We start from the raw sequence: 49,348 nt of genomic DNA on the forward strand, positions 1-49,348 counted from the left end.
TGAAGGCCTCCTGGATCGGCGCCAGCCGCTGGAAGAGCATGCCGAGGATGCGCTGCTGCGTCAGGCCCTTGTCGGGCAGCGTGGCGATGTCCTCGGTGCGTGCGAAGATGGCGGCCGCATTGGGCGCGCTGGTGAAGGTCGCGCCCGAGAAGCCGACAATGCCGACCGCGTTGTCGAAGCCCGGCGTGCCGAGGATGATGTCGGTCGCCCGCTTCACCACCTCGTCGGTGCGGGTGATGGTGGACCCCGGCGGCAGCTGGATGGCGACGATGTAGAAGCCGCGCTCCTGCTGCGGGATGAAGCCGCGCGGCGCCTTCATGAACAGGTCGACGGTGAGGCCGACGAGGCCTGCATAGGCCAGCAGCACGACGATGCCGATGCGCACGAGGCGGCCGGTGAGCCAGCCGTAGCCCGCCGCGATGCCGTCGAACGTCCAGTTGAAGGCGCGGAAGAAGGCGCGCATCGGCCAGCCGAGCACGCGCGACGCCAGCGAGCGCTGAGCGTCCTTCACGTGCGGCTTCAGCAGCAGTGCACAGAGTGCCGGCGACAGCGTCAGCGAGTTGAATGCCGAGATCACCGTCGCTGCGGCGATGGTAAGCGCGAACTGGCGGAAGAACTGGCCGGTGATGCCGGTGAGGAACGCCACCGGGATGAACACCGCCGACAGCACCAGCGCGATGGCGATGAGTGCCGAGCCGACCTCGTCCATCGTCCGCTTCGTCGCCTCGACCGGGGAGAGGCCGGCCGCGAGGTTGCGCTCGACGTTCTCCACCACGACGATGGCGTCGTCGACGACGATGCCGATGGCCAGCACCAGCCCGAACAGCGTCAGGTTGTTCAACGAGAAGCCGACGGCATCCATCACCGCGAAGGTGCCGATCAGCGACACCGGGATCGCCAGGATCGGGATGAGCGCGGCGCGCCAGCTCTGCAGGAAGAGCAGGATGACGAGGACGACGAGGACCACGGCCTCGACGATGGTGCGGTACACCGCGTCCACCGACTCCTGGATGATCTTCGTCGGGTTGTAGATGATCGCGTAGTCCACCCCCGCCGGGATGTCGGCTGCGATCTCGCGCATCGCCGCCTGCACGGCGGCCTCGGTCCTGAGCGCGTTGGAGCCGGGCTTCTGGAAGATGCCCATGCCGACCGCCTCGTCGCGGCCGAGATAGGAGTTCGTCGAATAGTCCTGTGCCGCGAGATCGACGCGCGCGATGTCGCGCAGCCGCGTGGTGCGGCCGTCACGATCCGTCTTCACGACGATGCCGGAGAACTCCTCGGGATTGGCGAGGCGTCCCTGCGTGCGCACCGCCACCTGGAAGGCGCCCGTGGTGGCGACCGGCGGCTGGTTGATGATGCCGGAGGCAACCTGCACGTTCTGGCGCTGCAGCGCGCCGACGACGTCGGAGGCCGTCATGTTGCGCGCCGCCAACCGGTCCGGGTCGAGCCAGATGCGCATGGCGTAGTCGCGGCTGCCGAACACCTGGATGGAGCCGACGCCGTCGACGCGCAGCAGGCGGTCGCGGATCTCGATGTTGGCGTAGTTCGACAGCCACAGGCTGTCGCGCGACTTGTCGGGCGACAGCACGTTGATGACCATCATCAGGTCGGGCGAGTTCTTGCGCACCGTGACGCCGAGGCGGCGTACTTCCTCCGGCAGGCGCGGCTCGGCCACGCGCACGCGGTTCTGCACCTCGACCTGCGCCTGGTCGAGGTCGGTGCCGAGCGCGAACGTCACCGAGATCGACATGCGGCCGTCCTCGGTGGAGTTCGAGGACAGGTAGATGGCGCCGTCGACTCCGTTGATCTCCTGCTCGATCGGCGCCGCCACCGTCGCGGCCACGACCTCGGCGCTGGCGCCGGGATACGTGGCACTCACCGTGATCGTGGGCGGGGAAATCTCGGGATATTGGGAGACCGGCAGCCGCAGGTAGGCGACGCCGCCGATGATCATCAGCGCGATCGAGAGCACCGAGGCGAAGATCGGCCGCTCGACGAAGAAGTGGGTGAACTTCATCGCGGGCGCCTTCAGGAGCGGGGCTGCGAGGCGGAGGGCGCCTGGCCGACCGGGGCGCCGGGAGCCGCGGGCGGCGCGCCGGCCGGCACCGGGTTCACCTTGGCGCCGGGCCGGGCCTTCATCAGGCCGTTGACGATGACCATGTCGTCGGGCTTGAGGCCGCTGCGCACCACGCGCATGCCGTCGAAGGCGGGGCCGAGCGTCACCGGGCGCGGAGCCACCGTGTTGTCCGGGGTCACCGTGAGCACCATCTTGCGCGACTGGTCGGAGACGACCGCGACCTCCGGGATCAGCAGCGCCTCGTAGGGCTGCGACGCCGCCATGCGGATTCGGCCGAACATGCCGGGCGTGAAGAGGTCCGACGCGTTCTCGAAGCGGGCTCGCATGCGGATGGTGCCGGACGACTGGTCGAGCACGTTGTCGACGAACTCCACCACGCCCTGGTGCGTGAAGGTGTCCTCGTCAAGCAGCTTGAGCTCGACCGGCAGGCCGTCGCGGTTCTTGCCGGCGCTGCGCTGCAGGCGCGCGAAGCGCAGGTGCGTGGCCTCGTCCATCGTGAACTCGAAGAAGATCGGGTCGAGGGAGACGATGGTGGCGAGCAGCGTCGTGTTGCCCTGCGTTCCGCCGGTGACGAGGTTGCCCGGCGCGACGCGACGATCGCCGATGCGGCCGGTGACGGGGGCGCGCAGCTCGGTGAACTCGAGATCGAGCTGGGCGCGGCGCAGCGCTGCCTCCGCCGCCTCCAGCTGGGCGTCGGCGTCGCGCTTGGCGGCGACGCGCTGGTCGTAGACCTGCTCGGAGATGCTGCGGTCCTTGATCAGCCGCTCGGAGCGGGAGAGGTCGGCCGCCGCGGAATCGAGGCGGGCGTGGGCGCGGGCGATATCGGCCTGCGCCTGGTCCAGCGTCGCCTCGTAGGGCCGCTTGTCGATGACGAAGAGCAGGTCGCCCTTGTTGACGCGCTGCCCGTCCCGGAAGTTGACGCTGCCGAGATAGCCCGACACGCGGGCGCGCATCTCGACCGTGTCCGTGGCGACGAAGCGGCCGACATACTCCTCGCGCTCGGTCACGGTCCGCACCTCGGGCTTCGCCACCGTGACCGTGGCGGGCGGGGGCGGCGGCGGGGCGGGCCTGGCCTGCTGCTCGGGCGTGCAGGCGGCCAGACCGGCCGCCAGGACGGCGCCGAGGGCCACGGCCGATAGGAGGGCCGACGCGGTGGAGCGGGCTGCAGGCATGACGTGCACCTTTTTCGGATGGCGGCCGTCGCAAGCGGCGACGATGCCGGGCGGGACCATAGGCCGAAGCCTCGCCTTGTCCAGTGACGGCGATGCAACAAGCGCGCCGCAACCGGTTGCAGGGCCGTGAAATGCGGTCACGGTTGCGTCAGCCGCATGGCGCGCGCCCTCTCCGCGACCTTGCTCGACGAAGCCGTTGCCTGTCGAATGACGCCATCCCCCGGCGGAAGGACATCGCGCTTGACGACGCTGGAGCACGGCAGGACCACCCCGGCGTGGGTATGGCCGCTCGCTGCAACCCTGGCCATGCAAACCGCCGGCGCCTTCCTCGGGCGGCTCGTGCCCACGATCGCGCCGGTGCTGACGGCCGCGACGGGCCTGCCGGAGGAATCGACGGGCTACTTCGCCGCGCTGAGCACCGTCGGTTCGATGGCGTTCCTGATGATCGGGCATCCGCTGATCCGCCGCTACGGACCCATCCGCACGCTGCAGGCGGGCCTGCTGCTCGGGGGCGTCGGGCTCGTCATGCTGGCGGGGCCCCATTGGGGATGGGTGCTGCTCGCCAATGTCGTGCTCGGCCTCGGCTATGGCCCCTCGGCGCCGGCCGGCAGCGACATCCTGCTGCGCCACGCCCCCGCCGCGCACCGCACGCTCATCTTCTCGCTGAAGCAGGCGGGCGTGCCGATCGCCGGAGTGCTGGCCGGCCTCATCCTGCCGTGGATGGTGGAACGCATGGACTGGCGCGTCGCGCTGGTGCTCGTCTCCATCCTGCCGCTCGCCACCGCGCTGGCGGTGCAACCGGTGCGGGCCCAGGTGGACTCGGACCGCGACCCCACGCAGCCCGTCAACGCCGGGCACCTGTTCTCGGCGGAGACGATGCTGGGGCCGCTGCGCAACACGCTGGCCTCGCCGGTGCTGCGCCGGCTGACGCTGGCCGGCTGCTGCTTCGCCATCGGGCAGGGCACCGTCGTCGCCTTCCTCGTCACGTACCTCGTGCACCGCGTCGGCCTCGACCTCGTCGCGGCCGGCTTCGTCTTCGCCGTGCTGCAGGCGACGGGAATCGTGGGCCGGGTGGCGCTGGGCTGGCTCTCCGACCGCTGGGGCTCGGGCCTGCGGACCATGCTCGTCAACGCGCTGGCCGCGAGCCTGACACTGGTCCTCCTCGCCGCCACCGGCCCGGGCTGGAGCGTGGCCGAATTGGCGGTCCTCGCCGGCGTCGCGGGCGTCACGGTGACCAGCTGGAACGGCGTCCACCTCGCCGAGATTGCGCGCCTCGCGCCGCACGGGCGGGTCAGCGAGGCGACGGCGGGGGCGACGCTGGTCACCTTCGCCGGCTACGTGATCGGCCCGGCCGGTTACGCGGCGGTGCTGGCGGCAACCGACAGCTACGCCTTCACCAACCTCATCGTCGCCGCGCTCCTGCTGGCGGGCTTCGGCGCCCTGTGGGGCCTCGCCGACCGCGCGCCCTGAGGCGCTCAGCCCACCTTGTCGGCAAGGAACTCCAGCGTGCGGGCGCGGGCGAGGTCCGCGGCCGGCTGGTTGAAGGAACCACGGGCGTCGCAGTTGAAGCCGTGGTCGGCGTCGTAGACGAACACCCCGAGGTGCGGATAGGCCTGCCGGATCCTGTCCACGTCGGTGAGCGGGATGTGCTTGTCCAGTGCGCCGAAGTGCATGATCGTCGGCGCGTGCGGCACCTCGCCGAGCAGGCCGGCGATGCCGCCGCCGTAGTAGCACACCGCCGCCGCCACGCCCGCGAGCCGCGCCGACGCGGCATAGGCCAGCGTGCCGCCCCAGCAGTAGCCGACGACGCCGACCTTGCCGGCGGAGGCCGCCTCGCACATCGCCGCGTGCGTGTCGGCGAGGGCGCCATCCATCGTGGTGCGGGCGCGGATCGCCGCCCCGGCCGTGACGTCCTCGGGCGTGTAGCCGAGCTCGATGCCCGGCTCAACGCGGTCGAACAGGGCCGGCGCCACGGCGAGGTAGCCCTCGGCTGCGAAGCGGTCGGCGACGCTGCGGATGTGCGGGTTCAGGCCGAAGATCTCCTGCAGGACGACGATCCCGCCCCGGGGCTTGCCGGCCGGCGCGGCCCGGTAGGCTGACAGGGTGAACCCGTCCTTTGCGGTCAGGCGGATGGTCTCGCCGGTGATGTTGGCCATGGTGCGCTCCTGTCCCGAGGGGGCGCACAGATTTAGCCCGCGCGCGCCGCGCAGCCAAGCGACGACATCGCGGCGGGAACCCTCGCCCTCCCCGGCCCGTTGCCGCCCCGGACGAGGAGAGCGAGCGATGCACACGACGACGGACCAGGGCGCGCGGGACAAGGTGGTCGAGCTGGTGACCGGGATCCGCGTGGCGATGATGGCGACGCGCGGCGCGAGCGGAACGCTTCACGCCCGCCCCATGGCGACAGCGGAGGCTCCCTTCGACGGGGACCTGTGGTTCTTCACCGACGTGAACTCCCCCAAGGTGGAGGAGATCGCGCGCGATCCGCAGGTGCTGCTCGCCTACAGCGACGAGCGCCGCCAGCACTACGTCTCGATCAGCGGCCGGGCCGAGGTCGTGCGCGACACCGCCAAGGCCCGCGAGCTGTGGTCGGAGGGCGTGCGCGTGCGGTTTCCCAAGGGCGCCGACGATCCCGCGCTGGCGCTGGTGCGCGTCGCGGTCGACGTCGCCGAGTACTGGGACAGCCCGTCCGGCACGATGCTCATGGCCTACGGCTACGTGAAGGCCGTGGCCACCGGCAAGCGGCCGGAGGCGGGCGAGAACAAGACGGTGCGGTTCTGAGGGAGGCGGCGATGATCACCGGTCGCCAGCTTCATGCCGGACGGGTCCTCGCCGGGCTCAGCCGGCGCGACCTGGCGGGTGCCGCCGGAGTCGGTGCCGATGAACTCGCCGATCTCGAGGATTCGGCCGACGGCGTGCTGCCGGAGCGCGACCTGACCGTGCTGCGCCTGATCGAAGCACTCGGCGGGCGCGGCGTGGAACTCGGCTACGAAGGCGGGCCGCACGTGTGGCGCCGCGAGCCGAGCCGCGACGAGGGCCTGCGGCCCGAGGCGCTCAACGCCGGCAACGACGGGTGAGCGACCCCTCGTCCGCCCCTGCGGGGCACCGTCTCGGCGCCATCGGGGCTGCCCCCTCAGTACTCCCACTCCACTGCCGCGCCGACCGAGGCCGAGCCGTCGGCGCCGAGCTGGCCCTTGATGCGGAAGCGGCGGTTGACGTCGATGTCGACGGTGGCGCCGGTGTCGGCCGGCGTGGCGCCGGCCCGCACGCCGACCCGCACGTTGCGGTTGAGGTACTTGCCGGCGCCCACCGCCGGGCCTCCGGTCGATCCGGCCGAGACGTCGAGGCTGTCCGCGCCGAGCGCCTTGCGCAGCGCGCCGAAGGCGTCCGGCCCGCCGTTGCCGGAAAGCTGCGCGATGGTCTGGGCCAGCTGCAGGGCCTGGAGGCCCGTGAGGCCGCCGGCCGCCTTGTTGAACAGGATGCGCGACATGACCTCGTCCTGCGGCAGGGGCGGCTGCGAGGAGAGGACGAACTGCGGCTCAGAGGCGCGGCCCGAGACGGCGACGCGGGCCGTGACGTCGGTCACCTGCGTCTCGGCGAGGAAATCCACCGTCGGCGTCAGGTCGCCGGTGAAGGCCACCTTGCCGCGCACGAGGTTGATCCGCTGGCCGGCGAGCATGATGTCGCCGCGCCGCAGTTCGAATCCGCCGATGACGACCGGGTCGACGCTGGTGCCCGTGATGCGCAGGTCGCCCCCCAGCTCGGCCTGAAGGCCCCGCCCGCGCACGAAGATGCGGTTGCGCGCGCTCACCGTGAGGTCGAGCGTGGCCACGAACGGCTTGCCGCCGCGCCCGCGCTCGCGGGCCGCCCTCTCCTCCAGCTTGAGCCGCGCCTGGGCGGCGCGGCCGGGCTTGATGTGGCGCGTGCCAGGAAGCGGCTGCAGCTGCACCGGGAGGCGGTCCGGGATGGCGATCTCGGTGGCGATGAGGTCGATGCGGCCGGCGACGCGCGGGGACCGCATCAACGGTCCGCTCACTGTCATCGCGATGTCGGCGGTCGCCGTGATCACGTCGCTGGAGAGCAGCTGCGCGCGCTGGCCGCTGATCCGGATGTCGGCGGGCATGCCCGCGGCCGCATCGGTGGAGACGCGCCCGGTGACCCCGATCTGGCCGCCATTGCGCGTGCCTGCCGAGAGGCGCTCGATCACGACCGTGTCGCCCTGCGCCAGGAAGCGCCCGGCGATGCCGTCGAGGCGGATGCCGACAGCCGGATCGTAGAACGTGCCGCCCGACAGCGTGGCCGCGCCGCCGAGCCTGGGCGCCGCGAGCGGGCCGGCGATCTTGAGGTCCAGCGCGAGCTGCCCGGACACCTGACGGCCGCCGGAGGCGAGGAAGGCGTTGGCGATGGCGATGTCCACGGGTCCGCGCACGGACAGGTCCAGCGCGCCGTCGCGCAGGGGCACCGAGCCAGTGGCGCGCAGCGTGCCCACCTTCGGCACGGCCAGCGAGGCGTCCACCGTCGCGCGCCCTCCCCCGAGCTTCCCCTCGGCCTTGATGTCGGCGGGCTGCAGGCCCGCCTCGGCGGCAGGCTTGGCGGTGACGCGGGTCAGGCTCACGCGGTAGGAGCCGTCCGGCTTCGCCGGGTCCCCGCTCGCCACGAGGCGCCCGTCGAGCGTACCGCCGAGTCCGAGCTCGGGAACGGCCAGCACCGAGAGCGCCAGCGGCAGGGCGGTGAGGTCCGCCGCGATGTCGATGCGCTCGCCGAGCCTTCCTTTCAGCGCCAGCCGGGGTTCCGGACCGCCGACCCAGCCCTTCAGGGCCGCATTGGCCTCGACCTCCGGCTCCATCAGCGAGCCGGCAAGGCGTGCGTCGAGGGCGAGCGCTCCGCTGAGACGCGGGTCGGCCCGCTTCAGCTCCCCGATGTCGAGACGGGCCTTGAGGTCGGCCGCGCCCGTCGTCGCCGGGCCGTCGAGCGCCAGCTTCAATTGTCCGCCCGAGAGCGTCAGGCCGCTGAAGCCGACGCCGCCGGGCAGGCGCTCCACCGTGCCGGCGAGCGCGAGGCGCCCGGCGAGGATGCGGTCGAGCGGGGCCATGCCGACCGAGAGGTTGTCGACGCCGCCGTCGAGGCGGGCCGTGACGCGGTAGCGGCCGGGATCGCCGTCGACGTCGGCGGCGAGGCGGGCCTTGCCCTTCAGCGGGCGTCCCACGAGCCCCGAGAGCGCGGCGAGGTCCGGCACGCCGACGTCGGCGCGTCCGCGCAGCACGCGGGGGCCGGCGCGGCCGTTCCACAGGGCGCTCGCCGTCGCCGTCTCGAGCCGGGCGGCCGGCGTCACGAGGACGAGGTCCGGCGTCACCGTGCCGTCGGCCGTCACGGACAGGCGGTCGCCCAGCGCCCGGGCCAAGGCCGCGTCGGCCGGCTTCAGGCCCCGCCCCGTCAGCGCGAAGGAGAGCGCCCGGTCGCCGTTGGCGCCGGGCGGCGCGACGGCCAGGCGCCCGTCGATGGCGTCGATCCGCAGGCCGGGCGAGGCCAAGTCGGCGAGCGCCAGCGTGGCGTCGACGCGCGGCACGGAGAGGTCGCCAGTGACGGCGGCGTCGAGCGAAAGACGCCGCAGCGTCACGTCGCCAGAACGAGTGAGCCCGGCCTCGGTGGGCAGCGCGGACAGGTTCACGCGCAGGTCCGCCTTGCGCGCGGCGTCGAGCGTGCCCGAGGCGGCAAGACGTCCCGCCCTGGAGGTGAGGTCGAAGCGGCGGATGGCCAGCGACAGGTCGTCACCGACCAGCACGTCGCCGACGAGCGCCGTGCGGTCGGCGAAGATCGGCGCCACGGCGGGCGGCAGAAGCGGCGCAAGGCGCGCACCGAGGTCCACGGCGACGCGGCGCGCAGTTCCCTCGCGGGTGATCGTCGCCTTGCCCTGGGCGTCGACGTCGGGACCCGAGTTGAAGTCGAGTTTCGCAGCCCAGCGGTCGATGGGACCCTTCCCGTCGACGGAGAGGCGGATGGGCGGCTCGCCGGCGAGCCCGATGGTGCGCGAGAGCAGGCCGCCGGAGGGCTCGTCGAGTTGCACCGACAGGTCGAGCTGGCCGCCCTGCGGGACGTAGCCGAGCTTCGTCGCGAAGCGGCCGGGGGCGTCGAGGCGGTCGGCGCGGAAGTCGAGGGACAGGCCCTCGGCGGGCGAGCCGAGCACTGTCGAGCCGCTGGCGCCGATGCGTGCGGCGGTGCCGATCACCGGCTCGCCCAGGGCGAGCTCTCGCAGGCGGAACGACTTGACGATCACCTTCACCGGCAGTTCGGGCAAGGCCGGCGCCTCGGCCGCGCCGGCGGCGGCGGCCTCCTCGCCCTCCGGCCGGCGGGCGATGTCGAGCCGGCCGATCTCCAGCGTGTTGACCTCGAGCCTGCGCTGGAAAAGCGCCAGCCGACTCCAGTCGATCCTGGCCTCGTCGACGGAGAGCCAGACGCCGCGCCGGTCGGAGATCTTCACGTCGCGGATCGTGGCGACGGACGAGAGCGCCCCCTCCACCGCGCCGATGCTGACGCGGTTCTCCGGTGTCGACAGGGCCCAGGAGAGGAGGCCGCCGAGCGAGGTCACGTCGGTGCCCTGCGCGACGACCGGCACGGCGGCGGCGGCTGCGAGCGCCGCGCCCGCCGTCCAGCGGGTGAGGCTGCGGCGCCAGCGGGCCTTCGGCATGGTCGCGCGGCTCGTCATCAGAAGGCCTGCCCGATGCTGACATAGAGCGCCACCGGCCTGTCGCCGGGGCGCCGGTTGATCGGAGCGGCCACGTCCACGCGGATGGGGCCGATGGGGGTATAGTAGCGCAGGCCGAGGCCGACCGCCGTCTGCAACTGGTTGTCGAAGCGCGGGAAGGCCTCGTCGAAGGCCATGCCCGTGTCGACGAAGGGCACGATGCCGATCGTGTCGGTGATCTTGATGCGCGCCTCGAACGACGCCTCGGCGATGCTGCGCCCGCCGATGGGCGTGCGGTAGATGCGCGGCGACAGGCTCTGGTAGCGGTAGCCGCGGACCGAGCCGCCGCCGCCGGCATAGAAGCGGTAGTTGGCGGGGATCTCGTCGAGGTCGGGGCCGAGGATGACACCGAGGCTGGCGCGGGCGGCAAGCACGATGCGGGCGTCCTCGTCCACGGCGTAGTACGTGGAGCCGGTGGCACGCGCCACGGTCATGTTGACGGTCGAGCCCAGCGCCGCCGGATAGGGCGTGACGTTCGCGTTGAAGCGGAAGCCGCGCGTCGGGTCGAGCAGGTTGTCAGTCGTGTCGATGGTGCCCGAGATCGGGATGCCGATGAGGGTGTAGTCGATTTCGCCGAGCAGGTCGCTCGACTGGCCGCGGTCGAAGCGCACGCCGCCCTGGACCGATGTCGTGTCCGAGAAACGGTGGCGCAGCCCCGCGTCGGCGCCCGCGTGGCGGACGGTGTAGCCCACAGTGCTCGTGCGCTCGACGAGGGCGGACGCTAGCAGGTCGTTCGGCGTGCCGCCGAGCCCCGGCTTGACGAACGTTGCGGCGAAGCGCCCGCCGAGGTTGTCCCGGCTGAAGGTGCTCCCCGTGTGGCCGGTCCACGGCTGCGCGTAGAACAGCGAGGCCTCCAGCCGCAGCGTCTCGGCGGCGCCGAACAGGTTGCGGTGCACCCAGTAGGTGCGGAGTTCCGGGCCGTCGATCGTGGAGTAGTTGACCGACGCGCCGACGGCGCGCGGCTTGCGCTCCGTCAGCTCCACGAAGATCGGCAGCTGTCCTGCGGCGTCGAGCCGGTCGGCCTCCTTCACGCGCACGCCGCCGATGATGTCGACGCGCGACACCGACTTGCGGATGCCCTCCAGCGCCTCGGGCGAATAGGGGTCGCCGGGCCGAGCGTAGATGAAGCTGCGGACCGGAGCCGGATCGACCGTGGTGAGCCCTCCCGTCGCGATGGCGCCGAGGTCTGCCTTCGGCCCTGGCTCGACCGTCAGCGTGATGTCGAAAGCCTTCGCCGGGTGATCCACCACGGGCTGGCGCAGCGTGACCTTGGCGAAGGGGTGGCCGAGCGCGCGCAGCCGGTCGACGATGCTCGCCTCGGCGGCGAGGATGTCGGCGGCCCGGGCCGGCTCTGCCGGCGACATGCGGATCGCACGCGGCGGCATCACGTCCGGCGCGAACGGCCGGCCGGTGCGCGCGTCGAGTACGGCGATGGTGCGGAAGGTGAAGAGCGGGCCCGGCCGGGCTGCGATGGTCACGGGCACCGGGGCGCGGCCGCGATAGCGGTCCGCGGCGCGGATGGCGGGGGCGATGGGCGAGCCGATGACGAGGGGCGCCCCGGCGATGTCGAACCCCGCGGTGCCGTCGTAGTAGCCGAGCCCCCACAGGGCGTCGACGAGGCGCGGCAGGTCCGCTTCCGCCACGCGCACCAGCGTCTCGGCCGTATCCGGCGGGTCCTGCTTCAGGCGGGCAAGGGTGGAGGCGTCCTTCAGGCCCTGGACGACTGCCTTGTCGCCGCCCTCGACCTCGACCTTCAGCTCGAACGGAAGCGTGGTCGGCGTGGGGGCCGGCGGCGGTTCCTCGCGCAGGCCGAGGAAGACGAGCGGGTCGAACGCCAGCGCGGGCGGCGCACCGAGCGCCACCATCACGCATACGCCACACGCTACCGCGCGGACAAGACCGCGCCCCACTCCGCAGGCCATTCCCCCTCCGCCGGGATCAGCACGCCCGGGGGCGCGCACCGACGCCGGATCGAACCGGGACCATCAGGCCGCCGAGACTACCGCCGCATCTCCACGATGTCCGAGGCAAATTGACAACGATGGCGCGGAAAAGGCGGAGCGGAACCTCGACGCCCGTCAAGGTGAACCAAAGCTTGAGAAGCGGGCGGCGCCGCAGGACTTCGGCAAGGTCCGGGGCGTTCGAAGGCAGAATCGCCAGGGTCGCGGCCCGCGGTGGGGAGAGGAACCCGACTGAGCCTTCGCCTGTTGTCAGCGGATGCATCGACCCGCCACCCCCCCGCCGACCGACGGCGTTCCCCTCGCCGGCCTCCGCCGCGTGGTGCCCAGTCACGATCCCGTCGCCCCGGCCTCTCCGGGCACCGCCGTGCTCGCGGTCGCCCTCGTCGCTGCGCTGTGGGCGGGGCAGGAGATCTTCGTCCCCATCGCGCTCGCCATCCTGCTCAGCTTCGTCCTTGCGCCCGCGGTGCGCTGGCTGCAGGGCTGGCGCATGCCGAGGGCGGCGGCGGTGCCGCTCGTGGTTCTCTTCGCCTTCGCGGTCATCCTCGTGATCGGCGGCATCGTGGCACTGCAGCTGCGCGAGCTGGCTGCCAACCTGCCGCTCTACCAGACCACGATCCGCGAAAAGGCCATCACCGCGCGCGACACGGTGGCGGGGACCGGGGCGCTCGGACGGGCCGCCGAGATGCTGGAGAACCTCGGCCGCGAACTGAAGCAGCCGGCCTCCGAGCCGGGTCCGGCGGCGACGCCCGCGGCCCCGCCCGCCGCCGCCCCCGCGCCGCCGGCCGCCTCTTCTCCGCCCCCGTCGCCTCCGGCCGACATCCCGCCGGCCAAGCCCCTGCCGGTCGAGGTTCATCCGCCGGAAGCGGGGCCCTTTCAGGCGCTCAGCGACATCGTATCGCCGATCCTGCATCCGCTGGCGACGGCAGGCCTGATCGTGATCTTCGTCGTGTTCATCCTGCTTCAGCGCGAGGACCTGAGGAACCGGCTGATCCGGCTCGCGGGCTCCCACGACATCCAGCGCACGACCGCCGCCATCGACGACGCCGCGCACCGGCTGAGCCGGCTTTACCTGGCGCAACTGGGTCTCAACGCGGCCTTCGGCTCGGTCATCGCGCTCGGGTGCTGGCTGATCGGCCTGCCCAGCCCCCTGCTGTGGGGCATCCTGGCCGCCGTGCTGCGCTTCGTGCCCTATGTGGGGGCGGTGATCGCGGCCCTGTTCCCGCTGGCGCTGGCGGTAGCGGTCGATCCCGGCTGGAGCATGGTGGGCTGGACGCTGGCGCTCTTCGCCCTCGGCGAGCCGCTCGTGGGTCACGTCATCGAGCCGCTGTTGTTCGGCCGCTCCACCGGCCTCTCGCCCGTCGCGGTCGTCATGTCGGCGGCCTTCTGGACGTGGCTGTGGGGCCCGGTGGGGCTCGTGCTGGCGACGCCGCTCACGGTGTGCCTCGTCGTGCTGGGCCGCCATGTCGAGCGGCTGCAGTTCCTCGACGTGATGTTCGGCTCCACGCCGGCCCTGTCGCCGCCCGAGGTGTTCTACCAGCGCATGCTGGCGCGCGACCCCATCGAGGCGGCGGACCAGGCCGAGGACTTCCTCGCCGAGGGGCACCCGGTCGCCGCCTACTATGACGGCGTCGCCATCCCGGGTCTCCTTCTGGCGCAGGCGGACCTCGCCCGCGGCGCGCTCGACGACACCCGCGTCGTCTGCATCCGCGAGGCTGTCGGGGACCTCGTCGCCGACCTCCACGATCCGGACCCGGACCAGGCGAAGGCCGAAGAGGATCAACCCGCACCGTCGCCACCGGCCGTGCTCTGCCTCGGCGGTCGCCATGCGATCGACGAGGCGGCCGCCGTCATGGTCGGCGACGCCCTGTCGCAGGCCGGGATTGCGGGCGTGCGTGCGGGCGGACTCGCCGCAGGGCGCCGCCCGGAGCGGCCGGGGCCGGCTGCGCTGGCGGTGGTCTGCTATCTCGACACCAGCGCGGCGGGCCATGTCCGCTACGCCATCCGGCGCCTGCGCCGCCAGCTGCCGGACGTTCCGGTGGTGCTGGTTGCCTTCGATGCCACGGAAGGCGCGGCGGAGCGGCTGCGCGAGGCCCTCGGGCTGGACGCCGTCACCGTCAGCGTCGCGGCCACCGTCGAGGCGGTGACGCGGGCCGTCGCGCCCGATCGAGCCGAGGAGGTGACGGCGGACGCCGCTCTGACGCAGGTGGAAACGCCGCCGCTGGCGATGCCCGTGTCCGCTTCGGCGGGTTGAAGCCGGCGGTCAGTCCGCCACGCCGTCGCGGCCCTCGATCGCCATCATGGTGGCGGTGAGCAGCGCGACGAGTTTCTCGCGACCCTCCACCACCGCATGGACCTCGGCCTGCGAGAGGGTCAGCGTGCGCCCAGCCTTCACGACCCGCCCGCGCGCGATCAGGCGTTCACCCGCCGCCGGGGCGACGAGGTTGATCTTGAATTCCGCCGTCAGGACGCCGCGCCCGGCGGGCATCAGGGTCAGCGCGGCGTAGCCTGCCGCGGAGTCGGCGATGGCGGACACGGCGCCGGCGTGGACGAAGCCGTGCTGCTGCGACACCGCCTCCCCCGTCGGCAGCACGATGTCGACCGCTCCGGGTTCGACCGACGCGATGCTGGCGCCGAGCGTGCGCATCAGGCCCTGGCGGGCGAAGCTGCCGAGGATGCGTTCGCGAAAGCGGGGGTCGGAGGGCACCGCGCCCGTCATGCCCGCCGTCCGGGCCCGGCCGCGAGTGGCGCGGTCAGTGCCCGCCCCCGTCGACCGGCAGGGCGTGGCCGTTGATCCAGGCCGCCTGCTCGCTGGCGAGGAACACCGCAGCGGCGGCGACGTCGGCCGCCTTGCCGCGGCGCTGCGCGTTGGCGCCGCCCTCCTGGTCCGTCGGGCCGGCCGCGTCCTCGATGGGGCCCGGCAGGATGGCGTTCACGGTGACGCCATAGGGCGCGACGTCGGCGGAGACGCGGCGGGTCACCCCGATCAGCGCGTGACGGGCGGTGTCGGTGGCAGCGTCCGCCGAGCCGTTGGACGGCGAGGCGACGAGCACGATGCGGCCGAAACCGGCGCGCTTCATGGCCGGGGCGCAGGCCTGCGCCAGCCAGAAGCCCGTCTCGACGCCGCTCGAGATGATGCTGCGCCAGCTGTCCTGGTCGAGGCTCTCCGGCACTTCCCCCTCGAGCGGGTCGGAAGTGGCGGCCGTGTGGATGAGGACGTCGATCCGTCCCTCCGTCTCGACGACGAAGCGCACGGCCTCGAGGGCGTCGTGGCGGTCCCGGACGTCGAAGCGGTGGAAGCGGGCGCCGATGCGGCTGGCGAGGTCGCCGAGCGCGGCGCCGTCACCGGTGATGTGGACCGCCGCGCCCGACATCTTCAACGCTTCGGCCACGGCGCTGCAGATTTCGGGAGAGTCGCCGGTCACGAGGGCGACCCGGCTGTCGAAGGAGAGGCGCATCGGCTGAACAGTCTGAAGCGATGATTTGAAACCCGCCCGAGGCAGGTGGAAAGCATAGCCCCGTGTCCCACGGGCGGAAAGCGAAGGTCAAGCCTGCGACGGACTGTCGCAGGAATCAAACATACCGCAGGGCGAAAGATCTCTTTCGCGGTTGCGAGAAAAACAACCGCAGCTCAGACGCGATAGACGCCGTTGCGCTTTACGAGAACGGTCGTGCCGACAGGAACGCGCTCGTAGAGGTCCGCCACGTCCTCGTTGAGGAGCCGGATGCAGCCGCTCGACACCATCTCGCCGATGCTCCACGGCTCGTTCGTGCCGTGGATGCGGAACAGGATGTCGCGCCCGTCCTGGTAGAGGTACATGGCCCGGGCACCCAGAGGGTTGTCGATGCCGGACTCCACGAAGCGCGGCAGCTCGGGCTTCAGGCGGACCATCGTCGGCGTCGGGCTCCAGTCCGGCCAGACCGACTTGCGGCCGACATAGGCCCGGCCGCGCCACGAGAACCCCTGCCGGCCGACGCCCGCTCCGTAGCGGATGGCCGTGCCGTCGCCGTTCACGAGGAAGAGCTTGCGCTGGTCGATGTCGACGACGACCGTGCCCTTCCCCTCCGGGCCGTTGTACTTGACCGTCTGGCGGTGGAATTCCGGATCGATCTTCGACTTGTCGACCAGCGGGATGTCGTGCGGTTGATCCGGCTTGGACCCGATGTACCAGGCCGCGAGGTCCGGGTCGGAGTCGAAGGCCGGCTTGGGATGGGGCACCGTGTTGCAGGCCGCGAGGGGGGCGCCGGCCATCGCGCCGAGGAGCATGCGTCGGGTCAGCATCGAATCACTGTCGTCCTGGAGTGCCGCAATTTGCGCCTCTTCTAAGGACGACGGTCTGCGCTGTCAGCCATCCGGCGAGCCCTGGCCCCTCACGCTCCGGAGAGCAGCGCACGCAACCGCAGGCGTGTTGCGGCAGTGCAACATGCATTTGAACGAAATCCCGCGGTGGAAACCGTCCCGACGGCACTGCCCCGGCGTCAATCGTGATGCGGCGGCTCAGCCGGCCCCGACGATGCCTTCGTCGATGGCGCGTCCGATGGCCTCGAGGAACGCATCCCCGTAGCGCCGCAGCTTGGCCTCGCCAACGCCGGGCACCCCGGCGAGCGCGTCGAGGTCCAGCGGCCGCAGCCGGGCCATCTCGCGCAACGTCGAGTCGTGGAATACCACGTAGGGAGGCACGCCCTGCTCGCGCGCGATCCGCAGGCGCTCGGCGCGAAGCCGCTCGAACAGCGCATCCTCGCCGGCATCGCCTCCTCCGGCGGGTTCTGCCCGGCGGGCCGACCGTGCCTTCTCGGCCCGGAACACGGGGTCGCGCCGCAGCGCGACCGGCCGATCGCCGCGCAGCACCGAACGGGCATCCTCCCCCGCCACGAGCGCGCCGTGCTCGTCGTGGTCGACGAGCACGAGGCCGGCTGCCACCAACTGGCGGATGACGGACTGCCATCCCCGCTCGTCGATATCCCGGCCGACGCCGAACGTGGGCAGCTTGTCGTGACCGGCCCGCGTCACCTTCTCGCTTTCGACCCCGCGCAGCACGTCGATGACATGGCCGGCGCCGTAGCGCTGGCCGGTGCGGACCATCGCGGAGAGCACCTTCTGGGCCGCCACCGTTCCGTCCCATGTCTCCACGGGCGTCTCGCAGGTGTCGCACCGCCCGCAGCGGCCGGGGTGGGTTTCCCCGAAATAGGCGAGCAGCGCCTGCCGCCGGCAGCCGGGCGTCTCGCACAGGCCGAGCAGTGCGTTGAGCTTGGCCCGCTCCACCCGCTTCACGTCGTCGGGCGCGTCGCGCTCGTCGATCATGCGGCGCCGCTGCACGACGTCGCCGAGGCCGTAGGCCATCCACGCCTCGGACGGCAGGCCGTCGCGGCCGGCCCGCCCCGTCTCCTGGTAGTAGGCCTCGATGCTGGACGGCAGGTCGAGATGCGCGACGAAGCGCACGTCCGGCTTGTCGATGCCCATGCCGAAGGCGATGGTCGCCACGAGCACCACGCCGTCCTCGCGCACGAACGCGTCCTGGTTGGCGTCGCGGACGGCCCGGTCGAGCCCGGCGTGGTAGGGCAGCGCCCGCCACCCCTCCTCCGCGAGCCAGGCGGCCGTGTCGTCCACCTTCCGCCGGCTGAGGCAGTAGACGATGCCGCTCTGGCCCCGATGGCGGGCGAGCAGGTCGCGCAGTTGGCGGCGGGGATGGTCGCGCGGCGCGATCGCGTAGCGGATGTTCGGCCGGTCGGCGCTCGTGGTGAACACCGCGGCGCCTTCCATCCCCAGCCGGACGAGCAGGTCGGCCCGGGTCTGGGGGTCGGCCGTTGCCGTCAGCGCGACGCGCGGGACGCCGGGAAAGCGTTTCCCCAGCACCGCCAGCCCCATGTATTCGGGACGGAAGTCGTGGCCCCACTGGCTCACGCAGTGGGCTTCGTCGATGGCGAACAGGGCGAGCGGAACGGTCGAGAGAAGGTCGAGGAACCCCTCGGAGACGAGCCTCTCCGGTGTCACGTAGAGCAGTTTCACGCGCCCTTCCCGCACGTCCATGCGGATGGAGAACGCTTCCTGCCCCGTCAGCCCCGAGTGCAGCGCCGCTGCCGCCACCCCCGCCTGCCGCAGCGCCTCGACCTGGTCGCGCATCAGCGCGATGAGCGGCGAGACGACGATGGCGGTGCCCGGCCGGCACAGCGCAGGCACCTGGTAGCACACGGATTTTCCGGCGCCCGTGGGGAAGTACACGGCCGCGTCGCCGCCCGCCGCGACGTGGCGCACCACGTCCTCCTGCCTGCCGCGGAAGGCGCGGTGGCCGAACACGGCCGTCAGCACGTGCAGCGGGTCGTCGCCGACGCTGCGGAATTCCGGTGCCGCGCTCATCCGCTCAGGCGTTCCTTCGCATCAGAAGGACGGTTCGCATCAGAAGGACAGCCGGGCGCGCGCGGCGGCGTAGTCGTGGCGAAGGTCGGCGATGAGGTCGGCCACGGAGGGCACGTCGGCGACGCTGCCGACGCCCTGCCCGGCGGACCAGATGGTCTTCCACACCTTCGCCTCCTCCGAGAGGTCCATCCGGCCGTGCTCGGGAAGGTTCTCGGGATCGAGCCCGGCCGCGACGATCGAGGGGCGCATGAAGTTGGCGTTCACGCCGCTGATCGCCGGCGTGTAGACGATGTCGGAGGCCTGCGCCCCGACGATCATCTCCTTGTAGGCGTCCGGCGCAAGGCTCTCGCGCGTCGCGATGAAGCGGGTGCCGAGATAGGCGAGGTCGGCGCCCAGCACGCGCGCGGCGGCGATGTGGTCGCCCGTCGAGATGGCGCCGGAGAGCACGATGGTGCCGGGGAAGAACCGCCGGATCTCGGGGACGAGCGCGAAGGGCGACAGCGTCCCCGCATGCCCTCCCGCCCCGGCGCAGACGGCGATGATCCCGTCCACGCCGGCCGCCGCCGCCTTCTCGGCGTGGCGGACGTTGATGACGTCGTGGAACACGAGCCCGCCATAGGAGTGCACCGCGTCGACCACGTCGCGCACCGCGCCGAGCGAGGTGATGACCAGAGGCACCTTGCGCGCCACCGTCACCTCCAGATCCTCCTTCAACCGCGGGTTGCTGCGATGGACGATCAGGTTGACGCCGAAGGGCGCCGGCAGGTGTCCGCCGCCGTCGGAGGGCAGCGCCAGCCGCTCCTCGATCTCGGTCAGCCAGTCGGCGTAACCCTCGCTCGTCCGCTGGTTGAGCGCCGGGAACGTCCCGATCACGCCCGCCCGGCACGTCTCGACGACGAGGTCGGGCCCGGAGACGAGGAACATCGGCGAGGCGATGGCCGGGACCGTCAGGCGGCCCTGGAAAATGGCGGGGATCGGCACGGAAGCCTCCGGAATCAGCCTGCGAGGACGCTAGACCATGCTTCGTCATGATGGAAACGAAGCATGCTCCGGTTTCGTGGGTGGTCGTTTGCTTTTCGCGAAGAACCGGTTTCCACCTTATCGCAGCATACTCCCCGGCGGCCCCGGGACCGAAGGAAGCACGAACCGTTCGCCGCCCGGTCCCCGGTGGACGCGGCGCCCGCCGCGGGCTAATCCCGGAGGCACAAACGACACGACGGACGAGGAGACCGCCATGGGCAAGCTGCCGTTCCAGCGCGATGCCAACCTGATCGGGGGCGAATGGGTGGGGGCCGACGACGGCGGCGCCATCGAGGTCACCAACCCCGCCACCGGCGAAATCCTCGGCCAGGTGCCCCGCTGCGGCGCCGCCGAGACGCGCCGGGCCATCGAGGCGGCGCAGAAGGCCTTCGTCGGCTGGAGCCGCACCACGGCGGCGGAGCGCGCCGAGAAGCTGCGCAAGCTCGCAGCCGCCATCGAGAAGAACAAGGAAGACCTCGCGGTGCTGCTCACCTCCGAGCAGGGCAAGCCGCTGGCCGAGGCGCGCGGCGAGATCGCGATCTCGGCCGCCTACGTTCTCTGGTTCGCGGAGGAGGCCCGCCGGATCTACGGCGACACGATCCCGTCCCCGTGGCCGAACCGCCGCATCATCGTGACGAAGGAGCCCGTGGGCGTCGTCGCCGCCATCACGCCGTGGAACTTCCCCTCGTCGATGCTGTCGCGCAAGCTCGGCGCCGCGCTCGCGGCGGGCTGCACGGTGGTGACGAAGCCGGCGACGCAGACGCCCTACTCCGCCATCGCCTGGGGCCTTCTCGCCGAGGAGGCGGGCATTCCGCCGGGCGTCATCAACATCCTCACCGGCTCCGCCTCGGCCATCGGCGGCGAGATCACACGCAACCCGATCGTGAAAAAGGTGACGTTCACCGGCTCGACCGAGGTGGGCAAGATGCTCATGGCCCAGGCCGCGGGCACCATGAAGCGTGTGTCGATGGAACTCGGCGGCAACGCGCCCTTCATCGTCTTCGACGACGCCGACCTCGACGCCGCGGTCGAGGGGGCGATGCAGTCCAAGTACCGCAATTCCGGCCAGACCTGCGTCTGCGCCAACCGCTTCATCGTCCAGGCCGGCATCTACGACGCCTTCGCAGCGAAGTTCGCCGCGGCGGTGAAGGGGCTCAAGGTCGGCAACGGCCTCGAGCCGGGCACCGTCCAGGGCCCGCTGATCGACGAGAACGCCGTGAAGAAGGTGGAGGAGCACATCGCCGACGCCGTCTCCAAGGGCGCGGCGGTGGCCGCCGGCGGCAAGCGGCACGCGCTGGGCCGCTCCTTCTTCGAGCCCACGATCCTGACCGGCGTCACCACGGCCATGGCCGTGGCGCGGGAGGAGACGTTCGGCCCGCTGGCGCCGCTGTTCCGCTTCGAGACGGAGGAGCAGGCCATCGCCATGGCCAACGACACGGAGTTCGGCCTCGCCGCCTACGCCTTCACGCGCGATCTCGGCCGCGCCTTCCGCGTCATGGAGGGGCTGCAGTACGGGCAGGTCGGCATCAATGCAGGCCTGATCACCACCGAGGTGGCGCCGTTCGGGGGCGTGAAGGAGTCCGGGATGGGCCGCGAGGGCTCGAAGTACGGCCTCGATGACTACCTGAACGTGAAGTACGGCTGCCTCGGCCTCTGAGGCGACGTTTTCTGCCGACGCCAGCCGTCAACGCTTTTTCGACGGCTGGCGTGCCATTTTGCCTTCCCGCTTGTTTCATCCCTTTCCGGGTGCGCCGTGTCCGATACCGAAACCGTTTCCAGCGTTGCATCCCTCGTGGCCGCCGCCACCGAAGCGCGGAAGGCCGGACGCGGCGCCGACGCCGCCCGCCTGCTGTCGCAGGCCGTCGCCCAGCACGAGCGGACCGGCGAGGCGATCTACCGGGGCGCGTGGTTCGACCTCGGCGCGCTTCTGTTCCAGTTCGGACGCCTGGCCGACGCCGAGCGCGTGACCCGATCGGGCCTCGCCCGTCGGCCGAAGGAGTTCGCGCTCGTCAACCTGCTCGGCGTGATCCAGAAGGCCCTCGGCCGCTACGCGGAGGCGCTCGCGACCTTCGACGCCGCCGCCGCGATCGAGCCCCAGAACCTTTCGCCGTCGATCAACAAGGGCAACATCCACATCACCCTGCGCCAGGGCGAGGAGGCCGTGGCGTGCTTCACGCGGGTGACGCGGCAAGAGCCGAAGAACGCGGAGTACCAGCGCCTGCTCGGCACGGCCCACCGGATGATCGGCGAGTTCGACAAGGCCATCGCCCGCTTCGAGGCCTCCCTCAAGCTCGATCCGCGCATGGCCTCGACCTACCGGGAGCTGGCGGCGACGCTCGACGAAGCGGGCCGCTCCGCAGAGGCCCTGGCGCTGCTGCAGAAGGCGGTGGGCGTCATCGGGCCGGTGCGCGAGCTCATGGAGACCCAGGTCATCCTGCTGCGGCGGATGAGCCGGCGCGACGACGCGGCCAAGCTGCTGGCCTCGCTCATCGCGATCTCGCCGCACGAGTCCTGGCAGCACCTGCAGATGGCGCGCACGATCGCGCCCGTGGATCGCGACAAGGCGAACGAAAGCTTCGCGCAGGCGCTGCGGCTGGAGCCGAACAACCCGAAGCTGGTGGCCGAGTTCGCCGAGAGTCTCGACCGCACGCGCGGATCGAAGGAGGCGGAGAACATCGCCGCCGCCTACGACCTCGCCGTGCGCCGCCTTGCCATGGGCGGCAACCTGAAGCCGGACGCCAAGACCCTGCGCGGCATCCTCATCCGCTCCGGCGACTATGATCGCGCCGCCGCCATAGGCGGGCTCGACGAGCTCGGCGCCTACTGGGCGTCCACCGGCGAGATCGCCGGGCTGCACCACCAGATGGGGCAGGTCCAGACGCGCGAGCAGCGCCGCACCCTCGTGGAGCATCACCGCCTGTGGGGCCGCCGCATCGAGGCCGTGGCGCGGCAGACGCCGCTGGCGCGGCCGGCCGTGCGGACGGAGCGGGCAAAGGTGCGCGTCGGCTTCATGTCGTCGGACCTGCGCGACCACCCGGTCGCCTATTTCGCCTTCGACCTGCTGACCCGCTACGACAAGTCGCGCTTCGAATTCTACGCCTACTCCTGGTCGACACGGCCGGCGGACGGCATCCAGAACGCCATCGCCTCGACCGTCGACGGGTGGCGGCTGAAGCCGCTCGTGTCCGACCGGACGGCGGCGCAGATCATCGCCGACGACGACCTCGACATCCTGTTCGAGCTCGGCGGCTCGACCGACATGAACAAGCTCGACGTGATGGCGTGGAAGCCGGCGCCGCGGCAGGCGAGCTGGCTCGGCTACCCGCACTCGGCGGGGCTGGAGACCATCGACCGCATCCTCGTCGACCCGTTCATCAAGCCGGACGACCCGGCGCTGCTCGTCGAGAAGCCGTTCCTGATGCCGCGCACCTGGGTGGCGCTGCGCCAGCCCACCTTCGGGCGCCTGCCGGACATCGACCCGCTGACGCCGCAGGAGCGCACGGGGCGCGTGACCTTCGGCACGATGAACAACCCCTACAAGTACAATGCCCGCGTCATCGAGACCTGGGCCGCCGTGCTCAACGCCGTCCCCGGCTCGCGCTTCCTGTTCGTGCGGCCCGAGGGCGGTGTCGCCTCCTTCCGCGCCAACATCGAGGCGCGGTTCGAGGCGCACGGCGTGTCGCGCGACCGCATCGGCTACGTGCCGGTGCGCGGCGTGCACCTCCCGCACTACAACGAGATCGACGTGGCGCTGGACACCTTCCCGCAGACGGGCGGCACCACCACCTGCGAGACGCTGTGGATGGGCGTGCCGACGGTGACGCTCGTCGGCGAGGCGTTCTACGAGCGCCTCTCCTACTCGAACCTCAACAATGCCGGCCTCGGTGAGCTCTGTGCCTTCGACCGCAACGCCTTCGTCGCCACGGCTGTCGAGACGGCACGGCGCACCGAATGGCGGACCGAGCTGCGCCGGACGATGCGCGAGCGGCTGCGCCAGCACCCGCTCGGCAACCCCGACCTCTTCGTCGCCGATTTCCAGGACACGCTGCTGGCGTGGATGGACGAGCCGGCATGAGCCGCGCCCCCGACCCGCAGGCGTGGCGCGGCCGCAGCGTCCTCGTCACCGGGCACACCGGCTTCAAGGGGTCGTGGCTGGCGCTGCTGCTCGCCCGGCTCGGGGCGCAGGTGCACGGGGTGGCGCTGGAGCCGCCGCCGGGGCCGTCGCTCTTCGCGCTTGCCGGCGTGCGGGACAGGCTCGCCTCCCATCGCATCCTCGACATCCGGGACGGCGCGGCGTTGTCGGCCGCCGTGACCGAGGCCGACCCCGAGGTGGTGTTCCACCTCGCCGCGCAGGCCCTCGTCGGCGTGTCGTACCGCGATCCCGCCGGCACCTTCGCCACCAATGTCGATGGCACCATCCACCTCATGCAGGCGCTGCGCGGGCGGGCCGGCTGCGCCGCCGCGCTGGTGGTGACCAGCGACAAGGTCTACCGCAATGACGGCAGCGGCCGGCCCTTCCGCGAGGACGACCCGCTCGGGGGGCACGACCCCTATTCGGCCTCCAAGGCGGCCTGCGAGATCGCCGTCGCGTCGTGGGCCTCGTCCTTCGGCGGCGAGCTGCCGCGCATCGCGACAGCCCGCGCCGGCAACGTCATCGGCGGCGGCGACTTCGCCGAGGACAGGCTGATCCCCGACCTCGTGCGCGCCGACCGGGCCGGCCGGCCGCTGCTGATCCGCCGCCCCGACGCGACCAGGCCATTCCAGCACGTGCTCGACGTGCTCCTCGGCTACGTCCTCTTCGCCGAGGACCTGATGGACCGCCCGGACGCGCCGACGGCCCTGAACTTCGGCCCCTCCGAGCCCGAGACCAGCGTGCGGGACCTGCTCCGGCGCTACGGCGCGGCGCGGGGCCGGCCCGTGGCATGGGAGCCGGTGCCGGGGCCGGTCTACGGCGAGGCGCCGCGCCTCGCCCTCGACGCGACCCTCGCGCGCCAGCGCCTGCGGTGGCAGCCGCGTCTCGCGGGTGACGGCGCCGTCGGTGCCACCGCCGCGTGGTACGAGGCGTGGGCCGGCGGCGCCGATGTCGCCCGCTTGACGCACGATCAGATCGCGGCGGTGCTGTCGTGATCTTGGAGCCCACGCCCCTCCCCGGCCTCGTGCTGGTGCGGCAGGAGCGCAGGGAGGATGCGCGCGGCTTCTTCGCCCGCACGTGGTGCGCCGACGATTTCGCCGCAGCCGGTCATCCTTTCCAGCCCCGGCAGATGAGCGCCTCCTTCAGCGAGCGCGCCTTCACGCTGCGGGGCCTTCACTGGCAGGACGCGCCACACGCGGAGACGAAGCTGGTGCGCGTGACGCGCGGCGCGGCGTTCGACGTGGCGGTCGACCTGCGGCCGGGTTCGCCGACGCGGGGCCGCTGGCATGGCGTGACGCTCGATGCGGAGACAGGAGACGCGTTCCTCATCCCGCCCGGGTTCGCGCACGGGCTCCTGACCCTCGCGGACCGCACAGAGGTGCTCTACGCCATGGACGTGCCCTACGAGGCCGCGGCCGCGCGCGGGGCGCGGTGGGACGATCCCGCGTTTGGCATCGCATGGCCCGCGGCACCGCGCGTGATCGCACCCAAGGACGAGACTTGGCCGGCGTGGACGGCGGGCCAGTGACGGAGGCCACCCGGTGAGCGAGCGGATCCTCGTGACCGGTGCCAGCGGATTCATCGGCCGGCATGCGCTCGGCCCGCTCGTCGCGGCCGGCGCCGCGGTGCACGCCGTCGGGCGGCACGACCCGGGTGTCGCCGGCGTCACCTTCCACCCCGCAGACCTCCTCGATCCCGCCGCATTACGCGCGGCCGTCGCAGGGGTGCGGCCGACGCACGTACTGCACTGCGCATGGGTCGTCGAGCACGGCGTCTTCTGGACGTCGCCGCTCAACCTCGACTGGACGGCGGCGACGCTCCACCTCGCCCGCGCGGCGGCGGAGGCTGGGGCCCGCCGCTTCGTCGGCGTCGGAACCTGCGTCGAGTACGACTGGAGCGACGGCGGCGGACGCGACCGCGCCGAGGCGGATGCGCTGCGCCCGGCGACGCTCTACGGCACCGCCAAGGCGTCGACCGCCGGCACTCTGGAAGCGTTCGCCAGGGTCGCCGGCCTCGGCTTCGGCTGGGCACGCCCGTTCCACCTCTTCGGCCCCGGCGAGGACGAGCGCCGGCTCGTCGGGTCCATCGTGCGAGCGATGCGCGCGGGCACGCCGGCTGAGCTCGGCTCCGGCCGACCCGTCAGGGACTTCCTGTGCAGCGTCGACGCCGGCGCGGCGCTGGCGGCGCTGGTGCTGGCCGGCCACGTTGAGGGCCCCGTGAACGTGGCCAGTGGCGAGGGCATCGCCATTGCCGACCTCGCCCGGGAGATCGCGGGCCTCGCGGGCAGGTTGGACCTGCTGCGGCTCGGCGCCCGGCCGGATCCGGCCGGCGAGATCCCGCGCATGGTGGCGGCGGTCGGCCGGCTGCGCGACGAGGTCGGCTTCCGGCCGGCGCGGAGCCGGCAGGATCGGCTGGCGGAACTGGTCGCCGGCAGCGGCTAGGGCCTCCCCCGGAACGCCCGGCTTGCATCCCGGCGCCTGAATTTGCGACAAGCGCTCGCGCCTGCCGGAGCCCGAGCCATGACCGCCGCCGAACGCATCCTCACCATCGTCCCGCCCGGGCGGCCGCTCGCGGGGCGGGTCCGCCCGCCGGGCTCCAAGTCGATCACCAACCGCGCGCTGCTGCTGGCGGCGCTGGCGCGGGGCACGAGCCGGCTCACCGGCGCGCTGAAGAGCGATGACACGCGCTACATGGCGCAGGCCCTGCGCGAGATGGGCGTCGCCATCGACGAACCGGACGCGACCACCTTCGTGGTGACGGCGGAGGGGCGGCTGAAGGCGCCCGCCGGCCCGCTCTTCCTCGGCAACGCCGGCACGGCGACGCGCTTCCTCACGGCGGCGGCCTGCCTCGTCGACGGCGACGTGGTGGTCGACGGCGACGCGCACATGCGCAAGCGTCCCATCGCGCCGCTGGTCGAGGCGCTGCGCGGGCTCGGCATCGGCATCGAGGCGCCGACCGGCTGCCCGCCGGTGACCGTGCACGGGCGGGGAGCCTTTCCCGGCGGGGCCGTGGCGATCGACGCGGGGCTCTCCAGCCAGTACGTGTCCGCGCTGCTGATGGCCGCCGGGTGCGGCGCGGCGGCAACCGACATCCGCCTCGTCGGGCCGGAGGGCGACGAGATCGGTGCGCGCGGCTACATCGACCTCACCGTCGCCGCCATGGCCGCTTTCGGCGGGCGCGCCGACGTGCGCGAGGCCGGCGCCTGGCGCGTGCAGCCGACGGGCTACCGGGCGACGGACTTCCTCGTCGAGCCGGACGCGTCGGCGGCGACTTATCTCTGGGCTGCGGAGGTGCTGACGGGCGGGGCCATCGACCTCGGCGTGCCGGCCTCGGCCTTCACCCAGCCCGACGCCAAGGCGCACGACGTCATCGCGGCCTTCCCCCGCTTGCCCGCCGTGATCGACGGCTCGCAGATGCAGGACGCGATCCCGACGATTGCGGTGCTCGCCGCCTTCAACGAGACGCCGGTGCGCTTCACCGGCATCGCCAACCTGCGCGTCAAGGAATGCGACCGCATCCACGCGCTGTCGTCGAACCTCGTGCGCATCCGGCCGGGGCTCGCCCGCGAGGAGGGCGACGACCTGGTCGTGGCCGGCGACCCGGCATTGGCCGGGCAGACGCTGCCGGCGGAGATCGACACCTTCGCCGACCACCGCATCGCGATGTCATTCGCGCTGGCCGGGCTGATGATCGGCGGCATCACCATCCGCGACGCCAACTGCGTGGCCAAGACCTTCCCCGGGTACTGGGACGCCCTGGCGTCGCTCGGCGTGCAACTCGTCGAGCGCTAACGCGCACGGCCTAAACGCGCTCCAGCGGGCGGTGCGGCGGCGGCGGGAGCGTCACCTCGATCCCGTCGCCGGGGCGCACCACCCCACCGGCGCGCACGATGCCCATGATCCCGGCCTTGCGGATGAGCGACCCGTCGGGCGCTCGCCCGAGGACGGCGGCGAGCAAGCCGGGTCGGAAGTCCTCGATCTGCTGGCAGGGGTTGCGCAGCCCCGTGACCTCCACGACCGCGTCCCCGCCGAGCCTCAGCAGCGCGCCGGTCGGCAGCCCGAGCAGGTCGATGCCGCGCGTCGTCACGTTCTCGCCGAGGTCGCCGGGTCCGAGCGCGAAGCCGCGCGGCGCGAGTTCGTCGAACAGCTCGGCGTGGATGAGATGCACCTGCCGCAGGTTGGGCTGCGTCGGGTCCACCCTCACCCGCGAGCGGTGTCGCACGGTGGCGCCGGCGTGGGCGTCGCCCTCCACGCCGAGGCCCTCGCGCAGGATGACCTCCCCGGCCGTGGCCTTGCTGAAGGCGTGGACGCCATGCCGGCAGACGGCGAGGACGCGGGCGGTCTCGTGGCTCATGCGGTCCCCTCGGCGCGCGGGCTTGCCCGCCCGGCCCGTCCATAGCACGGTGTCGGCCGCCCGCAACGACCCGACGGAGGACCCGTGGCGACCGGACTGTTCGCGCTGCTCGACGACGTCGCCGCCATCGCCAAGGTGGCGGCCGCATCCATCGACGACATCGGCGCCCAGGCGACGAAGGCGGGCGCCAAGGCCGCCGGCATCGTCATCGACGATGCCGCCGTCACGCCCCGCTACGTGGTGGGCTTCGCCGCGAGCCGCGAATTGCCGATCATCGGCAAGATCGCGGTGGGGTCACTGCGCAACAAGCTCATCTACCTCACCCCGGCCGCGCTGGCGCTGTCCGCCTTCGCGCCATGGGCGATCACGCCCCTGCTCATGGCCGGCGGCGCCTATCTCTGCTTCGAGGGCTTCGAGAAGCTGTGGGAATCGATCCGCCCCCACGCGGAGGACGCTCCCGAGGCCGATGCGGCGCCGGCTGCCGATCCCGTCGCCCACGAGACGTCGATGGTGTCCGGCGCCATCCGCACGGACTTCATCCTCTCCGCCGAGATCATGGCGATCACGCTGTCCACCGTCCCGGAGGCAACGTTCTGGACGCAGCTCGCCGTGCTGGTGGGCGTCGGCGTCGGCATCACCGTGCTCGTCTACGGCGCCGTCGGCCTTCTGGTGAAGATGGACGATGCTGGCGTGAAGCTGGCCCGCAGCGAGAACGGCCTCGTGCGCGCGCTCGGACTGCGGCACGTCGGGCGCGGGCTCGTCAAGGCCATGCCGCTGATCCTGTCGCTGCTCGGCGTCGTCGGCACCGCCGCGATGCTATGGGTCGGCGGCGGCATCGTCGTGCATGGGCTCGAGGAGTTCGGCTTCGCCACGCTCGGCCACTGGATCCACGACGCCGGCGCGTGGGCGGCGGCCCGAGCCGGCGAGACCTTCGCCGGCTTCGCCAGCTGGTTCGTGTCGGCGACCGGTTCCGCCGTCGTCGGCATCGCGCTCGGCGGCGTCATCGCGCCGGTCGTTCACGTGGCGGGGTCGCTCAGGGGCGGGCACTGAGCCCGGCGGCCGCCGTGCCGGCGGCACGGCCGAGCACGGTCGCCGTGAGGAGGCCGTTACCCGAGAGGTAACCGGCGGCGGTCGAGCCCGACACGCCCGCCGCCGCGCCGCCCACCGCGAAGAGGTTCGGCAAGGGACTGCGGTCGGACCGGAGCACCCGGCCCTCCGTGTCCACCAGCAGCCCGCCCTGCGTGTGGAACAGCGCGCCCGTGACCTTCACCGCGTGCAGCGGCGCCTCGAGCGGCGTCACGCCGTTCCAGTCGCGCCCGAACCGGTCCTTCGCGCCCGCCGCGCGGGCCGCCGCGACCTCGGCGAAGGTCTCCTCCAGCGCCGCGCGGGGCACGTGGACGAGATCAGCGAGCGAGGCGGCGTCGGGGGCCGTGAGCACCGCGCCCATGGCCTCGGCGTTGCGGAAGTCCTCGAACTGCCGGGCGATGCCGGCGATGCGGGCGTCGAAGATGTCGAAGGCGACGGCGTCGGGCTGGCGGATCACCACCGCCGCCTGCTCCGAGTAGCCGTGCGTCTCGTCGTTGAACCTGCGGCCGTCGCGGTTCACCTGGAAGCCGCCCTCCATGACCACGGCCCAGCTCACCAGCACGCCGTGCGGGTGGGCGACGGAGCCGTGCCCCTGGTAGCCGGACATGGCGTCGAGGCCGGCGCCGAGCGCCTCGCCCCACAGCACGGCATCGCCGCGGTTGCCCGGATGGCCGAAGTAGAGCGCGTCCGCCATCTCGGGAATGTGGCGGCGCACGAGGTCCGGGTTTCCGCCGTAGCCGTTGCAGGCGAGCACGAGCGCCCGGCAGCCGATGTCCTCGGCCGCCCCGCCCGGCCGCTCCACGCGCACGCCGGCGATCGTCCCGTCCGGGGTCCGATAAAGCGTGGTCACCGTGGCTTCGGTGAGGATGGGGATGTCCTGCGCCTCCACGGCCTGGCGCAGCCTGTCGACGAGTTCGGCGCCCGAGCGCGACGGCAGCCCGTGCATCCGGCGGGCCGAATGGCCAGGATAGCTGAAGTCGTGCACCACCGAGAACGGCAGGCCGTGCGCGTCGGCGAGCCACTCGATGACAGGGCCGGAGCGGGCGGCGATGGCCGCGACCTGCGCCGCGTCGGGCTCGCCCTTCGCCTTGCGCAGGATGTCGGAGGCGAACAGCACGGCGCTGTCGTCGATGCCGCGCTCGGCCTGGAAGCGGGTCGGCGCGGCCGGGATCAGGCCGGCGGAGAGCGCCGTCGAGCCGCGCGGCACGGGGTCGCGCTCCAGCACCACGACATCGGCGCCCGCCTCGCGCGCGGCCAGCGCCGCGGTGAGGCCGCCGGCGCCGGCGCCGACGACGAGCACCTCGGCCTCCGCGCCGAAGGTCGCCTCGACGGCCGGGCGGACGAGCGCGCTCATGCGGCCTCCACCTCGGCGAGCGCCTCGGCGACCGTCATGACGCGCGCGACGGGCTTCAGGGCGGCGACGGACACGGCATGCACCTCCTCGCTGAAGGCGGCGCATCCGTCTGACAGCAGCGTCACGTCGATGTCGCGGACATGGGCGTCGCGGACGGTCGAGGCCACGCCGCCGTTGGTGACGATGCCGCAGACGTAGAGCTTGTCGATTCCGGCCTTGCGGAGCACCCACTCCATGCGGGTCATGTAGAAGGCCGAGTAGGCGACCTTCTCGACGACGAGGTCGGCCGGCTGGAGTTCGTCGACGAGCGTGTGGCCCCAGCTTCCCGGCGCGAAGTCGCCCTTGCTGAGGAACGGCCGCATCGCCCTGAGGTGCGGAGAGATCAGCGGCTCGCCGCCCTTTCCGGGCACCAGCGTGAACTGTGTGGAGACGACCCAGCCGCCCTTCTCGCGCAGGCGGCGGGCGAGCGGCGCGACGCGGGCCGGCAGCGCGGCGATGGCCGCCGACGCCTGACCGCCGCGGGCGTAGGCGCCCTTCGGATGGATGAAGTCGTTCTGCAGGTCGACGATCAGCAGCGCGGTCCGCTGGAGGGGGACGACGGTCTGGCTCATGTCGGGCGCCTCACGGAAGTCTCTCGATGACGACGTTGCCGAGCCGGTCGACGCGCGCGACGAGCCCCGGGTCGACGATGGTGGTGGCGTCCGGCTGCTCGAGGATGGCCGGCCCCTCGATCCGCGCGTCGACCGGCAGGTCGAGTCGCGACCAGACCGCCGCGTCGTGCCACGCGCCGGCGAACCACACGCGGCGGCTGCCGCGGCGCGCTCCTTCCAGCGTCGCACCCTCGGCAGGGGCGAGCGCGGAGAGGTCGAAGGGCGGGCGCCGCCCGATCGCGGCCGTGCGCAGCGTCACGATGCGCACCGGGATGCCCGGCAGCAGGCGGCTGAAGGAGGACTGGTAGGCCGCCTCGAAGGCGGCGCGGACGATGGCGGCGGTCACGCCGGTCGTCCCCTCGCGCAGCGACACCGGCAGCGGCACGGAGATGGTGTGCGTCTGGCCGAGGTAGTGCATGTCGAGCTCGTAGAGCACGTCGATGCGCTCCACCGCGACGCCGGCCCCGGCGACGACCGTCTCCGCCTGCCGGCCCTGCGCCGCCATCAGCGCGTCAAGCGCGGCGACGTCGAGGCCGTCGAGCATCCAGTTGACCGTGCGCACCTGGTCGTGCCGCAGGTCGGCGATGACGCAGCCCAGCGCCGAGGTGATGCCGGGGAAGCGAGGCACCAGCGCGCAGGAGAGGCCCACGTCCGTGATCAGCGCGCCGGCATGCAGCGCGCCACCGCCGCCGAAGGGCATCACGGCGAAGCTCTTCGGGTCGTGCCCACGCTCGATGGAGACGAGGCGGATGGCGCCGGCCATGCGCCCGTTGGCCACGCGCACGATGGCCTCCGCCGCCGCCATCGGATCGATGCCGAGCGGCTCGGCCACATGCCGCGCGATGGCGGCCTTAGCCGCCTCGACGTCGAGGCGCGCCAGCTTGCCGCCGATGGGCCGGTCGGCGTTGATGCGGCCGAGCACGACGTTGGCGTCGGTCAGCGTCGGCCGGTCGTTGCCCTGCCCGTAGCAGACGGGACCCGGCACCGAGCCGGCGCTCTCCGGCCCCACCTGCAGCAGCCCTCCCTTGTCGACGTGGGCAATGGACCCGCCGCCGGCGCCGATGGTGGAGATCTCGATCATCGGCGTGCGGATGACGAGGCCGAAGTCGATGGTGGTCTGCGCCGCCAGCACGGAGCGGCCGCCGGCGATCAGAGAAACGTCGAAGGAGGTGCCGCCGAGGTCGCCGGTGATGACATTGTCGTAGCCCGCCGCCTTCGCGATGGCCGCGGCGGCGATGACGCCGGCGGCGGGGCCGGACAGCGCCGTGCGCACCGGCAGGCGCCGCGCCGTCGCCGTCGACATGACGCCGCCGTTCGACTGCACGATGTGGAACTGCCCGCGGAACGCCGCGCCCTCCAGCGCCTCCTCCAGCCGCGCGAGGTAGGAGCCCACCACCGGCTGGAGATAAGCGTTGACGGCGGTCGTCGAGGCGCGCTCGAACTCGCGGATCTCCGGCAGGATCTCCGACGAGGCGACGACATGGTCGTTGGGCCACACGGAGCGGACCGCCTCGACGGCGGCGCGCTCGTTGGCGTCGTTGGCGTAGGCGTTGATGAACACCACGGCCACCGCCTGTGCGCCCTTCTCCAGCAGGACACGGGCGGCCGAGGCCACCTCGGTCGCGTCAACGGGCACGCGGACGGTTCCGTCGGCGAGGACGCGCTCGTCGACCTCGAGCCGCAGGTCGCGGTCGGCGATGGGGGTGAAGTCGCCCCACAGCCCCCAGGTGCGCGGCCGGTCGCGGCGGCGCATCTCCAGCACGTCGCGGAAGCCGCGCGTGGTGATGACGCCGATGCGGGCGCCCTTGCGCTCCAGCAGGGCGTTGGTGCCCACCGTCGTGCCGTGGACGATGGAGGAGAAGGTCTTCAGGTCGCCCAGCGCGCCGAGGCCGTCGAGAAAGCCCGCCGCCTCGTTGCCGCGGTTCGACGGCACCTTGGCCGTGCGGAACCGGCGCTCCTGCTCGTCGAACAGGAAGAGGTCGGTGAAGGTGCCGCCGACGTCGACGCCGACGATGGGGCCGCGCTTGCTCATGCGCCCCTCCCCGCCCGCAGCGCCGCGGTGGCCGCGGCATCGACGCCGCCGGCGGCGTCGAGCACGACGCCGTAGCGCTCCCGCGCAGCAGCGGGGCTGACGTAGCCGAGCCGGACGTCGCGAGCCACCTGCACAGGGTCGCGCTCGAAGGCCGATCCCCAGCCGCCGCCGCCGGGCGACTCCAGGCGCACACGCCGTCCCTTGCGGATTTTCACGTCGGCGACCTTGGAGGCGAGCGGCGGCGAGGCTTCGCCGTCGTCCGTCTGCCAGAAGAAGCGGTTGAGCGCGGCGGGCTCCCCGCCGTTGACGCCGAACGGCGCGAACTTGCCGCGCTCGCCGAGCAGGAACACGTCGGCGCCAGCGTCCGCCAGCGCCTCGACCTCGTAGACGGCGCCGAGGCCGCCGCGGTGCAGGCCGGGACCGGCGCTGTCGGGGCGCAAGGCCCACTGCGTGAACATGACGGGATAGGACGCCTCGAGGATCTCCGCCGGCGGGATGGTCGCCATGGAGATCGGGTTGTTGCCGTGGTTGAGCCCGTCGGTCTCGGGATTGCCGCCGAGCCCGCCGCCGAAGAAGGAGAACATGACGAAGCGCTGGCCGTTGTCGCGGTGGCCGGCGATGGAGAGCGCGTTGATGGTGCCGAAGGGCGCCGCCGTGGCGCGGTCCGGCATGGCCTTGGCGAGCGCGCCGAAGACGACGCCGATGACGCGCAGGATCGTCTCGGTGTAGCCGCCGACCGGACGCGGCGCCGACACGCCGAGCAGCGTCGTCTCGGGAATGACGAAGTCGATCGGCGCGAGGCAGCCGGCGTTGGCCGGCACGTCGGTGAAGACGTGCTTCAGCGCCACGTAGCAGCACGCGACGGCAGTCGAGCGGGCGATGTTGAGCGGGCCCGCGCAGGGCGCCGAGGAGTGCGAGAAGTCGAGCCGCATGCGGTCGCCCGCGATCGTCAGGTCGAGCGCAATCGTCAGCGGCGCGTCGGTGACGCCGTCGTTGTCGAGGAAGTCCTCGAAGGAGTAGGTGCCATCCGGCAGGGCCGCGACCGTCTGGCGCATCAGCGCCTCGGCGCGGGCGGTGAAGGCGTCGAGCGCGGCGGAGACGACGGTGTCGCCATACTCGTCGAGAACATCACGGAGGCGCCTCTCGCCGAGGTCGAGGGCGTTCAGCTGGCCGTTGAGGTCGCCGTAGTTGGACTGCGGCACGCGGCTGTTGGCGGCGAGGATGGCGACGATGTCGTCGTTCATCCGGCCCCGCGCGATCAGTTTCACCGGCGGGATGCGCACGCCCTCCTGGAAGCTCTCGGTGGCCCGCGCGTTGAAGCCGCCGGGCACGTTGCCGCCGATGTCGAGCCAGTGGCCGACCGAGGCGAGCCAGCAGAACAGCCGGCCGTCGCGGAAGATCGGGCGCACGAGCCGGAAGTCGTTGAGGTGCGTGCCGCCGTCGTAGGGATCGTTGAAGAGGAAGGTGTCGCCCTCCTCCAGCCCGCCCTCGCGCGCCACCTTGTCGATGACGGCCTTCACCGCGAAGGCCATGGCGCCGACGAAGATCGGCAGGCCCGTCGTGCCCTGCACGAGCGTGGCGCCCGTCTGCGCATGATAGAGCCCGTGGCAGGCGTCGCGCGCCTCCGCGATGATGGGGTTGAACGCCGAGCGGTAGAGCGTCGCGTCCATCTCGTCGGCGATCTGCTCCAGACGGCCCTTGAGGACAGCGAGCGTGACGGGGTCGATCGCGGGCGTGCTCATGCCCCGCCCTCCTCGTAGCGGCGGCCGGCCTGCAGCAGCGCCTCGGTGCCGACGACGCCGTTGATGCCGGCGAAGTCGAACATGCGGTCGCGGAAGGCGTCCGACGTGCCATCGCGCAGCAGCGTCGCGTAGAAGTCCTGCGCGGCGCGGGCGATGGCGCGCACGATGCCGCCGGGGAAGATCACGAGCGCATAGCCCATGGCCTCGAGGTCCGCAGCGGGAACCACCGGCGTCTGCCCGCCCTCCACCATGTTGGCCATGAGCGGCAGGCCGCCGCCGAGCGCGGCCGCGACCTTCGCCAGTTGGTCGCGCGTGCGGGGCGCCTCGACGAAGAGCACGTCGGCGCCGGCCTCGGCGTAGCGCGCGGCGCGCTCCAGGGCGGCGTCGAAGCCCTCGACGGCCACCGCATCGGTGCGGGCGACGATGAGCGTCGACGCGTCGTGGCGCGCATCGACTGCGGCGCGGATCTTGCCGGCCATCTCGGCTGCCGGGACGAGGCTCTTGTCGGCGAGGTGGCCGCAGCGCTTGGGGAAGGTCTGGTCCTCGAGCTGCAGCGCCGTCGCGCCGGCGCGCTCGAAGACGCGCACGGTGCGCTGCACGTTGAGCGCGTTGCCGTAGCCGGTGTCGGCATCGACGATGACGGGCAGGTCGACACGGTCGCGCACGGCGGCGATTACGTCCGCCACCTCGCTCATGGCGACGAGGCCGATGTCGGGGCGCCCGAGCCGCGTATAGGCGATGGCCGCGCCGGAGAGGTAGAGCGCCTCCGCGCCGGCCGCCTGCGCCAGAGACGCGGAGAGCGCGTCGTAGATGCCGGGAGCCAGAACGATGGGTTTCTTGGCGAGCCGCTCCCGCAGGGGCGCGGCGGAGGGGGAGGCCTGTGTCATCATGGGTCCTCAGGCCGCGAGCAGGGCCGCGAAGTCGCGGACCTGCGGCGCGGCGTCGAGCGCGAGGGTGGCGTCGAGGATGGCGCGGGTGCGGGCCTCGCCGTAGACGGGCGTCGCCACCTCGAGGAACTTCTCGACGATCTCCTCGGGCGCGTACGGGTTCTCCGTGTCGCCCTTGTTGACCATCGATTCGCCGGTGAGCGTGCGCCCGCCGGTGAGCGTCACCGTCACCCGCGCGGGCCGCAGGCCCGGCAGGAGCGCGGTGAGCGCCTTGTCCTCGGTGACGAAGACCCGCCGTGCGAGGTCGCGGATGGCCGCGTCCGTACGGGCCCTGTCGCGGAAGGCCTCCAGCGTCGCCGCTCCGTTGACGATGGTCGTCGCCAGCGAGAACGGCAGCGAGAACTTCGCCGCCAGCATGTTGCGCGGCTCCTGCCCGGAGAGCTCGGCCGCCCAGACGTAGGTGGCGATGTCGATGCGCTCGATGGCGGCGGGATCGAGCCTCCCGCCCTCCCCGCGCACGATGTCGAGCAGCGCGTCGATGGCGCCATGGTTGTAGCGGCACGCGGCGTGGCGCTTGAAGTAGTTCCGGGCGATCTCCCAGCGCACGCCGAGGTCCTCGACCATCGCGGCCGGGGAGAACTGGTCGGCGATGACCTTGCCGTAGACGGTGGCCACGCCGTCGGCCTCGCCGACGAAGCCCGCCTCCACCATCTCCCAGGCGCGCAGGCCGATCTCGTTGGAGAAGCCGGCGTAGCTGTTGCGCACCGTGCCGCCCTGCAGCATCGTCTGGCGGCTCGTGGAAAGGCCAAGACACGAGGAGACGTTGATCACCTCGCGCATGCGCCGCTCGTCGGCGCGGGCGAGCCACGCCACCGCAACGGCAGCGCCCACCGTGCCCCACGTGCCGTGCGGATGCATCGTGACGCGCAGCTTCGAGGCGATCCCGACGCGCGCGCCGACCTCGTAGCCGAGCGCGACCGCCGTGATGAGGTCGGCGCCGCTGCGGCCCCAGCGCTCGGCGGCGACGAGCGCCGCGGGCACGACGTGGATGCCGGGGTGGCCGCGGGCGAACTGGTTGCCCTCGTCGATCTCCAGCATCGTCCCGGCGGTGCCGTTGAGGAAGGCGGCCGTGCCCGCCGGCAGGCGGCAGCCGCCGCCGATGACCGGCGCCGCGAATCCGCCGGTGCCGCCCAGTTCGGCGAGCCGTCGCGTGAGCGAAATCATCTCCGGCTCGCGCGCGCCGGCCGCGATGGCGCCGATGCTGTCGAAGAGCACCTGCTTGGTGCGCTCGACCACGGAGGCCGGCAGGTCGGCGAAGCGCAAGCCTGCGGCGAAGGACGACCAGCGGTCGAGCCAGGTCGTCTCCAGGGTCGCGGTGGTGGCGTTGGCGGTGGGTGCGGTGTCCATGGCGGTCACATCCCCAGGTAGGCTTTCTCGAGGTCCGGATTGCGGGCGAGCTCTTCGCCCGTCCCGCTCAGCACGAAGCGCCCCGTCTCCAGCACGTAGGCGCGGTGGGCGAGGCCGAGCGACTGCATCACGTTCTGCTCGACGAGCAGGATCGTCAGGCCGTCGCGGTTCAACGCCTGGACGAGCCCGAACATCTCCTCCACGAGCAGCGGGGAGAGGCCGAGCGACGGCTCGTCGAGGATCAGCAGGCGCGGCTCGGCCATCAGCCCGCGGCCGATGGCCAGCATCTGCTGCTCGCCGCCGGACAGGGTGCCGGCGCGCTGGCGCACGCGCTCGCGCAGCCGCGGGAAGGTGGCGAAGACCTTCTCGATGTTGGCGGCGCGGTTCTTCGTCGCCCGGCGGTAGGAGCCGAGCTCCAGATTCTCGCGCACGCTCATGTCCGGGAAGATCTTGCGGCCTTCCGGCACGTGGATCAGCCCGGCCTCGACGATGGCGGAGGGCGCGGCGCCCGTGACGTCGGCTCCGTCGAAGCGGACCCGCCCGGCCCGCGCGCGCAGGACGCCGGACAGCACCTTGTTGAGCGTCGTTTTGCCGACGCCGTTGGAGCCGAGCACGGCGACGATTTCGCCCTGCGCGACCTGCATGTCGAGCCCGCGCAGCACGTCGACGCCGCCGTAGCCGGCGACGAGCCCGTCGATGGCGAGGATGGGCTCACCCATGGCCGGCCTCCGACCGCTCCGCGATGCGCTGCGCCGCGCCGTGGCCGAGATAGGCCTCGACGACCTTGGGGTCGCGCGTCACCTCGCGCGGGCTGCCGCTGGCGATGATGCGCCCCTGCGCCAGCACGTAGATGTCCTCGCACAGGCTCATCACCGCCTGCATGACGTGCTCCACCATGACGATGGTGACGCCTGCGTCCCGGATGGAGCGCACCACCGGCACCATGTCGCGCACCTCGGAAGGGTTGAGGCCGGCGAGCACCTCGTCGAGAAGGAGGAGCTTCGGCTCCGTGGCGAGCGCGCGGGCGAGTTCCAGCCGCTTGCGCCCCGCCACCGTGAGCCCGGCCGCCGGCGCGTCGAGCCGGTCGGCGAGGCCGACGAGGCGGGCGACGTCCTCGGCGCGCGCCAGCGCCTCGGCCCGGCCGGGGTGGCGCAGGTGGGCGCCGACCGCGATGTTCTCGCGCACGCTGAGCCCGGCGAAGGGCTGCACGATCTGGAAGGTGCGGGCGATGCCGGCGACGGCGCGCCGGTGCGGCGGCAGGCCCGCGATGTCGGCCCCCTCGAACACGATGCGCCCGGAGGTCGGCGTCTCGAAGCCGGAGATCATGGCGAAGAGCGTGGTCTTGCCGGCGCCGTTGGGGCCGATGAGCCCTGTGATGCGGCCCTTCTGCGCGACGAGGCTCGCGCCGTCGACGGCCAGCAGGCCGCCGAAGCGCTTCGACGCCTGCTCGACGGAGAGCAGCGGTGCGGCACTCATGCGGGCCTCCCCGCAACGCGCTTCCACACGCCGGAGACGATGCCGAGGATCCCGTCGCGCGCGAAGGCCACCATGATGACGAGCAGGATGCCGTAGAGCGCGAGGTCGATGCCCGGGATGCGACCGGCGGCCAGCTTGGTGAGCTCGGAGAGGGCATGCAGGCCCAGCGCGCCGATGACCGGGCCGAACACCGTGCCGAGCCCGCCGATGATCGGCGCCAGCAGCGCCTCCACCGAGATCCACGGCCCGAAGGCGATGCCGGCGTCGACGAAGAGGAAGTACTGGGCGTAGAAGGCGCCCGCGAGCGCGGTGATCGCGGCCGAGAGCGTGATCGCCTTCAGCTTCACGGCGAGCGTGTCGACGCCGAGCGCCTTTGCCGCGTCCTCGTTCTCGCGCACCGCGACGAGCCATGCGCCGAAGCGGGAGCGTTCGATGGCCCGGTTGAGCAGCATCACCGCGACGACGACCCCGAGCGCGATCCAGAAGTAGACCGCGCGGCTCGCGAACTGGAAGTTGTCCGGCCGCACGTCGAGCTTCACCAGCACGCCCGCGGCGCCGCCGGTGAAGGCTGCGGCGTTGGCAAGGATGCGCAGCACCTCCGCGAAGGCGAGCGTGACGAGCGCGAAGTAGGACCCCCGCAGCCCGGAGCGAAAGCTCAGCGTGCCGATGACGAGGCCGGCCACGGCGCCCATCGCGGCGGCCGCGGCGAAGGCGGCGTAGGCGTTGACGCCGAGGCGGGCCTGCAGCAGCGCGGTGCCGTAGGCGCCGACGCCGAAGAAGGCGGCGTGGCCGAAGGAGAACTGCCCGCCATAGCCGCCAAGCAGGTTCCAGCCCTGCCCCGCGAGCGCGATGATGAGCGCCGTCACCATGGCGTTGATCAGCGTGTTCGACGTCGCGAACAGCGGCAGCGCGGCGAGCAGGACGCCGAAGGCGAGGATGGGCCCGTAGGCGCGCAGGGCACTCATGCGCGGGCTCCGAACAGGCCCGTCGGCCGCACCAGCAGCACGAGGATGAAGATGAGGAAGATGCCGATCTGGCCGAGGCTCTCGCCGAGCCACAGGCCGGACAGGCTCTCGACGACGCCGATGAAGAGCCCGCCGATGAGGGCGCCGGGCACCGAGCCCATGCCGCCCAGCACGACGATGGTGAAGGCCACGAGCACGTAGGCGTTGCCGACGCGCGGGTGCACGTAGAACGTCGGCAGCAGCAGGCAGGCCGCCACCGCGAGGCAGGCCGCGCCGAGGCCGAAGGTCACGGCGTAGATGTGGGCGACGTCGATGCCCACCAGCGAGGCGCCGAGCTTCTCCTTGGCGACGGCGCGGATGGCCTTGCCGGTGTCGGTGCGCGTCAGGATCGCCCACAGCACCACCGCGGCGACGCAGGAGGCGCCGGCCGCCACCACCTTGGGCAGCGACAGGAAGGTGAAGCCGAGGTCGACCACCGAGAAGCCGTAGGGCACGTCGATCGAGCGCGTGTCCGAGCGGAAGGCGGCCAGCAGCAGGTTCTCGATGACGATCGAGAGGCCGAGCGTCACGAGCAGGATGTTGCGGTCCTCGCCGTGGCTCGACGGCCCGATGACGAGGCGCTGCACGCCGTAGCCCAGCCCGAAGAACAGCGGCGCCAGGAAGAACACGGCGATGTAGGGGTCGATCCCCGCCTTCCATGCGAAGAAAGCGGCGAACATCGCTGCCGTCAGGATCGCGCCGTGGGCGAAGTTGATGATGTGCAGCACGCCGTAGACGAGCGTCAGCCCGACGGCGATCAGCGCGTAGACGGCGCCCGTCAGGAGGCCGTTGAGCACGGCGGCGAGGATGATGTCGGGCGCGAGCATGGTCCGTCCAGGAAGGGCAGGATCCGCCGGGAGGCGACGGCGCTCCGGTTCGCCGTCGCGCTCCCGGCGGGTGCCGGGCCGGCTTACGCCGGGACCGGGAAGACCGGCTTGGCGTCGGCGAAGGCCTCCGGGAAGATCACCTTGATGTCGCCCTTCTGCACCTGGGTGTTCACCGGCGCGGCGCCGGTGTTCTGGCCGTTGACGAACTTCGTCGGGCCGTAGGGCATGATGTGCTTGGAGAAGGTCGAACTCTCCAGCGCCGCGATGATCTTGCCGCGGTCGGCGGCGGCGGCGCGCTCGATGGCATCGGCGAGCAGCATCACGCAGGAGTAGTTCAGCGCCACGTTGTAGGTGAAGAACTTGCCCTGCGCCTCGACCTCCTTCTTGAGCGCCTGCGCGGTCGCGTTGCGGGGGTCGTACCAGTGGTTGCAGTCCATCACGTTCTCGGCCGCCTCGGGGAATTCCTTGACGAAGCGGTAGTTGGACGCGGCGCCGTTGAGCACGGCGTAGATGCCCTTCGGCCGGATGCGCTGCTGCTGCATGGTGCGGGCGAGCAGCACGAACTCGCCGTAGTAGCTCGAGGGGATCAGCAGGTCCGGGTTCTTGGCGCGGATCTGCAGGGCGATGTTGGTCATGTCGCGTGCCGGGGTCGGGTGCGACAGCGTGTCGATGATCTCGAAGCCGCGCTTGGGCAGCTCGGCCTGCATCAGCTTGGCGAGGCCGGAGCCGAAGAGGCCGTCCTCGTGCACCAGCATCACGGTCTTGGCCGGCTTGCCCGCCGCCTCGTTCAGCTTGGCGAGGTTGTCCAGCGCCAGCCCGCTGACGATCGAGGAGCCGGGGGCGAAGCGGAAGGTGTTCTTCAGGCCGCGCGAGACGATCTGGTCGTTGACGCCGACGTCGACGATGTAGGGCAGGTCGTAGCGCGAGGCTGCCTGGGTGGCGGCAAGGCAGATCGGGCTGGCGAAGCCGCCGACGATGGCGACGACGCCCTCGCCGTTCATGCGCTCCACCTCGGCCGTGCCGCCCTCGGGCGTCGAGCGGGCGTCGCCGAACACCATGTCGATCTTCGCGCCGCCGAGCGACTTGATGCCGCCGGCCGCGTTGATGGCCTTGATCGCCATCTCGGCGCCCATCTGGCCGGCCTGGCCGTCGAAGGCGAGCGCGCCGGTGACCGGCTGCAGGATGCCGACCTTGATGGCGGGGGCCTGGGCGCGCAGGTAGCCCGGCAGGGCGACGGCGCCGGCGGCGGCCACGCCCGTCCGCAGGACGGTGCGGCGTGAAACGCGGGTCTCGTTGATCATGATCCTCTCCCTTGTCGTGCGGCCCGTGTCCCGCGGGCGTCGGTCTCGATGGTTCGGCGCGTCCCGGCGCTCTTCGGCGTGGCGACGGCCCCCGCAGCGGGCGACCAGCGCCGCCCGTTGCGGTCCTGCGTCCGCACGAGGTCCATGCGGAACACGTAGCGGTCCGGCCTGTAGAGGGCCGAGAGGTACTCGACGCCGTGGCCGCGCCCGTCGTGGACGACGCGGGTCAGGGCGGTCAGCGCGGAGCCGACCTCGACGCCCAGCGCCTCCGCCACCTCCGGCGAGGCGAGCTGGGCGCCGATTTCCTGCGTGGCGCGCTGCACGACGATGCCGGAACGCTCCAGCAGCGAGAGCAGCGGCCGCGAGGCGAGGTCGGCCTCGGAATAGGTGCGCCCGATGCGCTCGGGCACGAAGGTCGTGAGGAAGGAGAACGGCGCCTCGTCGATGAAGCGCACGCGCACCGAGCGCTGCACCCGCTCGCCGGGCTCCAGTCCCAGCCCCTCGGCGACGGCGGGCGTCGGCTCCTCGTAGCCGAAGGAGAGCAGCCGAACCGTCGTGGTGCGCCCCATGGCGACGAGGTTGGCCAGCGCGTCCGACAGGTCGGCGACGATGGGGCGGGGCCGGGCGTCGGCGAGGAACGTGCCTGAGCCCTGCCGGCGGCTGATGAGGCCCTCGTCCTCCAGCGCCGCGAGGGCGCGGCGGACGGTCATGCGGGAGACGGCGTGCTCGGCGGCCAGCGCCTGTTCCGTCGGCAGCGCGGCGGTTCCCGCATAGGCGCCACTGGCGATGCGGTCGCGCAGCACCAGATACACCTGCCGGGACTTGCTGCTCTCCGCGACGGACACCGCGACCGCTCTCCTCCACCCTCGTCGACACGGACACCTGTTGACTGATGCCGTGTACATTGAGTTGTCTATGCTAGGATACAAATTGCGCCGGTCAAGGGAGTGGCGCGAGGAATGGGAGCAGCGCCGGGGATGAGCGAGCCGCGCACCATCATCGACAAGATCTGGGATTCCCACGCCGTGACCACGCGGGAGGACGGCCAGACGCTGCTGTGGGTGGACCGCCACCTGCTGCACGAGGGCTCGTTCCTCGCCTTCGACCAGCTCAAGGCCCGCGGGGCCCGGGTCGAGCGGCCGGACCTCACCTTCGGCGTCGCCGACCACTACGTGCCGACGCGCGACCGCACGGCGCTGACGCCCGAAATCCGCGACATGGTCGACCAGCTGGTCGACAACACCGCCGCCCACGGAATCCCGCTGTTCGGGCTCGACGACCCGCGCCAGGGCATCGTGCACGTCACCATGCCGGCGCAGGGCATCACGCTGCCGGGCCTGCTCGTCGTCTGCGGCGACAGCCACACCTCCACCCACGGCGCGCTCGGGGCCTACGCCTTCGGCATCGGCGCCTCCGAGGTGGCGCACGTGCTGATGACGCAGACCGTGTGGCAGAAGCGGCCCAAGCGGATGCGAATCACCGTCGACGGCGCCCTGCCGCCGGGTTCGACGGCCAAGGACATCGCGCTCAGCATCATCGCCCGGATCGGTGCCGACGGCGCGGCGGGCCATGCCATCGAGTATGCCGGGTCCGCCATCCGCGCCCTGTCGATGGAGGGCCGGCTGACGCTGTGCAACCTCTCCATCGAGGCCGGGGGCCGGCTCGGGCTGGTGGCCCCGGACGAGACGACGTTCTCCTGGCTGCGCGGGCGGCCGTACGCGCCACAGGGCGCGGACTTCGACCGCGCCGTCGAGGACTGGCGCCGCCTGGCGACGGACACCGACGCCGCCTTCGACCGCGAGGTCGTGCTGGCGGGCCGCGACATCGCGCCGACGGTGACATGGGGCACGAGCCCCGAGCAGGCGCTTCCCATCGACGCGTCGGTGCCCGATCCGGCGGCGGCCGGGGACGAGGGCCGCGCCGCGGCGTGGCAGGACGCGCTCGCCTACATGGGCCTCGAACCCGGGCAGCGGCTCGACGCCATCCGCATCGACCGCGTCTTCATCGGCTCGTGCACGAACAGCCGCATCGAGGACCTGCGCGCGGCCGCCGCGGTGCTCGCCGGCCGGCGCGCCGCAGTCCCCGGCCTCGTGTCGCCGGGGTCGGCCGCGGTGAAGCAGCAGGCGGAGCAGGAGGGGCTCGACCGCATCTTTCGCGAAGCCGGGCTCGAATGGGTCGAGTCGGGCTGCTCGATGTGCGTCGGGATGAACGGCGACATCGCCGGCCCCGGCGAGCGCTGCGCCTCGACGACGAACCGCAACTTCAAGGGGCGGCAGGGCCCCGGCGCCCGCACGCACCTGATGTCGCCGGCGATGGTCGCCGCCGCCGCCGTCACGGGCCGCCTCACGGACGTGCGGCCGCTGCTGCAGGGACGCCAGCCATGACCCCCCTCACCCTCGTCACCGCCCCCGCCGTGCCGCTGCCGCTGGCCAATGTCGACACGGACCAGATCATCCCGGCGCGCTTCATGCGCCGCTCGCGCGCCGAGGGCTACGGGCCCGTGCTGCTCAACGACCTGCGGGCGACGGCGGGCCATGCCGCTCAGGTGCTCGACGACCCGAATTACGCCGGCGCGCAGGTGCTGGTGGCGCGGCGCAACTTCGGCTGCGGCTCGTCGCGGGAGGCGGCGGTCTACGCGCTGGCCGACTTCGGCTTCCGCTGCATCGTGGCGCCGAGCTTCGGCGACATCTTCGCCTCCAACTGCGTCAAGAACGGCGTGCTGCCGGCCCGGGTCTCGGAGGCCGACGCCGAGGAACTGCTGGCGCTTCTGGCGGAGGGCGGGGAGATCACCGTCGACCTGGAGAGCCAGACCATCCGCCGCGGCAACCGCTCTTTCGACTTCGCCATCGAGCCGGTCTGGCGCACGCAGTTGCTCAACGGCTGGGACGACATCGACCTGACGCGCTCGAACGCCGACGCCATCGCCCGCTTCGTCGCCGCCGACGCGACGGCGCGCCCGTGGGCGACGCCACGCCGACCCGGCTGACGGTCCGGAGGACTACTTCGCGCAGTCGACGAGGCCGGTGAAGGCCTTGGCGCGCTCGGCGAGGTCGGCCGGCTTCAGCGCGGGCCGGTCGGGTGCCGCCGTGTCGAGCCGCAGGCCCTGGCTCTCGGCGAAGGCCTGCGCGACGCTGCCCTTGATCGCGAAGTTGACGTTCTGCGCGAGGTCGTCGGTCGCCGCGGCGAGCTTCAGGGCGTTGAGCTTGGCGACGACGACGCCGACGACGGCGCCCGTCTCGTCGAGCAGCGGGCCGCCGCTGTTGCCGGGCTGGACCGGCGCCGAGATCTGCAGCATGCGGCTGTCGTCGCGGATGCCGGCGAGCGCGGTCACGTTGCCGAGCGTGAAGTTGCCGCTCGTCGTGAGCAGCCCGGTCAGCGGGAAGCCGAACACCGCGACGCCGTCGCCGAGCCGGATGCCCGACCGCAGCGGCGCGATGGCGGCGGGCCGCGTGTCCACCTTCAGCACCGCGAGGTCGTTGGTCGTGTCGCGCGCCACGACACGCGCGGGGCGCGGTCCCTCGGTGCCGAGCGAGACCGTGATCATGGTGCAGCCGTCGACGACGTGGTGGTTGGTGAGGGCGTGGCCCTCGCCCGTCACGAAGAAGGCCGTCCCCGTGGAACGCCGCGACACCTGCGGCGCGGGCGCGGGGGTGGATGGCGGAGCCGCCGCCGCGGACGGCGGCAGCGACGCGACCATGGCCGGCGCAGGAACGGGCGGCCGGCGGTCCATGCCCATGGTTTCGGCGCGGAAGAGGTCGGACATCAGCGTCGAGAGACGGTCGCCCCGGACCGCGTCGTCGTTCGCCCAGTCGAGGGTGAAACCGAGGAGACCGCCGCGCACGGCGTGGTAGCGGGCGTAGGAGCCGACCTCTCCCTTGGCCGAGGATATCGCGAAGAAGTCCGGCCGCTGGACCTTGTACTGGATGACGGTGGGCGCCTGCAGCGCCGACAGGGCGGCGTCGTAGGCGGCCTTCACGGTGAGGCCGGGATAGAAGCCGTAGTTGACGCGCAGCGTCCGCGGCGACGTCGCAAACTCCATGCCGTTTCGCGTGGCCGTCTGCGTCAGGCCGAGCCCGCGCGGGACCCAAAGGCGCAGGCCGCCTGCGGCGGGATGCGGCACGGCCGCAAGACCCCATCGCGTGAGCTGCGGAGCCGCCGCGGCGCGCATGGCGGAGACGAACGCCGCGTCAGGCACGCCGCTCGGCGGCAGTCCCGCGTCCGCCTGCGCCTTCTGGATCGCCTCGTGCAGGCGGCGGCTGAACGTGTCGGTGCTCACCGCGGGCCAATGACCGGCGGCGATCATCATCATCTGCAGGTCATAGCGGGACGCCTCCGGCAGGCGCAGGAACGCCGCCTCGGCGTCCTGGTATGAGGCGCCGACGGGCGTCGCCCCGACAACCGAGGGCGCAACCTCGGCGGCGCGGGGCCTGACGACGATCTCGCCCCCGCCGGGCGCGGGGTAGCCGTTCTTCAGCAGGTGCGCCCGCAGCGCCTCGGGGAACGGCACGGTTCGCTGCCGGTCCTTCGGGCACTTGTCGAGGGCGAGCGGCAGCGTGCACTCGGTGGTGGGAAAATCGGAGTTGCGGTCGTAGCTCTCGAGCATGCGGGCCCACGCCGCGTCGCCTTCACCGACCCGGGCCTTGGCGGCGACCCAGCCGGCGAGGAAGCCGTTGGAGCGCCACAGGGCGGTGTCGGCGCGGGCCGCCGCCTCCATGCGGGCCAGGTCCGTCCTCATGAAGGCGCGCATCCGCGGGTCGTCGCTCACGTCGCGCAGCGTCGCGCCCTCCAGCCGGTGAACGCGGGCGGGAGCGAACGAGCCGGCATAGCTGTCGAAGGCGTAGAGGAAGCTGTTGTCGACGCTCACCAGTTCGGCGGCGCCGTCGCCGTCGATGTCCTCGAAGGCGTAGCCGCTGCCGTCGAGCGTCTCCGCCTCCACGACGTGCCACTGGCCCGGCGCCAGCGGCGTGAGGACGTGGGTGACGGTGCAGCAATGAGCTCCGCCCCAGTGGGCCGAGAAGACGATCTGCGGCGACGGCGTCCGCGGATCGAGCCGCACGAGACGCGCCTCGCCGTTGGGCGTCTCGCGGGCGGCGTCCTCGAGCCGCGTCGAGAACACGGTCCGCCCGCCGGTGCGCCCCACGAGCGTGGGCACGCGCCCCTCCTTGCCGCCGGCGGCTTCGAGGGTCAGCTGCACGTCGCCCCATGTCACCGTGACCGGCGCCTTGCCCTCGTAGGCCGCGAAGGCGCGCACAGGCGACAGAGGCGCCTCGTAGACCGTCTCGACGAACTTCTCGCCCCGGGACAGATACGCGTCCGATGGAAGCCACAGGCGCTTGTCCAGCCGGGCCTGCGCCGCCGCGACGCTGTTGACCGGCATCGGGCCCAGCACCACCGCGAACCAGCCGTTGGCCGATCGCACGACGCGCAGGCCGTCCACCTCCCGCCCGTAGCGGCGGGCAAGGTCGGTGGCCTCGTCCAGCGCCTGGCGCGCGGCGAGGACCACCCACCGCTCCGATCCCCCGAGCTGAAGGGACGGCGCGGCGAGGCCGGCGCCCGGAAGGCACGCCGCTGCGATCGCGACGGAGACGACGGTACGCCACGACATGGCCGAATTCCCACCCGGTTTCCACCACACCACAGCCGGCCGCCGCGTTGAAGCCGCACCTGCCGACGGGGTTGCCAGACCCTGAACACGCCTTCGCCTCACGCTCGCCGGGATCGCGGGCTCGCCTGCGGGCGTTGTTTCCCCTGCGCCGCCCTCGGTGGCGCCAAGCCCATGGAGGTGCGCCTTGGCGACACAGATCTTCGTCAACCTGCCGGTGAAGGACCTCGCGAAGTCGATGGCCTTCTTCCGCGAGCTCGGCTTCGCGTTCGAGCCGCGCTTCACCAACGACAAGGCCGGCTGCATGGTCGTCAGCGAGACGATCTACGTGATGCTGCTGGAGGAGACCTTCTTCCAGGGCTTCACGCCCAAGCCGGTCTGCGACGCCACCAAGGCCACGGAGGCGATCGTCTGCCTGTCCCGCGACAGCCGGGAGGCAGTGGACGACCTCGTGAAGCGCGCCGTCGCCGCCGGCGCCACCGCGCCGCTGGAGGCCCGGGACTACGGGTTCATGTACCAGCACGGGTTCGTCGACCCCGAAGGCCACATCTGGGAGCTCGTGCACGTCGCCGCGCCCGAGCCGGCGGCGCTGGAACCGATGCCGGAGGCCGCCTGACGCCATGCGCGTCCCGCGTGCCGGTGCCTTCCGGCGCGAGGCTGGCGCGCGGCCGCGAAATCTGGAAGGCTCCCGCTCCTGCCGAACGGGAGCCTTTCCGCCATGAAGTCACGTGCCGCCGTCGCCTGGGCCGCCAACAAGCCGCTCACCATCGAGACCGTCGAGATCGGAGGCCCGAAGCCCGGCGAGGTGCTCGTCGAGATCATGGCGACGGGCGTGTGCCACACCGACGCCTACACGCTCTCCGGCCTCGATTCGGAGGGCAAGTTCCCGGCCATCCTCGGCCACGAGGGCGCTGGCATCGTGCGCGAGGTGGGCGCTGGCGTCACCACGGTGAAGCCGGGGGACCACGTGATCCCGCTCTACACGCCCGAGTGCCGCACCTGCAAAACCTGTCTGTCGCGCCGCTCCAACCTGTGCACGTCCATCCGGACGACGCAGGGCCAGGGCCTGATGCCGGACGGCACGTCGCGCTTCTCCTGCGAGGGCGGCGAGGTGTTCCACTACATGGGCTGCTCGACCTTCTCGAACTTCACCGTGCTGCCCGAGATCGCCGTCGCGAAGGTCCGCGAGGACGCCCCGTTCGACAAGATCTGCTACATCGGCTGCGGCGTCACGACGGGCGTCGGCGCGGTCATCTACACCGCGAAGGTGTGGCCGGGCGCCAACGTCGCGGTGTTCGGCCTCGGCGGCATCGGCCTCAACGTCATCCAGGCCGCGCGCATGGTGGGCGCGGACAGGATCGTCGGCGTCGACCTCAACCCCGCCAAGGCGGAGATGGCGCGGCGCTTCGGCATGACCCACTTCGTCAACCCCGACGAGGTCGGCCGGGACAAGGTGGTGCAGGCCATCGTCGACCTCACCGGCGGCGGCGCCGACTTTTCCTTCGAGTGCATCGGCAACACGACGACGATGCGGCAAGCACTGGAGTGCTGCCACCGCGGTTGGGGCGAGTCGATCATCATCGGCGTCGCGCCCTCGGGCCAGGAGATCGCCACCCGCCCCTTCCAGCTCGTCACGGGCCGCGTCTGGAAGGGCTCGGCCTTCGGCGGCGCCAGGGGCCGCACGGACGTGCCGAAGATCGTCGACTGGTACATGGAGGGGAAGATCAACATCGACGACCTGATCACCCACACCATGCCGCTCGACGAGATCAACACCGCCTTCGACCTCATGCACGAGGGCAAGTCGATCCGCTCGGTGGTGGTGTACTGAGGGACGGGCGGAAAGCGGCGAGGCCGCCCTTCCCTTCACCATCGCTTGCTGGCCAGGCCCCTCATCCGGCCCTGCGGGGTGCCGCCCCTCATCCGGCCCTGCGGGGTGCCGCCCCTCATCCGGCCCTGCGGGCCACCTTCTCCCCGCGAGCGGGGAGAAGGAAGCTGCGGCGCGCGTGAACCACGTCGGGACCGGGCTCGGTCTTCCGCCGGAAGGGCGCCCCCTTCTCCCCGCCTGCGGGGAGAAGGTCCCGGAGCGAAGCGGAGGGGGATGAGGGCCTCCCCGACCAAGCATCCACAGGATCGCTGTCCTCAACAGAGGATCATTGTCGTTGACGCGC

At 72.2% G+C, this 49,348-nt stretch carries 39 protein-coding genes (1 of these 39 only partly in view); 15 read left to right on the forward strand and 24 right to left on the reverse strand.

The features are described from left to right. Nucleotides 1-2,017 carry the 5' portion of an efflux RND transporter permease subunit gene (locus ACX9GQ_RS22555; protein ID WP_459631858.1) on the reverse strand. Its footprint begins 1,169 nt before the window's first position, so only the first 2,017 of its 3,186 coding nucleotides appear in the window; it begins with the start codon at nucleotides 2,015-2,017; its stop codon lies off the left edge, out of view. Nucleotides 2,018-2,028: 11 nt separating this feature from the next. Further along, nucleotides 2,029-3,249, reverse strand: a complete 1,221-nt coding sequence (locus ACX9GQ_RS22560) for an efflux RND transporter periplasmic adaptor subunit (RefSeq protein ID WP_459631859.1) — start codon at nucleotides 3,247-3,249, stop codon at nucleotides 2,029-2,031. Between the two features lie 240 nt (nucleotides 3,250-3,489). On the opposite strand from ACX9GQ_RS22560, the gene ACX9GQ_RS22565 reads away from it, so the two are divergent. Further along, entirely contained in the window at nucleotides 3,490-4,719 is a 1,230-nt protein-coding gene (locus ACX9GQ_RS22565; protein ID WP_459631860.1) for an MFS transporter, read from the forward strand. Nucleotides 4,720-4,724: 5 nt separating this feature from the next. Here ACX9GQ_RS22565 and ACX9GQ_RS22570 read toward each other — a convergent pair whose 3' ends face one another. Continuing rightward, nucleotides 4,725-5,405 (reverse strand): dienelactone hydrolase family protein, encoded by a 681-nt coding sequence (locus tag ACX9GQ_RS22570; RefSeq protein WP_459631861.1) that lies wholly within the window; start codon nucleotides 5,403-5,405, stop codon nucleotides 4,725-4,727. A gap of 127 nt (nucleotides 5,406-5,532) precedes the next feature. Here ACX9GQ_RS22570 and ACX9GQ_RS22575 point away from each other — a divergent pair, with 127 nt between their 5' ends. Both ACX9GQ_RS22575 and ACX9GQ_RS22580 read left to right on the forward strand, forming a co-directional pair. Continuing rightward, the gene (locus tag ACX9GQ_RS22575) at nucleotides 5,533-6,030 is read left to right on the forward strand and encodes a pyridoxamine 5'-phosphate oxidase family protein (protein ID WP_459631862.1); all 498 of its coding nucleotides are present in this window, start codon (nucleotides 5,533-5,535) and stop codon (nucleotides 6,028-6,030) included. An 11-nt stretch (nucleotides 6,031-6,041) separates the two neighbouring features. Beyond that, the gene (locus ACX9GQ_RS22580) at nucleotides 6,042-6,326 is read left to right on the forward strand and encodes a helix-turn-helix domain-containing protein (RefSeq protein ID WP_459631863.1); all 285 of its coding nucleotides are present in this window, start codon (nucleotides 6,042-6,044) and stop codon (nucleotides 6,324-6,326) included. 56 nt (nucleotides 6,327-6,382) lie between these two features. Here the strand turns inward: ACX9GQ_RS22580 and ACX9GQ_RS22585 are convergent, their stop codons facing one another. Both ACX9GQ_RS22585 and ACX9GQ_RS22590 read right to left on the reverse strand, forming a co-directional pair. Further along, nucleotides 6,383-9,952 carry a translocation/assembly module TamB domain-containing protein gene (locus ACX9GQ_RS22585; RefSeq protein WP_459631864.1) on the reverse strand — a complete coding sequence of 1,190 codons (3,570 nt, stop codon included), beginning with the start codon at nucleotides 9,950-9,952 and terminating at the stop codon, nucleotides 6,383-6,385. Further along, entirely contained in the window at nucleotides 9,952-11,856 is a 1,905-nt protein-coding gene (locus ACX9GQ_RS22590; RefSeq protein WP_459631865.1) for an autotransporter assembly complex protein TamA, read from the reverse strand. The genes ACX9GQ_RS22585 and ACX9GQ_RS22590 overlap by 1 nt, the downstream gene beginning before the upstream one ends. A gap of 412 nt (nucleotides 11,857-12,268) precedes the next feature. Between ACX9GQ_RS22590 and ACX9GQ_RS22595 the strand changes: the two genes are divergently transcribed. Beyond that, nucleotides 12,269-14,203, forward strand: a complete 1,935-nt coding sequence (locus ACX9GQ_RS22595; protein WP_459631866.1) for an AI-2E family transporter — start codon at nucleotides 12,269-12,271, stop codon at nucleotides 14,201-14,203. 9 nt (nucleotides 14,204-14,212) lie between these two features. Here the strand turns inward: ACX9GQ_RS22595 and ACX9GQ_RS22600 are convergent, their stop codons facing one another. The 5 genes from ACX9GQ_RS22600 to ACX9GQ_RS22620 all read right to left on the reverse strand — a co-directional run bounded on the left by ACX9GQ_RS22600 (nucleotide 14,213) and on the right by ACX9GQ_RS22620 (nucleotide 19,285). Then, nucleotides 14,213-14,668 (reverse strand): PaaI family thioesterase, encoded by a 456-nt coding sequence (locus ACX9GQ_RS22600; protein ID WP_459631867.1) that lies wholly within the window; start codon nucleotides 14,666-14,668, stop codon nucleotides 14,213-14,215. Nucleotides 14,669-14,702: 34 nt separating this feature from the next. Then, on the reverse strand, nucleotides 14,703-15,407 hold the full coding sequence (locus tag ACX9GQ_RS22605; protein ID WP_459631868.1) for an SDR family NAD(P)-dependent oxidoreductase: 705 nt from the start codon (nucleotides 15,405-15,407) through the stop codon (nucleotides 14,703-14,705). 173 nt (nucleotides 15,408-15,580) lie between these two features. Continuing rightward, nucleotides 15,581-16,231 carry a L,D-transpeptidase gene (locus tag ACX9GQ_RS22610; protein ID WP_459631869.1) on the reverse strand — a complete coding sequence of 217 codons (651 nt, stop codon included), beginning with the start codon at nucleotides 16,229-16,231 and terminating at the stop codon, nucleotides 15,581-15,583. A gap of 216 nt (nucleotides 16,232-16,447) precedes the next feature. After that, complete coding sequence (gene recQ / locus ACX9GQ_RS22615; RefSeq protein WP_459631870.1) at nucleotides 16,448-18,304, reverse strand: DNA helicase RecQ; 1,857 nt, start codon at nucleotides 18,302-18,304, stop codon at nucleotides 16,448-16,450. A 39-nt stretch (nucleotides 18,305-18,343) separates the two neighbouring features. Beyond that, nucleotides 18,344-19,285, reverse strand: coding sequence for an NAD(P)H-dependent flavin oxidoreductase (locus tag ACX9GQ_RS22620; RefSeq protein ID WP_459631871.1), 942 nt, complete (start codon nucleotides 19,283-19,285; stop codon nucleotides 18,344-18,346). Between the two features lie 253 nt (nucleotides 19,286-19,538). Between ACX9GQ_RS22620 and ACX9GQ_RS22625 the strand changes: the two genes are divergently transcribed. The 6 genes from ACX9GQ_RS22625 (at nucleotide 19,539) to ACX9GQ_RS22650 (ending at nucleotide 27,247) form a co-directional block, all read left to right on the forward strand. Further along, nucleotides 19,539-20,981 carry an NAD-dependent succinate-semialdehyde dehydrogenase gene (locus tag ACX9GQ_RS22625; RefSeq protein WP_459631872.1) on the forward strand — a complete coding sequence of 481 codons (1,443 nt, stop codon included), beginning with the start codon at nucleotides 19,539-19,541 and terminating at the stop codon, nucleotides 20,979-20,981. Between the two features lie 96 nt (nucleotides 20,982-21,077). Next, on the forward strand, nucleotides 21,078-23,399 hold the full coding sequence (locus tag ACX9GQ_RS22630) for an O-linked N-acetylglucosamine transferase, SPINDLY family protein (RefSeq protein ID WP_459631873.1): 2,322 nt from the start codon (nucleotides 21,078-21,080) through the stop codon (nucleotides 23,397-23,399). After that, nucleotides 23,396-24,451, forward strand: coding sequence for a CDP-glucose 4,6-dehydratase (gene rfbG / locus ACX9GQ_RS22635; RefSeq protein WP_459631874.1), 1,056 nt, complete (start codon nucleotides 23,396-23,398; stop codon nucleotides 24,449-24,451). Before ACX9GQ_RS22630 ends, rfbG begins: the two co-directional genes overlap by 4 nt. After that, nucleotides 24,448-24,984, forward strand: a complete 537-nt coding sequence (locus tag ACX9GQ_RS22640) for a dTDP-4-dehydrorhamnose 3,5-epimerase family protein (RefSeq protein ID WP_459631875.1) — start codon at nucleotides 24,448-24,450, stop codon at nucleotides 24,982-24,984. The genes rfbG and ACX9GQ_RS22640 overlap by 4 nt, the downstream gene beginning before the upstream one ends. A 13-nt stretch (nucleotides 24,985-24,997) precedes the next feature. After that, the gene (locus ACX9GQ_RS22645; RefSeq protein ID WP_459631876.1) at nucleotides 24,998-25,897 is read left to right on the forward strand and encodes an NAD-dependent epimerase/dehydratase family protein; all 900 of its coding nucleotides are present in this window, start codon (nucleotides 24,998-25,000) and stop codon (nucleotides 25,895-25,897) included. A 78-nt stretch (nucleotides 25,898-25,975) separates the two neighbouring features. Further along, nucleotides 25,976-27,247, forward strand: coding sequence for a 3-phosphoshikimate 1-carboxyvinyltransferase (locus ACX9GQ_RS22650; protein WP_459631877.1), 1,272 nt, complete (start codon nucleotides 25,976-25,978; stop codon nucleotides 27,245-27,247). A 10-nt stretch (nucleotides 27,248-27,257) separates the two neighbouring features. Here ACX9GQ_RS22650 and ACX9GQ_RS22655 read toward each other — a convergent pair whose 3' ends face one another. Further along, nucleotides 27,258-27,809 carry an MOSC domain-containing protein gene (locus ACX9GQ_RS22655; RefSeq protein ID WP_459631878.1) on the reverse strand — a complete coding sequence of 184 codons (552 nt, stop codon included), beginning with the start codon at nucleotides 27,807-27,809 and terminating at the stop codon, nucleotides 27,258-27,260. A gap of 84 nt (nucleotides 27,810-27,893) precedes the next feature. Between ACX9GQ_RS22655 and ACX9GQ_RS22660 the strand changes: the two genes are divergently transcribed. Continuing rightward, the gene (locus tag ACX9GQ_RS22660) at nucleotides 27,894-28,859 is read left to right on the forward strand and encodes a DUF808 domain-containing protein (RefSeq protein ID WP_459631879.1); all 966 of its coding nucleotides are present in this window, start codon (nucleotides 27,894-27,896) and stop codon (nucleotides 28,857-28,859) included. Here the strand turns inward: ACX9GQ_RS22660 and ACX9GQ_RS22665 are convergent. The 12 genes from ACX9GQ_RS22665 to ACX9GQ_RS22720 form a co-directional block, all read right to left on the reverse strand. After that, nucleotides 28,843-30,249, reverse strand: coding sequence for an FAD-dependent oxidoreductase (locus tag ACX9GQ_RS22665; protein ID WP_459631880.1), 1,407 nt, complete (start codon nucleotides 30,247-30,249; stop codon nucleotides 28,843-28,845). The genes ACX9GQ_RS22660 and ACX9GQ_RS22665 overlap by 17 nt on opposite strands. After that, on the reverse strand, nucleotides 30,246-30,860 hold the full coding sequence (locus tag ACX9GQ_RS22670) for a cysteine hydrolase family protein (protein WP_459631881.1): 615 nt from the start codon (nucleotides 30,858-30,860) through the stop codon (nucleotides 30,246-30,248). The genes ACX9GQ_RS22665 and ACX9GQ_RS22670 overlap by 4 nt, the downstream gene beginning before the upstream one ends. Nucleotides 30,861-30,870: 10 nt before the next feature. Beyond that, nucleotides 30,871-32,931, reverse strand: coding sequence for a hydantoinase/oxoprolinase family protein (locus ACX9GQ_RS22675; protein WP_459631882.1), 2,061 nt, complete (start codon nucleotides 32,929-32,931; stop codon nucleotides 30,871-30,873). After that, the gene (locus ACX9GQ_RS22680) at nucleotides 32,928-34,673 is read right to left on the reverse strand and encodes a hydantoinase B/oxoprolinase family protein (protein WP_459631883.1); all 1,746 of its coding nucleotides are present in this window, start codon (nucleotides 34,671-34,673) and stop codon (nucleotides 32,928-32,930) included. Before ACX9GQ_RS22680 ends, ACX9GQ_RS22675 begins: the two co-directional genes overlap by 4 nt. Further along, the gene (locus ACX9GQ_RS22685) at nucleotides 34,670-35,560 is read right to left on the reverse strand and encodes an isocitrate lyase/PEP mutase family protein (protein WP_459631884.1); all 891 of its coding nucleotides are present in this window, start codon (nucleotides 35,558-35,560) and stop codon (nucleotides 34,670-34,672) included. The genes ACX9GQ_RS22680 and ACX9GQ_RS22685 overlap by 4 nt, the downstream gene beginning before the upstream one ends. Before the next feature lie 9 nt (nucleotides 35,561-35,569). After that, the gene (locus ACX9GQ_RS22690; RefSeq protein WP_459631885.1) at nucleotides 35,570-36,967 is read right to left on the reverse strand and encodes an MmgE/PrpD family protein; all 1,398 of its coding nucleotides are present in this window, start codon (nucleotides 36,965-36,967) and stop codon (nucleotides 35,570-35,572) included. 5 nt (nucleotides 36,968-36,972) lie between these two features. Continuing rightward, nucleotides 36,973-37,674 carry an ABC transporter ATP-binding protein gene (locus tag ACX9GQ_RS22695; protein WP_459631896.1) on the reverse strand — a complete coding sequence of 234 codons (702 nt, stop codon included), beginning with the start codon at nucleotides 37,672-37,674 and terminating at the stop codon, nucleotides 36,973-36,975. 4 nt (nucleotides 37,675-37,678) lie between these two features. Next, the gene (locus ACX9GQ_RS22700; RefSeq protein ID WP_459631897.1) at nucleotides 37,679-38,428 is read right to left on the reverse strand and encodes an ABC transporter ATP-binding protein; all 750 of its coding nucleotides are present in this window, start codon (nucleotides 38,426-38,428) and stop codon (nucleotides 37,679-37,681) included. Nucleotides 38,429-38,439: 11 nt separating this feature from the next. Then, complete coding sequence (locus ACX9GQ_RS22705) at nucleotides 38,440-39,408, reverse strand: branched-chain amino acid ABC transporter permease (protein ID WP_459631886.1); 969 nt, start codon at nucleotides 39,406-39,408, stop codon at nucleotides 38,440-38,442. Then, entirely contained in the window at nucleotides 39,405-40,274 is an 870-nt protein-coding gene (locus ACX9GQ_RS22710) for a branched-chain amino acid ABC transporter permease (protein WP_459631887.1), read from the reverse strand. The genes ACX9GQ_RS22705 and ACX9GQ_RS22710 overlap by 4 nt, the downstream gene beginning before the upstream one ends. Nucleotides 40,275-40,357: 83 nt before the next feature. Then, nucleotides 40,358-41,575, reverse strand: a complete 1,218-nt coding sequence (locus tag ACX9GQ_RS22715; protein WP_459631888.1) for an ABC transporter substrate-binding protein — start codon at nucleotides 41,573-41,575, stop codon at nucleotides 40,358-40,360. Further along, nucleotides 41,572-42,420, reverse strand: coding sequence for a GntR family transcriptional regulator (locus ACX9GQ_RS22720; protein WP_459631889.1), 849 nt, complete (start codon nucleotides 42,418-42,420; stop codon nucleotides 41,572-41,574). Before ACX9GQ_RS22720 ends, ACX9GQ_RS22715 begins: the two co-directional genes overlap by 4 nt. A gap of 132 nt (nucleotides 42,421-42,552) precedes the next feature. On the opposite strand from ACX9GQ_RS22720, the gene leuC reads away from it, so the two are divergent. Then, nucleotides 42,553-43,959, forward strand: coding sequence for a 3-isopropylmalate dehydratase large subunit (gene leuC, locus ACX9GQ_RS22725; RefSeq protein ID WP_459631890.1), 1,407 nt, complete (start codon nucleotides 42,553-42,555; stop codon nucleotides 43,957-43,959). After that, nucleotides 43,956-44,561, forward strand: coding sequence for a 3-isopropylmalate dehydratase small subunit (gene leuD / locus ACX9GQ_RS22730; RefSeq protein ID WP_459631891.1), 606 nt, complete (start codon nucleotides 43,956-43,958; stop codon nucleotides 44,559-44,561). The genes leuC and leuD overlap by 4 nt, the downstream gene beginning before the upstream one ends. Nucleotides 44,562-44,573: 12 nt before the next feature. Here the strand turns inward: leuD and ACX9GQ_RS22735 are convergent, their stop codons facing one another. Beyond that, nucleotides 44,574-47,180, reverse strand: coding sequence for a trypsin-like peptidase domain-containing protein (locus ACX9GQ_RS22735; RefSeq protein WP_459631892.1), 2,607 nt, complete (start codon nucleotides 47,178-47,180; stop codon nucleotides 44,574-44,576). Nucleotides 47,181-47,364: 184 nt separating this feature from the next. On the opposite strand from ACX9GQ_RS22735, the gene ACX9GQ_RS22740 reads away from it, so the two are divergent. Next, nucleotides 47,365-47,793 carry a VOC family protein gene (locus ACX9GQ_RS22740; protein WP_459631893.1) on the forward strand — a complete coding sequence of 143 codons (429 nt, stop codon included), beginning with the start codon at nucleotides 47,365-47,367 and terminating at the stop codon, nucleotides 47,791-47,793. A gap of 102 nt (nucleotides 47,794-47,895) precedes the next feature. Then, entirely contained in the window at nucleotides 47,896-49,008 is a 1,113-nt protein-coding gene (locus ACX9GQ_RS22745) for an S-(hydroxymethyl)glutathione dehydrogenase/class III alcohol dehydrogenase (protein WP_459631894.1), read from the forward strand. The last annotated feature ends 340 nt before the right edge of the window (nucleotides 49,009-49,348 follow it).

The sequence above is a fragment of the Alsobacter sp. R-9 genome (assembly GCF_054612375.1).

Excerpts from the sequence above, each read along its gene's own strand:
- ACX9GQ_RS22650 (WP_459631877.1), top strand. The coding sequence starts at position 25,976 with ATGACCGCCGCCGAACGCATCCTCACCATCGTCCCGCCCGGGCGGCCG.
- ACX9GQ_RS22560 (WP_459631859.1), bottom strand. The coding sequence starts at position 3,249 with ATGCCTGCAGCCCGCTCCACCGCGTCGGCCCTCCTATCGGCCGTGGCC.
- ACX9GQ_RS22715 (WP_459631888.1), bottom strand. The coding sequence starts at position 41,575 with ATGATCAACGAGACCCGCGTTTCACGCCGCACCGTCCTGCGGACGGGC.
- ACX9GQ_RS22710 (WP_459631887.1), bottom strand. The coding sequence starts at position 40,274 with ATGCTCGCGCCCGACATCATCCTCGCCGCCGTGCTCAACGGCCTCCTG.
- ACX9GQ_RS22680 (WP_459631883.1), bottom strand. The coding sequence starts at position 34,673 with ATGAGCACGCCCGCGATCGACCCCGTCACGCTCGCTGTCCTCAAGGGC.
- ACX9GQ_RS22600 (WP_459631867.1), bottom strand. The coding sequence starts at position 14,668 with ATGACGGGCGCGGTGCCCTCCGACCCCCGCTTTCGCGAACGCATCCTC.
- leuD (WP_459631891.1), top strand. The coding sequence starts at position 43,956 with ATGACCCCCCTCACCCTCGTCACCGCCCCCGCCGTGCCGCTGCCGCTG.
- ACX9GQ_RS22610 (WP_459631869.1), bottom strand. The coding sequence starts at position 16,231 with ATGCTGACCCGACGCATGCTCCTCGGCGCGATGGCCGGCGCCCCCCTC.
- ACX9GQ_RS22665 (WP_459631880.1), bottom strand. The coding sequence starts at position 30,249 with ATGAGCGCGCTCGTCCGCCCGGCCGTCGAGGCGACCTTCGGCGCGGAG.
- leuC (WP_459631890.1), top strand. The coding sequence starts at position 42,553 with ATGAGCGAGCCGCGCACCATCATCGACAAGATCTGGGATTCCCACGCC.
- ACX9GQ_RS22570 (WP_459631861.1), bottom strand. The coding sequence starts at position 5,405 with ATGGCCAACATCACCGGCGAGACCATCCGCCTGACCGCAAAGGACGGG.
- ACX9GQ_RS22575 (WP_459631862.1), top strand. The coding sequence starts at position 5,533 with ATGCACACGACGACGGACCAGGGCGCGCGGGACAAGGTGGTCGAGCTG.
- rfbG (WP_459631874.1), top strand. The coding sequence starts at position 23,396 with ATGAGCCGCGCCCCCGACCCGCAGGCGTGGCGCGGCCGCAGCGTCCTC.
- ACX9GQ_RS22675 (WP_459631882.1), bottom strand. The coding sequence starts at position 32,931 with ATGAGCAAGCGCGGCCCCATCGTCGGCGTCGACGTCGGCGGCACCTTC.
- ACX9GQ_RS22590 (WP_459631865.1), bottom strand. The coding sequence starts at position 11,856 with ATGGTGGCGCTCGGTGCGCCGCCCGCGCTGGCGTTCGACCCGCTCGTC.
- ACX9GQ_RS22745 (WP_459631894.1), top strand. The coding sequence starts at position 47,896 with ATGAAGTCACGTGCCGCCGTCGCCTGGGCCGCCAACAAGCCGCTCACC.
- ACX9GQ_RS22690 (WP_459631885.1), bottom strand. The coding sequence starts at position 36,967 with ATGGACACCGCACCCACCGCCAACGCCACCACCGCGACCCTGGAGACG.
- ACX9GQ_RS22705 (WP_459631886.1), bottom strand. The coding sequence starts at position 39,408 with ATGAGTGCCCTGCGCGCCTACGGGCCCATCCTCGCCTTCGGCGTCCTG.
- ACX9GQ_RS22685 (WP_459631884.1), bottom strand. The coding sequence starts at position 35,560 with ATGACACAGGCCTCCCCCTCCGCCGCGCCCCTGCGGGAGCGGCTCGCC.
- ACX9GQ_RS22585 (WP_459631864.1), bottom strand. The coding sequence starts at position 9,952 with ATGACGAGCCGCGCGACCATGCCGAAGGCCCGCTGGCGCCGCAGCCTC.
- recQ (WP_459631870.1), bottom strand. The coding sequence starts at position 18,304 with ATGAGCGCGGCACCGGAATTCCGCAGCGTCGGCGACGACCCGCTGCAC.
- ACX9GQ_RS22655 (WP_459631878.1), bottom strand. The coding sequence starts at position 27,809 with ATGAGCCACGAGACCGCCCGCGTCCTCGCCGTCTGCCGGCATGGCGTC.
- ACX9GQ_RS22625 (WP_459631872.1), top strand. The coding sequence starts at position 19,539 with ATGGGCAAGCTGCCGTTCCAGCGCGATGCCAACCTGATCGGGGGCGAA.
- ACX9GQ_RS22735 (WP_459631892.1), bottom strand. The coding sequence starts at position 47,180 with ATGTCGTGGCGTACCGTCGTCTCCGTCGCGATCGCAGCGGCGTGCCTT.
- ACX9GQ_RS22580 (WP_459631863.1), top strand. The coding sequence starts at position 6,042 with ATGATCACCGGTCGCCAGCTTCATGCCGGACGGGTCCTCGCCGGGCTC.
- ACX9GQ_RS22670 (WP_459631881.1), bottom strand. The coding sequence starts at position 30,860 with ATGAGCCAGACCGTCGTCCCCCTCCAGCGGACCGCGCTGCTGATCGTC.
- ACX9GQ_RS22605 (WP_459631868.1), bottom strand. The coding sequence starts at position 15,407 with ATGCGCCTCTCCTTCGACAGCCGGGTCGCCCTCGTGACCGGCGACTCT.